Here is a 57,671-nt window from a genome sequence, read left to right on the forward strand (position 1 = left end):
ACTACTAATATAGAACGTTTTTTATATCCTTATTTTTGGAGTAACAGAAACTTATTATTCAGAAAGAAAAAATCAATTACCTAAGAAGTTAATCAAAGTCCTATGGATCATATTATTGACCATCCTAAATTTCAAGATGCGCTATTAAAACTTGCCGGAGAGCTTGATATGGACATCGGCGATGTGCAAAAAGAGGCTATCGGGTATATAAAAGAGTTGTATACGCAACAACACCCAATGGCAAAATTGTTATCGGTTAAGGGCTTTAATTATATTTTGTCACGTGCCTATAGCGATAATATTGATGTAGATCCGAAGGGTATAAAAAACCTCATGAAGTTAATGCGCACCAATTCGGTAGCATTTATAATGACACATAAAACCTATTTGGACACCTTGGTTCTAATTTCCACTCTTGCTCGATTTGGTATGCCAGTTCCTTATTCTTTTGGTGGATCTAACCTTGCGTTTCCAGGTTTAAAACAACTAGGGAATCATGCCGGCCTAATATTTATCCGCCGTAGTTTCAAAGATAATGTGATTTATAAAGCAGCATTGCGGCATTATATATCTACAATTATTGACAAAGGTGATCATCTTACATGGAATATTGAAGGAACAAGATCGCGAACAGGAAAGATTATTTATCCTCAAATGGGGATTCTGAAATACATTATGGAAGGGCGGAAACAAAGTTCCAGAGACATAAAGTATGTGCCTGTTTCTATTGTTTATGACCTTATTCCGGATGTAAAGGAAATGACCGAACAAGGTAAAGGGAACGCCAAGAAATCTGAGAATGTAATGGAGGCGGTTACTTACGTTCGGAAACTTGGACATGATTATGGACGTGCGGCCATCCGATTTGGTGAGCCAGTAGAAGTTGATGAACATCTCAATGCGATTATTCCCGATTTGGAGGAAGATAGCTATTCAGATAAAAACACGCTTCCTCGTTTTGCTTTCGAATTGATTCATAAAGCCAATACGATTACTCCTGTCACCACAGTTTCTTTGGTTTGCAATGTTCTGTTGAATGATTTTGCACTAACTAAAAAGGAAATTGAATACAAGGTCAATAAATTAATGACCTATATCGGCGAGAAAAAAGCGGATGTACTAATAGATAGAGGAAATAAGATTGGGGTAACCATTCAAACAGCCTTGAATCTTTTAATGGCAGCTGGGATCGTTCAGAAAAGTCGGGCAGGGCAGCGAGCACAATATAGTTTGGCGGCTTCAGAATATTTGCCTGCTACCTATTATGCCAACATGGCTTCGGGACATTTATACCACCGTGCTTTTATCGAAATGGCCTTGGTTAAGATTAAGAATGATCATTCAGAAAATAGAATTCTTAACTTTTGGAAAGAGATCATGGAGCTTCGTAATTTATTTAAATTCGAGTTCTTTTATACCAATAAGGCAAAATTTAGTACCGAAATTGAGGATGAATTAAAGCGTTTCGATCCTAATTGGCGACAAATACTCACTAATCCGAATGGTGACATTTCCGGATTATTAGTGAAACAGAATCTTTTTGTTTCCCGTGCCATTTTATTATCCTATTTGGAAGCGAATAAAATTGTTTGCCATTCCCTTAATAATTGGGATACTGATGATGAATTCAAGGATGAGGATTTTATAGAACTTTGTATGTTCAAAGGGAAAGAATTGCACTGGCAGTCTAGAATTACGAGGCTTGACAGTGTGTCGAAACCTTTCCTGACAAATGCATTGCGATTTGCGAAAAACTCCAAGTTAACACCTGTAGAACGTAAACTTGATTACAATAGATTAGACGATTGGATGCTTCAGTTGGAAGATATATCTGAACGCCTAGCTTTTCTGAAGAGAATTGAAGTAATGCCCGATTTGAAGTTAATTACTGGGATCTCTTCGGAAAAAACAAGAGTCCCGGAATCTGGAGACGGATTACTTCCGAAGCAAACGAAAAAACAAGAAGAAGGGCCACATATCACAGCATTTTTTGATATGGACCGAACCTTGATTAATGATTTTTCTGCTAAGAAATTTATGCAAACCCGATTATTTAGCGGAAAAACCTCGGTAAAAGAATATTTAACACAATTTGCTACGGCCTTAGTTTTCTCAGCCGGAAATCGTGACTTTGAAATACTAACTAAAATCGCAGCGGTTGGAGTTAAGGGAATACCAGAATCAGTATTTGCCGAATTAGGAGAAAGCGTCTATAACGATTTCCTGGCAACTACAATTTATCCTGAATCCAGAGAACTTATTGCAAGTCACCTGGATAGGGGACATAGAATAGTGATTATCTCTGCAGCGACTTCATATCAAATTGAACCCATTGCTAAAGAGTTGGGGATTAAAGATGTGTACTGTACAAAAATGGAGGTTCGTAAAGGGAAATTTACGGGTAGAGTTGCTGAAATGTGTTGGGGTGAAGGAAAGGCTAGAGCGGCGAGAAACTTTGCAAAGAAGCATGATGTAGATCTTTCAAAAAGTTATTTTTACACAGATAGTATTGAAGATTATCCGTTATTGGAAATCGTTGGAAACCCCATAGCAACAAATCCTGATAGCGCGTTATCGCAAGTTGCATTTGAAAATGAATGGCCTATTTTGCGATTTGAAGAACCTGTTGGAAAACCTGTTGTGAATGGTTTTCGTACTGGATTAGCGGTTGCTAGTATTTATCCTTCTGCAGTAAGAGGATTAATTAGAGGAGCGATCACCATGTCGCGAAGAGAAGCTGCCAACGCCACTTTTGCAAGTATTGGAGACCTAGGAACTAAACTAGCCGGATTAGAAATTGCCGTAAAAGGAAAACATAATCTGGAAGAAATAAGACCAGCCGTATTTTGTTTCAATCATCAAAGTGCTGCAGATTTTTTCATTCTAATGAAATTAATAAGAAACAATATAACAGGGGTTGCAAAAAAGGAACTAGAAAGAACGCCTGTTGGGCCAATTTTTACAGCACTTGGTGCAATTTATGTGGATAGAGCCGACAAGTCTAAGGCAATAGCGGCTATGCAACCTGCTGTAGATGCGTTAAAAAATGGTATATCTGTTGTTATTGCTCCTGAAGGCACAAGAAGCGGGAGTAAAGAATTAGGTGCTTTTAAGAAAGGTGCTTTTCATATGGCGATGCAGGCCGGGGTGCCGATTATCCCGGTAGTGATCAAGAATGCCTATATGGCTATGCCAAAAGGTTCCAGCATGCTAAAACCTACTCATATTGAAGTTGTAGTATTAGATCCCGTTGACACTTCACTTTGGAAAGTTAAAAACCTTAACCAACATATCGAAGACGTACGAAATATGTTTGTAGAGGAGTTGGAGAATTAATAGTTGATCGTAAATTACTAACCATTAAAAACGATGAATCGATGAAATTAAATGTAGGATTACTTGGGGGAGGATCGTGGGGGACCACAGTTGCTTCCTTAACTGCTAAAAATTGTGCTACCACATTGTGGGCGCGAAATGAAGAAACGGTACGAGAGATTAATGAAGAACATACCAATACCAAATACCTACCTGGGGCCAAATTACACAAGTCATTAAAGGCTTCAACGTCTATTGAAGATACCGTAAAAGATGCCGATGTGATTGTTATGGGAGTTCCGTCCCAACATTTTCGCGAAGTTTTACGAGCTGCCAAGCCATTTATTAGGCCTTGGATTCCTATTGTTAGTTTATCCAAAGGATTAGAAATGGGAACAAAAATGCGAATGACCCAAATTATCGCTGAAGAACTTCCCGGTCATCCTGCTGGCGTATTAACAGGGCCTAATCTTGCCAAAGAAATACATTCGGGGCAGGCTGCTGCTGCAGTTATTGCCATGGTCGATAAAACGATAGCAAAAAACCTGCAACAAGTATTTAGTACAGGATTATTCAGGGTTTATACAAACACCGATGTTATTGGTTGTGAATTGGGCGGTGCTTTAAAAAATATTATGGCGATCGCTACCGGTATGGGTGACGGCGCAAATGCCGGAGACAATACCAGAGCAGCTCTAATCACTAGAGGACTTTCGGAATTAACCAGACTGGGAACTGCCATGGGGGGAAGACGAAGAACTTTTGCCGGACTTGCCGGTATGGGAGATCTTGTTGCTACTTGCTCAAGTTCTAAGAGTAGAAATCACCATGTGGGATTTGAACTAGGTCGAGGTAAGAGCCTTGAACAGATTATCGAAGAAATGTCGGAAGTAGCTGAAGGGGTAAAGACGGCCAAGGTTGTGATGGAATTGTCTAAGGATTATAACGTAGATATGCCAATCTCACGTGAAGTTTATAAGGTCTTATACGAAGGAAATACTGTTTATGATGCATTTAAAGGTCTTGTTAAGCTTGAAAGTGGATCGGAACAAGAGCCGGGATAGATACTTATTGTAGTTATATCTTGTTATCATAGGATTTCCTAATCAATTCTGCTTTACTATTTATACCTAAAGCCTTGTAAATATTTTTTATGTGCGAGCGTATGGTGTTGATTGATACAAAAAGATCATCTGCAATCATTTTATAGCTTTTGCCTGCAACAATTCCTTTAATGATTTTAACCGATGGGCGAAAAAAATAGGCTTTTCATCCACTGAATTAATGCCATTAGCAGGACCCTCAAGTGCAGCAATTGCTATAAAATAATTAATAAAAAAAATAGTAAAAAACTTAACCAAAAAGAATGTGGATTGGTTGACAAATATTGAAATCATTTACAAAAGCAGTGTGAGTGACTATTTTATAGCAGAACTTGTATCTATTCGATATAAAAAAAGGAGTTTAATAATGAATTAAATTTTAGAAATTATGAAAACACTTAAAAACCAGCTTGTTTTAATAGCGATATTTGTAACTTTAGTGGGCGCATACTCACAAGAAAATAAATCGAACCAGTAGTTACTTTACAAAACAGGAAATCCCCTCGATTGGCCCTCTGAACTGGATGCTGTTATTGCTGCCCCAAAAAACCATAAAATATTATTGGAGAATGACAAGGTGAGAGTGTTAGAAGTTACTTTGGTACTAGGCGAAAAAGAGGCGCTACATCACCATCGATGGCCAAGTGTTTTATACATTCAGGAAGCTGGTGATTTTATTGATTATGATGGTGAAGGAAACGTAACTTTTGATTCACGTCAGCTGCCGGAACCATTACCTATGCCATTTACAATGTACAAAGATCCGGAAGCGCCTCATTCGGTAGTGAACTTGAGCAAAACAGAAACTATTCGCCTAATTCGCGTTGAGATGAAACAATAACTAACTATTAATCATAATAAATTCTTTCTGAAAAATGAAAAAAGAACACGAAAAATGGAGCAAAACAGAACTGCAACTGTATATTCTTTTAGCTTGCGCAAATGCAGATAATAAAGAGACCGAAGAGGAACTAGCCATGATTCAGTCTAAAGTCCCGAAGGAGACATTCGATAAATTATATGAACTCTTCAAAGGTGATTCAGAAAAGAAACAACTCAAGAGAATATCCCGAAATATTCATTTACATAATTATAGTTTTTCGGAACTATCGGGTTTCCGAAGAGAAATGTATGAGATTTACTTTTCAGACTGCAATTTTACAATGATGGAAAAACGATTGGATTGGACTTTGGATAATATTCTTTATTAAAAAACAGAAAAATATAAAGGGCACAATTGTTATTTCATACTAGCTAAAAAGAAGCTTCAGTCTGCCAAGCATAATAAGTTCCGACTTGTTCATTCCTGAAAAAGAATTTGCTATAACATTCGCTGTTTTCCAGATCAATTTTTTCCTTTCCTTACTAAACAGGGAGGTGTTTTGTTTGTAGAACTCTGTAAAGCTCTTGAAGCATTCATTTGCATCAAGGTTATCATATTCGAACCAATCAAATACAATTTCAATCTGATAGGCTGCATCCTCCTGAAATGAATCTTTATAGTCGTCCATATTTTTCCATTCCAGTAAGACCATTTGTTGCAGTGCCTTATATTCTGCTTTTCTTACTATCTTATCACTCGCAGCGATGGCGTAAAATAGTTCGCCGAGTTTTTGATAAAACAGGACATGTAATTTTTCCATCTCTTCCATAATGTTATCACTTCATATTATAAATGATAAAACTAATAAGGATAGCTATATCTAATTATGATAAATATCAGTTTCCCCAACTGTTTTAAATCAGTATTTTTGAATAATGAAGGTTTTTGAAGAAAAAAAGGGTAATATTTTTAAATTACTTTCTGAAGCGATTTCAGAAGGAATTATAATTGTGAATATAAAACAGGAAATTGTTGCTTCAAATGAAGCGGCAAACGAGATGTTTGGATATGCTGAAGGCGAATTGATAGGGAAACCACTTGAGCTCTTAATTCCGAAGCAATACAGAAAAAATCACGACGGACATTTTAACGGTTTTTTAAAGAAGTCAAATACTCGCCAAATGGGTCACGGTAGAGATTTGTATGGTCTAACAAAAGATGGTGTGCAAATTCCTGTTGAAGCAGGCTTAAACCCTTTTGAAATTTATGGCTCTCAATATATTATGGCATTGGTGAGTGATATTTCGGTACGTAAGGAAATGGAACAGGAGCTGCGTCAATGGTCTAATATTTTTAATGAATCTCTTAACGAAATTTTCATTTTTGATTCCGAAACCTTACGATTCACAAACGTCAATAAAGGAGCTCAGATAAATATTGGCTATTCATTAGAAGAGCTTAAAAATTTTACTCCAGTCGATATTAAACCCGACTTCGACGAAACTTCATTTCGGGAGCTATTGATCCCTCTTTTGGATAAGACGATAGAGAAGCTCGATTTTGAAACTTTTCATCAAAGAAAGGATGGTTCTCTCTATCCGGTCGAGGTGCATCTACAGTCATCTATGATTGGTGATAAACAAATGTTTGTGGCCATTATATTGGATATTTCTGAACGTTTTGAATACACTCAAAAACTTGAGAATACCGTTAAAGAAAGAACAAGACAACTAAGTGAAGCGCTTGTTAAAGAAAGAGAACTAAATGATTTAAAAACGAAGTTTCTTTCGTTGGTATCTCATGAGTTTAAAACGCCATTAAGTGGAATTTTTTCGTCTATAAATCTACTTGAAAGGTATACCGAGTCCGAGCAGCAAGACAAGAGAAATAAACATATAAAAACTATTAGAAGCAAGGTAAAGTATCTGGATAATATTTTAACCGACTTTTTATCGGTGGAGCGCTTAGAAAGTGGCAATCAAGCTTATAAATTTTCAAATTTCCCTATAAGCAAGGTAATTAATGAAGTCGTGTATGATGCTAATATGTTACTAAAAGACGGACAGAAGATCAATTATCCTAACAATATTGACGAAATATATATCGATTTCGATGAAAATATTCTTCAACTAATAATGGTAAATTTAGTGAATAACGCTATTAAATATTCACCCGAATATTCTACAGTTGATATTGACTTTACTTTTGAAAACAATCAACTTACAATTGAAATTAAAGATGAAGGAATAGGAATTCCGGATTCAGAAAAAAAGTATATGTTCAATAGGTATTTTAGGGCTGAAAATGCTTTGTTAATACAGGGAACAGGAATTGGTTTAAACATTGTAAAAAGCCATTTAGAAAATCTTGGAGGCACGATTACATTTGAAAGTGAGGAAAATGTAGGTAGTGTATTTAGTATAAAAGTTCCTTTAAACTCAAATAATTCTTAAATGAAAACAGTATTAATAATAGAAGACGATACAGCGCTAAGAGAGAATACTGCGGAATTGCTGGAATTAGAAAAGTATAATGTTTATACTGCGCCCAATGGTAAAATTGGTGTAGAACTTGCGGGTATTCATAAACCCGATATCATTGTTTGCGATATCATGATGCCGGAGTTGGATGGATATGGAGTATTGGAACGAATTTCTGGCAATCCGGCTACTAGTCATATCCCTTTTATTTTCCTAACAGCGAAAACAGAACACAAAGAAATTAGGAAGGGGATGGATTTGGGAGCAGACGATTATATAACAAAACCCTTTGAAGAGGATGAGCTCTTAAGTGCGATAGAGAGTAGACTAGCGAAGGCCCATCTATTGCTAGGGAAGACCGATAAGCTTGATAGACTCAAGAAGGATGAGGACTCCTTAAGAGATCTCAATGATCTAAAAAATTATTTTGATGACCATGGAAAGCTGTTAAAATGTAAAAAAGGAACGTTTGTATATGAGCAAGGTGAGCATTCAAATAATATCTATTTAATTCTCAAGGGCGTTGTAAAAAGTCATAAGATGGATATAAATGGTAAGGAGCTTATTACGAATCTTCATAAAGCGGATGAGTTTTTGGGGTTTTCTTCTCTTGATTTGGTATCTCCTTATCAGGAGAGCGCAACGGCGGTAGAAGATTCAGAACTTGCTGCTGTATCAAAAAATGACTTGGTAGAGGTGCTAAAAACTAATAGAAATGTTTCACTAGAACTAATGAATGTACTTGCCGAAAATCTTTCCGAAGTAAAAGGGCAACTGCTGCAAATGGCCTATGGATCTGTGCGTAAAAAGACAGCTAACACTATCCTTCAATTTGCGGAAGTTATGAGTAAAAAACCTGAGGAGGCCATAAAAATATCTCGACATGACCTTGCGAGTGTTGCGGGAATTGCTACCGAGAGCCTTATTCGTACGTTATCGGGCTTTAAAAAAGACGGTATTATAGAGATAGAAGGGCGAAATATTAAGATACTGGATCTTTCGGCTTTAGAGTCTATGGAGTAATTTTATTCCAAAACTGATTATTATCATTCTTTAGCTTAGATTGACCTTATAGATTTGCTTCATTACAATTAATACACATGAAGCAGATATTATTTCCAACCGATTTTTCCGAAAATTCTGAAAATGCCATTCGATATGCCTTGAACTTTTTTAAGGATATTGAGGCAGAATTTTATTTTTTACACGTTTCTACGGAAGATCAATTTGAGAACAGCGCTTTATTTGTAGCATCCGAATTAGTGATCGATCAATCTGTTGTTTCGGGAGCTTCGGAAAAATTAGAAGTCTTAATAAAGAGAATTCAGAATCAGTTCAAAAATAAAAAACACAAGCATCACGGGATACATGAATCAATCCAGTTTATTGAAGCAATAAGAAAAAATGTTAATCATAAACAAATTGATTGCATCGTGATGGGCACTAAGGGTGCTTCAAAATTACTTGATACGGCACTGGGAAGCTATACTGCAGATGTGATTAAACGTGTAAAATGCAACATATTAGTAATTCCGGAAAACGCAAAATACTGCGACCCCAGTAATATTGTTTTTCCTACCGATTTCAATATTAATTATACCGATAAGGTATTGAATAGTCTTTCAGATATTCTGAAATTAAAAAAAGTGAAGATAAATGTGTTGTATATCTCTAAAAAGATAAGAGATCTGAGTGTTTTTCAGAAAAAGAACAGAGCACATTTACAAGACTATTTAGAGGGAAAACCACATAGTTTTTACTTTATAACGAATGAAAATATAGATGATGCCGTAGAAACATATGTGAGAATTACAAAAGTGGATATGATCGCTATGGTTGCCAAAAACCTTAATTATTTTGAGCGCATTCTATTTCATCCAACGGTTGAAAAGATAAGTTATCATACCAAAGTTCCATTTTTAGTATTACACGAGTAGGTTATACTATTGAGTAATATTCAGCTCCAGCCATTCAATTTAATTTTCTTTTACTCGCTTTTACTTCGGAAAAGTATACAATGTAATCAATCCTTCTTCTAGTGCTATTACTTCCGAAGTTGCTCCAATGAAAAAAACGCTGAAAAATACCCGAATATGACGAAGGTCATATTTTAAGAATAATCTCAGTACTATTTTTGATCCATAATATTAAACAATCATAGCAATGAAATATTTCCTAAAATCCATGACAATACTTTTCACACTAGCACTTATAAGCTGTGGTGGAGGTGAAGAGAAAAAAGAAGAAAAAATTAGCATTGGCCAAAAACCAAAGGTCGAAACCAAAACGGAAGCTCCTACTTCAAATGAAGTTCCAGCCTCGCAGCGTATTACACTTGATAATAAAGGAGTAGGTAAAATAAAAAATGTTGAGTTAGGTGCAACCGTAGATCAAGCAATGGTTGACAGAGGTGCAAATCTTTTTAAAACGAATTGTACCGCTTGTCATAAAATTGACAAGCGTTTTATAGGTCCATCTCCTACAGGAATTTTAAAACGAAGAAGTCCGGAGTGGATAATGAATATGATTCTGGATCCTAAGCTGATGGCAGAGGAAGATCAATGCGCAAAAGACCTGTTAATAGAGTTTAATGGGGCTGCAATGGCAAATCAGAACATGACCGAAGCTCAGGCACGTGATATTTTAGAATATTTTAGAACATTAAACTAAACTTACCATGAAAATCAACCAATTTCAAAAAGCAATTGCATTGTTAGTTGTCCTCTTTACAATAAGTAGTTGTAAGAACGAGACAACTCAGAATGCAGCAACAACTTCTTCAACGGTAGAATCAACTTCAGAAAACAATCAGGGACAAGCTTTTATTGAAGACGATAACTCAACCCCTAATGTGTTGCAAATAGCGATGAAATCACCCGACCATACTACTTTGGTAGCTGCGGTTCAGGCGGCGGGTTTAGAAAATGTTCTGGTAAATGCAGGTCCATTAATGGTATTCGCACCTACAAATGAAGCGTTTAATGCACTTCCTGAAGGAACTGTAGAAAACCTCTTAAAACCAGAGAATAAAGATGCACTCGCTAATATTTTAAAGCATCATGTAACAGCAGGAAATTATTCCAAAGATTTTTTAAAGAAGTTTAAGAAATTGGGTCAGGCAAACGATCAAAGTACCACTGTAGAAGTAAAAGGTGAAGATGTATATGTAGGTGGTGCAAAGATTATTGCAAGCATTGATGCCGGAAACGGAATTGTCCATGTAGTCGACAAAGTAATTTTACCTCCTTCAAACTAACAATCAACAAATTCTTATAAAATTAGAACAAATGAAAATATATTATAGTTCAGTTTTGGCGCTTTTCAGCGCAGTAATCTTCCTCACAAGTTGTGGAAATAATAATGGTAAATCTTCTGGTGGCGCACTAAATTCCAGTAATGCGGAGAAAGTGTATGTTGCACCAGGAGAACAAGATGAATTTTATGCATTTATGTCTGGTGGTTATAGCGGAAATCTTACCGTATATGGTTTACCATCAGGAAGAATGTTTAAAGAGATTCCTGTTTTCTCTCAATTCCCAACTTCAGGTTATGGTTATTCTGAAGAAACAAAACCTATGTTAGAGACCTCACATGGTTTCATTCCATGGGACGATTCTCACCACCCGGACATCTCACAAACAAATGGAGAGCTGGATGGGAGATGGATATTTATTAATGGTAATAACACTCCTAGGATCGCTCGTATTAGTCTTACAACTTTCGAGACCGTAGAAATTATAGAGGTGCCTAATAGTGCCGGTAATCATAGTTCTTCTTTTATTACGGAGAACACTGAGTATGTAGTGGCAGGAACACGTTTCTCTGTACCAATCCCTCAGCGAGATATGCCAATAAAGGATTATAAGGGCAATTTCAAAGGAGCCTTGTCTTTTATTAGTGTAGATCCTGAAAGTGGTCATATGGATATTAAGTTCCAATTGATGATGCCTGGTTTTGACTATGATCTTTCTCATCCGGGGCGTGATAAATCGCACGGATGGTTCTTCTTTACTACTTACAATACGGAAGAAGCTAATTCTTTATTAGAAGTAAACGCTTCACAAAATGATAAAGATTTTATCGCAGCAGTAAACTGGAAGAAAATTGAAGAATATGTAAACAATGGCGGAGGTACTAAAATGCCTGCGAACTATGCTCACAACTTGTACGACGAGGATACCCACATGGGAACAACTACAATGAAAAAAGAAGTATTGACAGTAGATCCTCTTAAAGTTCCAGGAGCAGTATTCTTTTTACCTACACCAAAATCACCTCATGGTTGTGACGTAGATCCAACGGGAGAGTATATTATTGGAAACGGTAAATTATCTGCAGATTTAACGGTGCACTCTTTCACCAAAATGATAGACGCAATAGAGAATAAAAAGTTTGACGGTGAAGCTTATGGAATTCCAATTTTGAAATTCGAGGATGTTCTTGCCGGTACTGTTAAAAGTGGTGGATTAGGACCACTTCATACCGAATTTGACGGAAAAGGAAATGCTTATACAACTTTCTTTATTTCTTCTGAAGTGGTAAAATGGAAATTAGGTTCATGGGAAGTAATAGACAGAAAGCCAACGTTCTATTCAGTTGGACACCTTATGATTCCAGGTGGAAATTCGAGAAAACCTTTCGGAAAATACGTTGTCGCATTGAACAAAATAACTAAGGATAGATATTTGCCAACAGGTCCGGAGATGGAGCATTCAGCTCAGTTATATGATATCTCTGGTGAAAAAATGGAATTGATCTACGATTTCCCAACACATGGGGAACCCCATTATGCTGCGGGAATACCTGCTAGTATTCTGGCACCAAAGTCTCAAAAGATATATAGATTAGATGAAAATAAGCATCCATATGCGGTATTAAGTCCAGATCAGGCAAGAGTAGAGCGCAAAGGCAATGAAGTTCATATTTATATGTCGACTATACGTAGTCACTTTACACCAGATAATATTGAAGGTGTAAAAGTAGGTGACAAAGTATATTTCCATATCACGAACCACGAGCAAGATTTTGATGTACCTCACGGATTTGCAATGATCGGCCAGAATTCTTCTGAATTATTAGTGATGCCGGGTCAAACCAAAACTTCAATTTGGGAACCTAAACAAGTTGGCGTGTGGCCATTTTACTGTACCGATTTCTGCTCTGCTTTACACCAGGAAATGCAAGGATATGTACGTGTTTCTCCAGCATCTTCGAATATAGAATTAAGTTGGTCTTTGGGTGAAGACTAAAAGTTATTATTGGAAATACCGATGGTTTAGTGTTTAATATATAGTATTTCCAAAAAGACGGGAGTCTTCGACTGCTCCCGTCTTTTAAATTATAATTCTAAAAAATTCAAGATGAAAAAAGCAGGAATATTAATGATATTGGGCTCACTTCTATTATTGGCACTTTTCAAATTTCCACTTTGGAATATCATTTTAGGAGCCCCTCAATACCCAGAACCATTGGGGATGGATATTTATTTAGACGGTATTAAAGGTGTAAATGAATTTGACATCCAAAACATAGATGGTTTAAATCACTATATTGGTATGAAAACCATTCCTAAACCTGCAGATATGTGGGAGTTTAATGTGTTTCCTACTGTTATTGGGATTATGGTTGCACTTGGGGTACTTGTAGGGTTACTTGGTTTCTTTGGAAAAGTAAGTTATTGGTGGTTTATAGGCTGGTTTGGTCTAATGTCTGTTCTAGGCATCATGGGTATGTACGATTTTAATGCATGGATGACCGATTACGGAACAAATCTCGATCCACATGCAATTATGAAACTAAGCAACCCGGATGGTACACCAATGAGTTATAAACCACCGTTATTCGGACATGAAAAAATGCTGAATTTTGATGTGGATTCATATCCACATATAGGGGCATATTTTATGTTCGTAGGAATGATGATAACAGCGCTAGCATTTTTTATTGGAAAAAAAGAATGGAATAAGAGACCACAAAAAAATGTAGAAAAAATTTTAGAGGTATGAAATCAATAGCTATAATAATACTGTTCGGATTGAGCCTTGGTTCATGTAATACATCTCCTCAACCCATAGAATATGGAAATGACGGTTGTCATTACTGTAAGATGACCATTGTGGACCGACAACATGCCTCTCAACTAGTTACCTCCAAAGGGAAGGCATATAAGTTTGACGCTATTGAATGTATGATTGGATATCTCAATGAAAATAAAAATGATGAATACGCGCACAAACTGGTTAGCGACTTTGTTGAACCAGGAAAGCTTATTGATGCTCAAAATGCGACATTTCTTATAAGTCAGGATATTCCTAGTCCAATGGGTGCATTTCTTTCCGCTTTTGCTTCGGAAAAAGCAGCAGTGCATGTTCAAAGTGAATCAGGCGGCAATATCTACAATTGGAAAAGCCTTCAGGAATTTTTAAAATCGGAAAAGCCCAATTAGGTATTACAACACCTTCAGAATAAATAAAACACTAAATCAATTATAATTTACTTCTTTGAAAATAAACAGTCGACATATTATAACACTTTTTGTACTCTTTCTTCATACTGCTTTGCTTGCTGAAACAATCATTGTCTGTAAGAACTGTGAATTTACGAACATTCAGGAGGCAGTGCTAAGCGCCAAGGATTTTGATACCATTTTGATCAAGAAAGGAACCTATAAAGAAATTAATATCAGGATCGACAAACCCCTAACGCTTTTAGGTGAAAACTATCCGGTAATAGACGGTGAGGATAAAGGAGAAATTATAACGATTTATTCGGATAATGTAACAATTGATGGTCTCTTTATCATAAATGTCGGAACTAGTTATACCTCAGATTTTGCAGCAATTCGAGTCGTAAAAAGTGAAAATTTTTTAATTCAGAACGTAGTTTTAGAAAAGCTTTTCTTCGGAATTTACCTCGAAAAATCTAACAACGGCCGAGTCTTTCATAATAAGATCATTGGGGACGCAGTAGAAGAATTTAATTCAGGAAATGGGATTCAACTCTGGTATTGTAAAAATGTAGTAGTTGAACAGAATATCGTGCAGCATGTGCGCGACGGAATCTATTTGGAGTTTTCAGATAATATAACAATAAGGAAAAATATAAGTACAAATAATGTGCGCTACGGACTTCATTTTATGTTTTCCAATCACGATCTTTATGAAGATAATGTCTTTGAAAACAATGGTGCCGGCGTGGCTGTCATGTTCTCCAAGCATATAAAAATGTATAACAACACTTTCAAAAATAATTGGGGTACGGCTTCCTTCGGAATGCTGCTGAAAGAGATTAACGATGCGGAAATTGTAGGAAATACTTTTGAAGCCAATACGGTCGGAATCAATATTGAAGGTACAAATCGAATTATGTATCGTAACAACGATTTTATTGGAAATGGTTGGGCTATGAAGGTAAGAGGAGCCTGTTATGGCAATCATTTTGAGAAGAATAATTTTCTGTATAATTCTTTCGACATTTCTTACAATAGCAATATAAACGACAACATATTTAAATCGAATTATTGGAGTAATTACTCCGGTTATGACCTTGACAAAGATGGTATAGGAGATGTTCCTTACCGTCCGGTGAAACTGTTTTCTTATATAGTAAATCGAACTCCGGAAGCAATTATACTCTTACGTAGTTTGTTTATAGATATTATAGATTTTTCTGAAAAAGTATCTCCTGTATTTACACCTGCCGAACTAATGGACAATCAGCCACAAATGAAAAGAATTTCCTATGATTCAAATTAAAAACTTATATAAAAAATTCGGTAAGAATCAGGTGCTTCAAGGTGTTGATCTTGACATTGAAACTGGTGGGATTTTCGCAGTTCTTGGACCAAATGGTTCTGGGAAGACTACCCTTATTAAATGTATTTTAGGGATGGTGATTCCCGATTCTGGAACTATTAATATAAATGATTATCCTATCGGAAAGAGTGAAGAATACCGAAGAAATATCGATTATTTACCGCAAATTGCCAACTTTCCTTCAAATTTGAGTGTAGAAGAGCTGATTAACATGATTAAAGATCTTCGCGTGATAAAAACGGCAAAGGACAAGGAGTTAATTGAGGTGTTTAAATTAGCTCCCTATTTGAAGAAAAAATTGGGCAATCTTTCGGGTGGTACTAAACAAAAGGTGAATATAGTTCTTGCGTTTATGTCTGATAGTCCTTTACTTATACTTGACGAACCTACTTCCGGCTTGGATCCTATATCTCTTTTGCGTTTGAAGGAATTAATCAATTCAGAAAAGGAAAAAGGAAAAACCATATTAATTACCTCTCACATTATGAGTTTTGTGGAGCAAGTAACCAATGATATCGTCTTTATTCTTGAAGGAAAAATATATTTTAAAGGAAGCATTTCAGAACTAAAATCAAAGACCGGACAGGAAGACTTTGAACACGCAATCGCTTCAATTTTACAAAAAAGTTATGCTTAAAATCCTAAAATATAGTTGTTATGACCTACTCCGAAGTCGTTGGAGTTACGTCTATTTTGCCTTCTATTTAATGCTGGGAACAGTGTTGTTGTTTCTAAATAATGATCTCTCCAAGGCTGTGATTACTTTAATGAATGTAATTATCGTTCTAGTGCCATTAATCGGGACCATTTTCGGAGTCATGTATTATTATAATTCTAAAGAGTTCACTGAATTACTTTTGGCACAACCGGTAAAACGATCATCCATTTTTCTAGGTCAGTACCTCGGAGTCGCGCTATCACTAACACTGAGCCTCGTCGTTGGACTTGGTTTGCCTTTCGCGTTTTACGGGATCTTCAATTCTGCTGCGATGAGTGAATTTACGTTGTTGCTCGTCACCGGTGCTTTTCTAACCTTAATTTTCACTGCGTTGGCTTATAATATTGCGCTTTCCAATGAAAATAAAATCAAGGGTTTCGGATATGCAATTTTGTTATGGTTGTTTATGGCTGTGATTTATGATGGTGTTTTTCTAATGTCATTAATCGCTTTTGAAGAATATCCGCTGGATAAATTTTCTCTCATAGCCACGATGGCAAATCCGATCGATCTTTCCAGAGTACTTATACTGTTGAAACTTGATATTTCGGCCTTATTAGGATATACGGGAGCGGTTTTTCAAAAATTCTTTGGGACCAACTTCGGAATTGTGATATCATCTATAATGTTGGTTATTTGGGTGTTAGTCCCTACCTATTTTATATATCGAAAGGCAAAGAAGAAGGATTTTTAGTCTCTTCTGAAGCTGTCTATGTCGAATGAAATCGGCATTGTTAAGATACTTTTAGTTACTGTAAGTATTCCGGTACTTTTGTTACCAAGTTTAAACAAAATTTAATTTTAAATGCAAATGAATTTTAAAAAATATATAAGCAAAGCTTTAAGTTATTCAGAATATAACCATATGGTTAAAGAATTGGTTTCACAAGGAAGAACCACCGGCGACGAACAAACCGATGTAAAAATTGATTTTACCAAGTTAAACCTGAGTCGAACTAAACGTCTAGATAAAACCGCGGTGCTTTCTGAAGAGGCTAAATTAGCTTTTCAAAATATAGATACTCCACAAACTTGGTTGGTAATCACCGAAGCATGGTGTGGAGACGCTGCACAATCACTTCCGTTTTTGAATAAGATGGCACAACTTTCTGAAAATATTGACCTAAAAATTGTGCTTCGCGATGAAAACCCGGTATTGATGGATGCATTTTTAACAAATGGTTCACAGTCAATTCCCATTGTTATCATGTTGGATGATTCTATGAATGTTTTTCAAACTTGGGGACCTCGCTCCAAAGCGGCGACGAAACTGATTAACGATTATAAAGTTAAACACGGCAAAATTGATTCGACTATAAAAGAAATGCTCCAGGTTTGGTATAATAACGATAAAGGGATTTCAATTGTCAATGATATTTTGGAGACTATGGAAGTAAAGGCATAAAAGATCCACGAATCAAGACCGCTGCGCTGCATGATTCATATCTTAAAATGAGTCATTGTCTTCTTTACATTCTGTTTTTCAAAATCTAATTAAGGTGATTTAAAAAACAGAGAGAATTCTCAACCATATACAAAAATAAAAATAATGAAAATAGTATCTGCTCAAGAGGCCGTATCAGTTGTAAAATCGGGTAATCGCGTATTTTTTCAGGGAGCCGCCATGACTCCGAATCTTCTTATAGACACACTTTGTGATCGGTACAATGAGCTTGAAAATGTTGAAATTGTTCAAATTCATACACATGGGGATGCCAAGTATACACGAGCTCCATACTACAACGCTTTCCAGCTCAACAGTTGCTTTGTAGGTGCGAATGTAAGGGAAGGTGTAGCGTCGCATAAAGGCGATTATATCCCTGTTTTTTTAAGTGAAATTCATTGGTTGTTTAGAAGAAAAATTCTACCATTAGATGTTGCATTCATTCAAGTTTCTCCCCCAGATAAGCACGGTTATTGTTCGTTGGGAGTTTCAGTAGATATAACCTTGCCGGCAATACAAACCGCGAAAAAAGTGATCGCACTTATTAATCCGAAAGTGCCCAGAACGCATGGTGATGGAATTATACATAGTAGCAACATCACCTATGGTGTGGAAATTTATACTCCCATCCATTTTTCAATTCTAACCGAACCAACACCAATCGAGAAAACCATTGGAAAGCACGTCGCCAGTCTAATTGAAGATGGCGCAACTTTACAAATGGGTATTGGTAATATTCCAAACGCGGTGTTGAGCAACCTTACAAATCACAAGCGATTAGGTATTCATACCGAAATGTTCAGTGATGGTATTTTACCACTTGTCGAAAAAGGAATTATTACCGGAGAAGAGAAAGTAATAAAAACAGGAAAGATCGTTACCTGTTTTGCCATGGGAACCCAAAAGTTGTATGATTTTGTGGATGATAATCCCATTGTTCACTTCAAAGAAGCTGGATATACCAACGACACAGCGATTATTAGACAGAATCCAAAAGTGACTGCTATTAATAGTGCGATTGAAATCGATCTCACCGGACAGGTTTGCGCAGATTCCATTGGAGCTTATCAATATTCGGGAGTTGGAGGGCAAATGGATTTCATTCGTGGCGCCTCACTTTCTGAAAACGGTAAACCAATAATTGCGATGCCCTCGATTACTTCTAAGGGGTTTTCGAAGATCACACCTTTCTTGAAGCCAGGCGCAAGCGTTACAACAACACAAGCCCATGTACATTATGTAATTACAGAATATGGGGTTGTGAATCTATTCGGAAAGAGTTTAGAACAACGTGCAAAGGCACTTATCTCAATAGCCCATCCGGATCATAGGGAAATTTTGGAAATAGAAGCCCGAAAACGCTTTCAGTAAATATCGATTAGTAAATGCTGTTAGAAGTCTAAAAGACAATTAATCAATTGTCTCTTTTCTGAAGTTTTTTTATGCCAAATTCTCAAGCACTTCTATAAATTGAGAATGTTCAGAAAGGAAAATATAAAATATCATTTCTATATGATTCATATCATAAATCAAAGGTGAAATTAGTTCTAGCTTTGCTTTAAATGTATACGACAGGTTCGATTAAATATCCGGTGGCGCTTGCTTCAGTTTTTCTTTGGATTGGCTTTTTAGGAGCGATTAGTTTTATGGAAGCCTGGCTAAAATTTAGAGCTCCCGGAATTACAGTCGAACTCGGTTTAGGAATAGGAAGATTGGTCTTTAACGCGCTAAACAAAATAGAATGGGTGTTGATAGTACTTGTCATTGGTAATATTATCTTAAATGGTAACGTACAGTACAGGTTGCGCTTAACACCGCTTATTATTGTATTAGTTTTACTATTGGCACAGACTTTCTGGCTTTTACCCGCTTTAGATCTTAGAGCCGAATTGGTAATAAAAGGACAAGAGTTAGCGAAATCAAACCTTCATATCTATTATGTTATTATGGAGATTATGAAGGTAAGTTATCTTTTTTACTTCGGTTCAAAACTTTTGAATCACAAACGTATTTCTGAAACAGAATTTTAAAATATTAAAAATAAAATTATGGAAAATGTATTAAATAAATCAGTTGGGCAAATTGTAGCAGAAGACTATCGGATGGCTCAGGTTTTTAAAAATCACAACATCGATTTCTGTTGTAATGGCAACCGAAATCTTGAAGAGGTTGCTATAAGCAGCAATTTGACGGTAGATGAATTGGTAAGCGAAATCGAAACCATTAAGAATACAAAAAATGACGAAGCAGTCGATTATAAATCATGGCCTTTGGATTTATTGGCAGATTATATCGAAAAGAAGCATCATCGATATGTGGAAGAGCAAATCCCTGTGTTAAAACAATATCTTGAGAAACTGTGTCGTGTACATGGAAATAACCACCCTGAATTATTCGAAATTGACTTTCAGTTTAAAGCGAGTGCATCAGAACTTGCCTCTCATATGAAAAAGGAAGAGCTTATTTTATTTCCGGCGGTTAGGCGTATGGTACAAGCAGAAAGAACAAAAATACGCCTTCCTGAGAATCATTTTGGAAGCGTCAAAAATCCAATTCAATCTATGATGGCAGAACATGATACCGAAGGGGATAGATTTCGACATATTGAGACGTTAAGTTCAAAATATACTCCTCCAGCAGACGCTTGTAATACCTATCGAGTTACATTTTCATTACTTCAGGAATTTGAATCGGACCTTCATAGACATATCCATTTGGAAAATAATATACTGTTTCCAGGAGCGCTTCGATTGGAAGAAAAGTTAGAAAACAACTAAACCTTTCAATTTGGAGAAAAATAAGCCCATAAAGCGCCATGAAGCATTAAGGCCCTTGAGTAGGCAACACCATTTCGGATTGCTGTATTCCTGGAAAATACGCAAGGGCTTTGCTAATGGTAGCTCAATAGAACGTATGAAAGAGTATTCCAATTGGTTTTTTAAAACTGAAATTAAACCGCACTTTACTATGGAGGAAAAACATATTTTCCCTGTTTTAGGCGGGGATAATCTCTTGATTAAACGCGCTCTAAAGGAGCATCGCCGTTTAGAACGTTTGTTCAATGAGACGGAAGACCCAGAACGAAGCTTAAGCATTCTTGAAGAAGAACTACAAGCTCATATACGGTTTGAAGAGCGAATTTTATTCAATGAGATACAAAAAGTAGCAAGTAACGATCAGCTTCAAAAGATTGAAGACATTCATTCTCATGATGTTTCTAAACCAGAGTATAAGGATCCGTTTTGGGTTTAGAAAATTAGGGAACTGATAAATGTCATTTTTTAAGGGCTTGTCAATCACAACCTTTGCTTCAGGTATTATGAGCAAATTTTATGTATGGTAAGTTGTTTCCATTGTGGTGATGATTGTACAAATTCTACAATTGAACACCAGGATAAGTCTTTTTGTTGCGCGGGATGCAGAACTGTTTTCGATATTTTAAACGATAACGACCTCTCATACTATTACGAGCTTGAAAATAGACCAGGAATATCTCCTCAAACTGTAGAAGGGAAATACGATTTTCTAGATAATAAAGAAATAGTTGAGAAGCTATTAGATTTTAACGACAACAACACACAGATTGCCTCTTTCGTTATTCCATCCATACATTGCAGCTCCTGTATTTGGGTGTTAGAAAATCTTAATAAAATCAATGATGCCATCACTGTTTCACAGGTAAATTTTCCTGAAAAGAGGGTCCAGATAACGTATGCTTCGGAAAGGATTTCGTTAAAAGAACTGGTGCTACTTATTACTAAATTAGGATATGAACCATATATCTCCTTAGAAGATTCAGAAAAAAAGAACAAGAAATACGATAGGAGTCTCATCTATAAATTAGGAGTCGCCGGCTTCGCTTTTGGGAATGTGATGTTTCTTTCCTTCCCCGAATACTTTGATTTGTATAGTAGCAATTCGGTTGTTGAAGATTTGTGGATGGTTCAGTTTAAACCACTGTTTCGATGGCTGATGTTTGCTTTTTCGTTACCCGTTGTCTTTTATTCAGGCCGCGATTATTTTAAAGCCGCGTTAAATGGGCTGCAAACCGGATTTTTAAATATAGATCTTCCAATCGCTATCGGGATTGCTGTATTGTTTCTTCGAAGTACTTTAGATATTGCTTTTGATTGGGGTTCGGGTTTTTTCGATAGTCTTTGTGGATTGGTTTTCTTTTTGCTCCTCGGAAAATTTTTCCAACAAAAAACTTACTCTTATTTGTCATTCGAACGAGATTATAAATCCTACTTTCCAATCGCGGTTACTCGAATTCTTAAAACTTCTGAAGGATTGGTAACCGAAGAACAAGCTGAAGTTTACAAGATTGTTAAAGGCGATCGACTTCTCATTCGCAACAATGAAATTATTCCGGTGGACGCAATTCTCTTAAAAGGTAATGGGCTAATCGATTATAGTTTTGTAACCGGTGAGGCAATTCCTGTAGAAAAAATGAGCGGAGACACACTATTTGCCGGCGGGAAACAACAGGCTGGAATTTTGGAAGTTGAGGTATTAAGTGCTGTAGAGCAAAGTTATTTGACACAGCTTTGGAGTAATTCGGTTTTTAATAAGGAAAAGTCAAGCGTCTTCGAGTCATTAACAAATAGTATCAGTAAACGCTTTACAATTGGGGTGCTTTCAATCGCATTTGTTGCAACACTTTTTTGGTTAGTTGTGGACCCAACGAAGGCCTTTAATGTTTTTACAGCTGTACTAATTGTGGCATGTCCATGTGCCATTGCATTGGCATCACCTTTTACTTTAGGAAACATACTTCGAATATTTGGAAAACATAAATTGTATTTAAAAGATGCTTCAGTTATTGAAGAAATCGCTAAAGTGGATACCATTGTATTTGATAAAACCGGAACGCTTACTACTCACAAAAAGCAGCAAATACGTTATGAAGGCGTATCTCTTTCCGAAGAAGAAAAAGAACTTCTTACAAATTCCCTGCGAGCTTCAAATCACCCACTAAGTCGCGCCCTATCTAAAATATTGTCGAATAATAATATCCAAGTCCTCGATGAATTTGAAGAGGTAGTTGGTAAGGGTATATCGGCAAGTTTCCATAATAATAGTATGAAAATAGGTTCGTATGATTATGTGAATGTTCAAAGTCAAGAATTAGTTGAGCAGGTTGTTCCGAATACTGGTACTAAGGTTCATATTAGTAGTAATCAACAATACAAAGGATGTTATCTCTTTAATAATGTATATCGTGATGACCTCTCGGAAGTAATCGAATTACTTTCAAAAACGAAAGAGGTAATTGTACTTTCCGGTGATAACGAAGGTGAAAAGGAGTTGTTAAATGAATTACTTCCGAAGGATACTCAAATGCATTTTAATAAAAAACCGGAGGATAAATTACATTTCATAAAATCTCTTCAGAAAAAAGGCAAGAAAGTGATGATGGTGGGTGATGGGCTCAATGATGCCGGAGCCTTAAAACAAAGTGATGTCGGTATTGCGATCTCAGAGAATACGAATGTTTTTTCTCCAGCCTGTGATGGAATACTGGAGGCTTCAGAATTTAAATCAATTCCAGACTTTTTCCGTATTTCGAAACGAGGGATTGAGATCATTCGATGGAGTTTCATGCTTTCGCTTTTATACAATCTTATCGGACTTTCATTTGCGGTAACAGGGCATTTGCAACCGGTGATCGCTGCTATTTTAATGCCGTTAAGTTCTATAAGCGTCGTAGTATTTACAACACTGGCAACACAACTAAGTAGCCGCAGTTTAAAACGATTCTAATTTACTAAAACTGATATATGTCATATTCTAAAATTCGGACCAATATTACATTTACCGCTTTAATTAATAACCAATGAGCATTATATATTTATTACTTGGAGTGAGCGTAATTGTAGCGATTATCTTCTTTATAGCATTTATATATTCGGTAAAAAAAGGACAATACGACGACACTTACACTCCATCAGTGCGGATGTTGTTTGATGACGAAATTGTGCGAGAAAAGCCCGTAAACTCTTCAGAAAAAATAGAAAACACTAAAATCAACACCAATAAGAAATCTTAATATTTATGGAAGTCGAAAAATTCTACTACGACAATAAGATTGTTAAAAAGTTCCTATATGCTACCATGTTTTGGGGTTTAATAGGAATGAGCGTCGGACTACTACTCGCTTTTTTGTTCATATTTCCTAATCTAACCGATCGAATACCGTGGCTAAGTTTTGGACGATTACGCCCATTGCATACGAATGCAGTGATTTTTGCCTTTGTAGGGAATGCGATTTTTGCCGGAGTTTATTATTCCAGTCAGCGTTTGCTAAAAGCCAGGATGTGGAAAGATTGGCTGAGTAAATTTAATTTCTGGGCCTGGCAGGCGATTATCGTTGGAGCAGCAATTACCTTACCTTTAGGTTATACCACTTCCAAAGAATATGCAGAATTAGAATGGCCGTTCGATATTGCGATTGCACTTGTATGGGTTGCGTTTGGAGCGAATCTCATTGGGACTATTTTAAAGAGAAGACAACGACATTTATATGTTGCAATATGGTTCTATCTGGCGACATTTGTCACCGTAGCAGTATTGCATATCATTAATAGTGTCGAAATACCGGTAAGCGCGCTCAAAAGTTATTCGGCTTACGCTGGAGTTCAGGATGCGTTGGTACAATGGTGGTACGGTCATAATGCAGTAGCATTCTTTTTAACAACTCCGTTTTTAGGTCTCATGTACTACTTTGTGCCCAAAGCAGCCAATCGACCGGTATACTCTTATAAATTATCCATTGTACACTTTTGGTCCCTTATCTTTATTTATATATGGGCCGGGCCACACCATTTATTATATACCGCATTACCGGAATGGGCGCAAAATCTTGGTGTCGCATTTTCAATTATGCTGCTGGCACCTTCCTGGGGAGGAATGATCAATGGTCTACTTACGCTAAGGGGAGCATGGGATAAAGTTCGAACCGATCCTGTTTTGAAATTCATGGTAGTGGCTATTACAGGTTATGGAATGGCAACTTTCGAAGGACCAATGCTGTCTCTAAAAAATGTAAATGCAATTGCTCACTTTACAGATTGGATTATTGCTCACGTTCACGTTGGAGCATTAGCGTGGAATGGGTTTTTAACCTTCGGAATGATCTATTGGATGGTTCCAAAATTATTCAAAACTAAATTATGGTCGGTAAAACTGGCGAATGCGCATTTCTGGATCGGTACCTTAGGAATAATTATGTACGCCCTTCCAATGTATGTTGCAGGATTCGTTCAAGCTTTTATGTGGAAACAATTTAATCCCGATGGAACATTAACATACGGAAACTTCCTTGAAACGGTTACGGAAATCATGCCAATGTACTGGATGCGTGCCATAGGAGGAAGTATGTTTATCCTAGGTGCTTTTATGGCGCTTTACAATATTATCCAAACGGCAAGACAAGGTACTAAGGTGAGTGATGAACTCGCTGAAGCAGCCCCTTTGACTAAAATAACAAAAAGTAGAACTAGCAAGGAAGGATATCATACCTGGTTAGAAAGAAGACCGGTAAAGCTCACCATTTTTGCTACGATCGCTATTTTGATAGGAGGTGCCGTGCAAATAATCCCTTCATTGATTGTAGATGATTATGTCCCTGTGATTTCAAGTGTAAAACCCTATACGCCTTTAGAGCTCGAAGGTAGGGATATTTACATTCGGGAAGGATGTGTTTCCTGTCACTCTCAAATGGTACGTCCGTTTAGAAGTGAAGTGGAACGCTATGGTGAATATTCGAAGGCTGGAGAATATGTGTACGATCATCCTTTTTTATGGGGTAGTAAGCGAACTGGTCCCGATTTACATAGAATAGGAGGTAAGTATAGCGATAACTGGCATTTAAATCATATGTACGATCCGCAAAGTACCTCCACTGGTTCTATTATGCCTTCTTATGCGTGGTTGATTACTTCAGAATTGGACAAATCCCTCACCGAAAAGAAAATGAGGGCTTTGGCTACACTTGGTGTGCCTTATTCTCAGGAAGAGATCGATGGAGCACAGGCCCATATGACTGCACAAGGAACGAAAATAGAACAAAACCTTTATAGCGATCCGGATTTTGTAAAGACCTATGAAGCAGATAAAAATTATGCAGTAGAAAATGGTGAAGAATTTATTGAAATGAAGAACCGAGAGATCGTTGCTATGATCGCTTATTTACAGCGTATGGGAACGGATATTAAAGTTAAGAACGCTGAGGAAGCATCAGCTCAAAACGACTAATTATGCTAAAATTTATAAAAGGAAACCTAGAACAGATCGACGGAGTAGAGATTTACCCCATTATCTCCTTACTTATATTTTTCATCTTTTTTGTAGTGCTATTCTGGTGGGTTTTTACCGCTACAAAAGAGCATATTAAGGAGGTGAGTAATATTCCATTCGAGTCTAATGAAAACAACGAAAAGGTATGAGAACAGTGACTTCTTTTTTACGCATTAGTGCGTTTATGATAATAGCATTTATCTTTTTGGAATTTTTGGTCGCTTCGGAAGGAAAATGGGCCATTATTGAATATCCAATACTATGGATGGTTTTATTAGGCTTATTACTCTTTGCAATGGCGATCGAGGTTATTTCCGAAGCCTTAAAAAGAATATTATTTGCAGGACTTAAAGGAGATGCAAAAGCGCGATTTGTTGAAGCTGAAGCTCTTCGCGAAAAGAATCGTTTTGCAGGAATAAAAACTGTTTATATAAGAATGTTAGGCTCCAAACCTATGGAGAGTGAGGAAGAGATCGTTCTGGACCATAATTACGATGGGATTCGTGAACTAGACAATACCTTACCGCCATGGTGGAAATATATGTTCTATGCTTCAATTGTTTTCGCCTTCGTTTATATGCTTCGCTACCATGTATTTGATGGTGTAAGTCAAACTCAAGAATATGAAAATGAATTAGCTGAAGCAAAAATTCAGATTGAAGAATACAAAAAAACAGCAAAAGATCTTATCGATATAAATACTGTAGAATTATTAACGGATGCTTCCGATATCAATGCCGGAAAAGCCGTGTTTGCTGAAAATTGTATCGCTTGTCATAAGGCAGATGGAGGCGGGGGAATAGGTCCTAATCTAACTGATAATTATTGGATACTTGGTGGCGGTATAAAGAATGTGTTTAATACTATTTCTGAAGGTGGAAGAGATGGAAAAGGAATGGTTTCATGGAAATCGGATCTAAAACCAAGTGAAATGGCGCAAGTTGCTAGTTATCTTTTGACTTTTAAAGGAACCACCCCAGCAGAACCCAAGGAAGCTGAAGGGGAATTATGGGTAGACGAAGCTGCAAATGAGATTCCTGTGATAGAGGATTTAAACGAAGGAACCAAACAATAAAATAAGAGATTATTGGAAACTCCAGAAAATGAGCAATTTAGAGATACTATTGGCACCATCGATAAGGAGGGTAAACGTGCGTGGGTATTCCCCAAAAAACCTTCCGGAAAATTTTATGAGTATCGAAAGTATGTAAGCTATGTCTTGCTTATCATTCTGTTTGCCTCTCCTTTTATTAAGTTGAATGGTAATCAGTTTTTTATGTTCAATATTTTGGAGCGCCGTTTCAATTTATTCGGATTTCCTTTCTGGCCACAGGATTTTTACATCTTCGTTATCATGATGCTCATTAGTGTCGTGTTCGTTGTTTTTTTTACGGCAGCCTTCGGAAGAATCTTTTGTGGATGGATTTGTCCGCAGACTATTTTTATGGAAATGGTTTTCCGAAGAATAGAATATTGGATAGACGGCGATCGTGGAAAACAAATACGATTGGCTAAAATGCCATGGAATTCAGAAAAAATCAGAAAAAGAGTTCTAAAATGGATCGTTTTTTTCATCATTTCCTTTTTAATTGCCAACGTCTTCCTTGCATATATAATTGGCAGTGACCGATTGATACAGTATATCTTTCGCGAACCTTTTAGTCATTGGTCCACTCTCGTATCTTTATTAGTCTTTACGGCGGTGTTTTACTTCATTTTCGCTTGGTTTAGAGAACAAGTATGCATAATAGCTTGTCCGTATGGAAGACTTCAGGGTGTACTTTTAGATAATAAATCCATAATTGTGGCATACGATCACAAGCGGGGAGAAAGGGAAGAAGGACGTTCTAAATTTAAAAAGAATGAAAATCGTGAGGAACTGGGCAAAGGCGATTGTATTGATTGTTTTCAATGCGTACAGGTTTGTCCAACGGGAATTGATATTCGAAACGGAACTCAATTAGAATGTGTGAATTGCACCGCATGTATCGATGCCTGCGATCACATCATGGAGTCGGTGAACCTTCCGAAGGGATTAATTCGATATGCGAGTGAAGAGGAAATCGAAAAGAAAGAAAAATTCAAATTTACACCTCGATTGAAGGGGTATACTTCCGTTTTAGTAATTCTCATTGGCGTCTTAATTGGGATGTTATTTCTTCGGAATGATGTTGAAACCAGAATATTAAGGCTGCCTGGGCAATTGTATGAGCACAAAGGTGAGAACATTATTAGTAATGTGTTTACCTATAAAATGGTGAATAAAACCTCAGAAAAAATTGAGAATATTCACTTTAAGCTGGAATCTCATAAAGGGACCATTAAGTTGGTGTCTCATGATCAATTCGGGATAGAAGGACAAACATCTGCCGAAGGAACATTATTTATAGAAATAAACCAGGCTGCACTGGAAGATGATAAAGCCAAAGTGCAAATCGGAATTTATAGTGACGAAAAATTGATAGAAACTACTTCAGTTACTTTCATGGGGCCAAGGAGTTATAGGTGAGAAGAAGAAAGAGAAAAGAAGAAAGAAGTAAGACGTAAAAAGAAAGAAATAGGAATTTGAAAATGATAGAACTATGAAAATTAACTGGGGAACAGGGATTGTGATTGCCATTGTTTTATTTATGTCTTTTATACTTTTTATGGTGATAAAGATGACAACGCAGGATGAATTTAGTCACGATTTGGTGGTAGAAGAATACTATCAAAAAGAGTTAGCATATCAAACAGAAATTGATGCAGAAGAAAACCTAAGCGATTTTACCCGAAAAATTTACGGTAAAAAAACGGAGGCGGGATGGTTACTCACTTTTCCTGATGAGTTGCGAAATAGTACAATTGATGGAACAGTGTTCCTTTATAGGCCGTCGAACAAGCAGTTGGATTTTCAATTCCCGATGAAACTATCCGACGTAAATTTGCTTATACCTAACGAGCGCTTGCTGGACGGCCGCTGGAACATTACCGTCGAATGGAAATTAAACGAAAAGAACTATATGTATAAAGAATCCATTTTGTATTAATTATGCTTTGGTCTGCACTGGTTTTTGGTCTATTAGGAAGTTTCCACTGCGTTGGGATGTGCGGCCCTATTGCCTTTATGTTACCGGTGGATCGTGAGAATAAGTTTAAGAAACTGTTGCAGATATTTCTGTATCACTTCGGAAGAATATGTGCTTATAGTATCATTGGTTTACTGTTCGGACTTATCGGTAAAAGTCTTAATATCTTCGGACTGCAACAGCAACTTTCGGTCTTAGTTGGTGTTTTGATGATCTTAGTTGTCCTTATTCCCACGCGTGTTTTTAATCGTTATAATTTTTCCCGACCCATTTATAAAGGAGTTTCAAAAATAAAAAATGCTCTGGGAAAAGAATTAAAAAAAAAGTCGCCAGATACGTTTTTAACCATAGGTTTCTTAAATGGATTTTTGCCTTGCGGACTCGTTTATATGGCCGTTTTCGGTTCATTGGCTGCAGTAAGTGCATGGAAAGGGAGTTTATATATGGCGCTATTTGGAATAGGGACGATTCCCTTAATGACGGCGGCGGTATATCTCGGTAATTTTTTAAACACACAAATCCGTCAACGAATACGCCAGGCAGTTCCTGTGTTCGCTTTATTAATAGGCTGTCTTTTTATACTTCGTGGCTTAGGACTCGGAATTCCATATATTTCACCTAAATCGATAGAACAAGAAGTAACTACTTCATACGAATGTCATTCGGTTTCTGATGAATCAAAACTTAATAATTAAACGTAACACTTAAGATATGATACAGAACAATTTTTCATTAGTAGACTGGGGCATGGGAGCCGCTCTCATTGGCGTTTTCGCCGTGGTATGTGTAATTCTCGTTTTAGTAGTACTTAATTTAATGAACTCAGATAAGAAGAAAAATGAGGAGTAATTTTATTCCGTATTTTAAGTCCGAAAAAGCTTTTTGTTAGACTAGATCGTCATTGAAAACAATTGAGTATTTGGTTTGTTACGCTGCAAAAGAAGATCGAATGCCATGCAGATATTCCTAACAAAAGGACGTCCTTTTTCAGTGATTGTTATTCCATTTGGAATTAGGGTTATAAGCTCGTCAGTCTCCATTTCTTCTAGTTTCAATAGTACTTCAGGCAATTCTACGAAACGTTGATTTGCTTTTTCCCAAGATGTTTGAAGCGTACACATTAAATTGAGAATGTGTCGTCGTATAATGAGATCTTCTTCTGAAAGGATATGTCCTCGATAGACAGGTAATATTCCTTGCTGAACCAGGTCTTGATATTCTTCAACATTTTTCACGTTTTGTGCGAAACTGTACCAACTACCACTAATCGCCGATACTCCCAAACCTAGCATCATTTGTGTTTTGGAGTCTGAATATCCCATAAAATTACGGTGTAGGGTTTTATTCTGAAGTGATTTGTAAAGAGAATCGGTTTTAAGGGCAAAATGATCCATTCCAATTTCTACATAATCAGCTTCTAATAACATTTTCTTACCTAATTCGTATTGTTCCCTTTTTTCTGAAGCCGTTGGAAGATCCGCTTCTTTGAATCCGCGTTGTCCGTTGCCTTTGATCCACGGAACATGTGCATAACTATAGAATGCAATACGATCTGGCCTTAGCTCTTTGGTGCGTTCGATGGTGTAGATAATATGTTCTTTTTTCTGAAAAGGGAGTCCGAAGATAATGTCGTGTCCCACCGAAGTATACCCCTCTAAACGGGCGTTTTCGGTAACTTTTTTTACATTTTCGAACGGCTGAATTCTGTGAATTGCTTGCTGAACTTCTTCGTTATAATCTTGTACGCCATAGCTCACACGGTTAAATCCGAAGCTTGCCAAAAGTTTCAAATGTTCTGCTGTTGTATTATTTGGGTGTCCTTCAAAACTTAAGGATGCATCCTTTGCTTTTACTGCATTTCTGAAGATCCCATTCAATAAAAATGCAAGATTTTCCGAAGAAAAAAAGGTAGGAGTACCACCACCTAGATGAAGTTCTTTTACTATAATTTTCTGTCCAAGTAATTCGCGGTACATTTTAAGCTCCATCACCACAGATTGGATGTATGGAGTTTCTACCTTATGATTCTTGGTGATTCGTTTATTACAGCCACAAAAAGTACACAAACTCTCACAAAATGGTAGATGGATATATAAGCTTATCCCTTCGGAAGAATTACTTTCATCAAAACTTCTTTTCAGCGTTGCTTTCCAACTTTTTAATGAAAAACTGTTGATATCCCAGTAAGGGACCGTTGGATAACTTGTGTATCGTGGCCCGGGAATATTGTATTTATCAATAAGCTTGTCCTTCATCTTAGATGCCGTTTATAGGCAAAAATAAAGCCTAAACTACTTCTAAAATATGATATTGATCAGTTTCGAAGATGATAATCGAAGAAAGCTAATATGAAGCAATAAATCTTTTGAAGCTTAAATAAATTCCCGTCGCATTTTTAATCTACCTTCAATTTTCTTTTTTTTGATTGTGAGACGTTTCATAAGGTTCATAAGATATGGGTCTTTGCTCTCTTTGTAAATTTTATTAATACTTAAAATAAACTCTTTTGCCTTACGAGATGCCACAACACGGTCGCTACTGGACATATTATTCATTTTCTCCTTTTCAAAACTGCTTGCTTCCTTTAAAATATCCATGGTTTTTAACTTTAATTTAATGATGTAATGCTATTAACGGTGTTCGTTTAAGAGGTCCTAAATTCGTGACTTGTGAATTGGTTAAGCCAAATTTTCTCCAAAAATCCGGTTTGCGATCTATCAAGCAAATAATATAATCTGAATGATAATTGGCAAAATTCCTTAAGTCTTGTGACGTTTCCAGATATTCTATAGATACCGAATTTTTAGAAAGAATTTCTAAGAGGCTCAGGAGATGATTTCGATTCGATTTTTGATTATCGGTCATATTGTCTTTTGCGGAAAGCGCAATTATCTTAACATTTCCTTTTACAATTTGCACCAGTTCATACCAATTTTCGAGTTCTAAAAAGGGGAGTTTATCTTCAAAACTTGACACTAAAACGAACTCAGGATTTAGCTGTAATTGGGCTGATGAAGGAATGATCATGACCGGACATTCCCGAATGTTTTCTAGGATTCGTTTTGTGTTTCTACTGTATTTATCGGAAGCCCTTCCAATCTGTTTTTGACCAGGAATTATAACCATATCAATATTAATTTCCTTAATAGCCTTTTTTATTCCTTCTATTAAATCTGAACATTCTGAAATAGCATTGAAACGATGCTTGTCATTTTCACTATTGATAGTGTATTTCTGAATAACTCTGCCTAGACTAATTTCTGAATCGCACTTAGGTGTTGTAAACCAATCATCATCTGAATGAAGCAGATGAATAGCGTTCATGCCTACAGATTCATAACTAAATGTATTGAGAAGGAAAAAGTTACATTTCTCTTGTTGAAAGAAATTTACAGCATAATTAATAGCATCGTGGCTATTAGATTTAAAATTGATAGGAATTAATATATTTTTCAATTTAGATAATTTTTATCGGCGATGGTATTTTAATAATTGATTATAGATCGTTGTTTTGAGTAGACTGAATTCATGAATTAACGCTATATGAACGCTCCGTTTTTTCTCATGCATTTTTGCCCTTTCATTATCGTATACCTTTTTTCCGTATTCATATTCTGTATTAAGTTCTTGGTCATATTTACATAGCATTCCCAATATCAAAGCGTTCTTTCTTCGTAACCCTTGAAGATTAGTATCAATAGCACCATTTTTTAATAATTGTTTTTCAATTAGTCTTAATTGGTTTAACTCATTATTAATTGCTGTATGCATATCGATCCATTGGCTTAATTCGATTAGATCTTTCTTGATACATAATCTTCTCTGGGCATCAATTTTGTACGTTAGTTCGGTGTTCAATAGTGACTATGTTTATTTAAGCTGTTAAATTTCGCAATATTAAATTACCTTGAACTTTATCGAAAAACTCATCTTTTAATCTTCTGTATTTATCCAAATGATATAAATAACTTCTTCTATAACTTTCGTGTTCAGTGATGTAAACCATGTCACATTCGGTATCCTCACATTCTACAATATCCCTTCTGGATGTTGTATAATTAAAAAGAGCGTTAAGTAGATTGTCGTTCTCAACATCTTTCTTTTTAAATTTCTCTAGTATGGTCTCATCGTTTAACTTGTTACTCAAGTCTTCTCCACAAAGGCCGATAAGATTAGTCAACTCTTTATTGATATACTTTAAATGATTAATCCAATTATCCAACTCAATTGAGTTTATTTTATGTGTTACATCAAGGTCTGAATCGTGATCGTAAATTTCTGTTTGCAAGGTTTCCATTTTTATAATTTAAATTGACATATCGAGCTTTTTGTGTCTGTTATCTTGTGTTACAGCGACAATTTTTATTTCTTGTACGCCGGCGGGAAAATTCCATACCACAGTATCTCCTTCTGAATATCCAAATAGGGCAGCTCCCATAGGTGTAAGCACCGAAATTTTATCCTGCTTAAAATCTTTGTCTGATGGGATCACTAATTGCATTGATTTCTCCCAACCTTTTTCAGAATACACCATTATCTTACTGTTAAATCGAATGATATCATCTGGCATTTCATCTTCATTTAAAATCTGAGCACTTTTTAATTCCTCACTCAGACGTTGTAAAGATTTTTGCACTTCAAAATCTTCAGCATAGCCAGAGATATTGAGTATGCGTTTTAAAAACACATACTCTTTTTTTTCTATGATTAAACTACCGTATTTCATCTTATATTAATTTTAGTATTCTCATTAAGGGAAAATTCCTCTTTGTATATATGCTTTTTCAATGCGTTTTATGGCAATACAATAGGCCGCAGTACGCAGGTCCATTCCTTCTCTTTCAGAATATTCATAGACCTTATTGAAGGATTCTTTCATTTTTTTGTCAAGCTTAGCTATTACTTCATCTAATTGCCATAGCTCACCGTTGCGGTTTTGTAGCCATTCAAAATAACTTCCTACTACACCTCCCGAATTACATAAAATGTCTGGAATAATTGAAATCCCACGTTTTAATAAAATTTTCTCACCTTCTACATTTGTTGGTCCATTGGCACCTTCAGCAATTAAACGCGCTTTTATGTCTCGTGCATTTTCTTTAGTGATTTGATTCCCCAATGCTGCTGGAATGCAGATATCGCATTCTGTTGCAAAGAATTCATTGTTACTTAAAGAGGAAGCTTCTGGAAAAGCATGAATATGACCATTATTCGATTTACTGAAATTTAAAAGATCTTCTACTTTTATACCGTTTTGGTTCTGTATACTACCAGATGCATCCTGTACTGCTACTAATTTTGCTCCTTCCTTTTCCAGGAAATGAGAGGCCCAATATCCAACATTTCCGAAGCCTTGAACAATAAATTTTTTATCGAAAAGGGATTCATTATTTTTCTCCGCCCAAAATTTTATATTTAAAAACACGCCGTAACCCGTAGCGCGATCACGACCTTCCAAACCACCACTACCATCAGGTTTTCCAGTAACTACATGCTGATTAGCAGTACGTTCGGCTGGTGGACGAGTACTCATATAAGTATCGGCTATCCATGCCATAGTTTGGCTATTTGTGTTAACATCCGGCGCAGGAATGTCATGTTCCGGACCAATATTATCTGCTAACGCAAAAGTGAATCTACGTGTAATTCTTTCTAGTTCCCCTTCAGAATATATTGAAGGATCTAACTGAATTCCTCCTTTTCCACCACCATAAGGTAATCCGGCCAATGAGGTCTTCCAGGTCATCCACATAGCAAGTGCTCTAGCGGCATCGATATCTACTGTAGGATGATAACGCAATCCTCCTTTGTAAGGTCCCAATGCGTTATTATGTTGTACTCTATAACCAGTGAAAATTTCAACCTCTCCATTATCCATTTTTACCGGAAAATGAACTATGATCTCATTGTTAGTAATACTAAGTATCTTTCGGATATTAGGATGTAAATTAACTTGATCTGCAGCACTGTTAAATTGCTCCATCACATTATCCATCATACCTTTTACCGGTTTCTTTTTGGTTTTGTTATTCAATTCTGCTGTTATTGTTGCCATAATTATTGCCACTTATGTGGATATCTTTTAGTTATTAATTTCTGTTATGTTAATTGAAAAGACGTTTGGTGATACTTCTCTCCCAGTACTTTTCAATTATATATTTATTTCTTCTTTGACTGACTTCAGACTTTTCTTGAGCCTTACTATTAAAGATTGATTGTGAATTCATGTTATTACTTTTAAAAAGGATTATTAATTAAGCCTCTATTTCTGATATGGCGTCTGTTTGCAAACCTGTATGGGCTCATACGTACTGTAATAAAACTCAACTTGGTTCGCTTTTCATTTTTTTCTTTTAGGAATGTGACTAAATTATTAAAAATCATTGCTTTAGGATTTAAACTGTTTAAGCCATGACAATTTCTGTCTGGCGATTTTCATGTATTTTTATTGTTGGTACAGGTTGAGAAGTAACTTCAGTCGCTACTTCTCCATAATCGCTGCACGACCATACTTGACTTTTTTGATCGGTTAACACACATGTTTCCCTATGAATGCAGGAAGGACATATGTTAAATGGATTTGCTTTCATAATACACTGTTATAGTTTTATATACCAAAAGGCAATGTGTGTGCCAATAGATGCCAAAAAACATCCTATAAAGCGAAAACCCTTACTGTTGAAGGGTTCCTGAGTATTATGAGTAAATATTATGAAGTTGCAGATTGGGACTTTATTACCCGGTTGAGGTAAAATGTACCATTATAAAAAGATTATTCTGAGAGTTTTTGGCGGATTGTTTTACGATCTATTCCTAGAATCTCGGCAGCTTTTGTTTTGTTATTATTTGTGAGGTTGAGAACTCTTTGAATATATTGTTTCTCTATTTCTTTCAAAGGTAAAAGTTGGTCTTTAGGAAAATCAATATTGAACTTTAAAGATTCCGGAAGATGTTCAATCTCAATTAGCTTGTCGCACATTATTACGGCACGTTGGATCACGTTTTCAAGTTCGCGAATATTTCCCGGCCAATCGTATCGTTGCAAAATAGCTAAAGCGTCAGGACTTATTTTAATAAAACGATCTTTGTATTCAACACCATATTTAAATAGAAATTTATCCACTAATAAAGGAATATCTTCTTTTCGTTCGCGTAATGGTGCTACGTTGATTTCAACCACCGTAAGTCTATAAAATAAATCTTCCCTTAAGGTTTCCTTTTTAATCATTTCCTTTAGGTCACTATTTGTAGCGGCGATGATACGAAGGTCGATTTTTTCCGCTTTTTGAGCTCCTACTTTTACAACTTCTTTTTCTTGCAGCACTCTTAGTAACCTTGACTGTACAGAGGTGGATGCATTTCCAATTTCATCCAGAAAAATAGTACCTCCATTGGCCGCTTGAAAAAATCCATTTCGATCTTTTTCAGCACCTGTGAAAGCCCCTTTGGTGTAACCAAATAACTCAGATTCTAGTAAATTTTCAGGGATACCACCACAGTTAACAGCGATAAAGGGAGCTCTTGAAAACTTACCTTGATAATGAATCGCACGGGCTACCAATTCTTTTCCGGTACCACTTTCTCCTTTAATAAATATAGTCGCTTTATTATCTTTTACTCGTTCTATGATTTGTATTACATCGTTTATTTTTTCTGAATTTCCGATGATATCACCATAAGCTTTATTTTTTTCTTCGGAAGTATTTGTGGTCTTTTTACTTTTCTCCTCGGAAACTGATATTGATTTGTCAATTGCAGATTTTAATTCATCTTTAGTGAAGGGTTTGGTAAGATAATCTACAACACCCGACTTTATTGCAGAAAGAGAATCCTGAACGGACGGATAACCTGTGACTACAAGTTTAGGGAGCTGAGGATAATGTTCTGAAGCAAATTTTATTAATTCAGAACCGTCAATCTCCGGCATTTTTAAATCGGTAATGAGCAGATCAATCCTTGTATCTCGTAAGATTTGAACTGCTTCTTTTACAGATACTGCCTTATAGGTATGATAGTTCCATGACTGCAGGTGGCGTTGTAACAATTCTAATATATTTATATCATCGTCGACAATTAATATGTTCTCCTTTTTTAGTTGCATAGCTGCTACAAAGTAATTAAGATTTGGGGAGTTTTACGGTAAAAGTTGCTCCTTTTTTTAAGTTGTTTTCTGCCACTATGGTACCGTTGTGACTTGCGACTATCCCATGTACTACACTTAAGCCTAATCCAGAACCATCACCAGTAGGTTTTGTTGTAAAAAAAGGTTGAAAGACTTTCTCTAAGGCTTCATCAGAAAGACCTGTACCTTGGTCCGAAATTTTTAATACGATATGATTTTTAGATTGAAATGCTTCGATGGTCACCAATCCATTCTTCGGAGAAAAATAGACAGCATTAATAATCAAATTAAAAATGATCTGAGTTAGTTGAATCATATCAGCGCGCAACAAAAGTACTTCATCTTCAATCTTCACTATATATTTTACTTTGGCTTTTTTGAAGGACGCATCGAGTAGGGCAATAGCATTTTTAATACTTGGCACAATATTGACTTCCTCCATTTCCTGTGGCATTTCACATGCAAAGAACATTAATTTTTTAACCACTTCTCTCGAGAAAATTGCATTTTGAATAATCTTTTCAAGGTCTTCAGAACTCCGTTCATTGTTTTTTAAATCGTCTTTTAATAGTTCAGCAAACCCCAGAATGTTTGCGAGTGGCGTATTTAATTCGTGTGCGATACCGGCAGTAATCTCACCCAAGATACCCAAGCGGTCTGCCCGTTCCATTTGTCTTTTCAGTGAAGTTTCGTTTTTCTGAATTTCAATACGCTCTAATAGGTTGCCCAGTTTTAAGGCAACGTTATCGAGTAATGGTTGTTCTTCTTTTAGAAATGTATACTGATCATTGTTAAGAGATGCTTTAATATTACCTCCAAATTTGTTAAAAACGAGAATATCAGAAGTAATACATCTATGGTCACTTATAGTTCCTGTTTCATACTCATGATTAAGTGTTTTTATTGCTACGTTGGTATTCTTAGGAAATTGTAGCCCTTTTTTCAAACTCTTTGCAATAGCAAGTATAGTTCCCTCCATTCCATCAACATCGGCGTTTACAATAATAGTAGATACTTCGTACAGGCAGGTGAGCTCTTTAATACGTTCTTTTAAGGCTTCTTTCGTAGTACTCATTATATTATTCGTTATTTTAAAAACCTTTAAACACTTCCGAAGAAATTATAATACCCAACAAAGGGATATTAAAAGTTTGTTTTTAATTGTAGGAAAGTTAACTAAAAAAATAAGTATTCTAAATTTTAAAATTCATTTCAGGTAATTTTGCATGGTTGGCAATACTTCAGAAATATTTCATTACAAACAAAAGTAATATGTATATTCAGCCTCAATAAAATATGTTAAAATAACGCCATTCTTGCCTTCCAGACCGCTAATTTTACAGGGATATCGCCAACATTGGAACTCCTGAAGGATGAAGGGTTTAGGAAAGTATTACTAAAATAAATTGTATGAATATCTTTAAAATATCCTCAATAATCATGATCATTTTTGTGAGCTGCAAAAGCACAAGCGGACTCCCTGATCCACTAGCAGCGGGCTGGAAAGGACAAGCTGTTTGTGAAGTTCTCCAGGATAATGAACGTATCAGAGTTTTAAAATGCACTTTTGCCCCCGGAGTAGGACATGAAAAACATGTGCATGAACCACACTTTGGCTATACCTTAAAAGGAAGCACCTTTACCATAACAGATTCTGAGGGTACCCGAGAGGTAAACGTCCCATCGGGTTATGATTTTTTCAATGGAGAAAAGACCATTCATCAGGTCCAAAATACAGGAGACAGCACTGCTGTTTTTTTAATTATTGAACCAAAGTAACCTAAGGTAAAGATCAACATTGCTGGTATTTCGCGATATTCCTTACAATTATTTTACAATCATAACGAGTGACATTTTTGCAATTATTATTTAGTTAATGTCACAATTGAACCTCTCAGGGAATTATTGGCTTATGACCATTAGAATTCTTAGTTTAAAAGGCTCCGGTTTTTTGAAAAGTCGATTGATGTGGAACTTATTTTTATCTCCTGCTACGTTTCAATTAAGAGTCTCTTTTTCTTTTTTCATAACTATTGTTCGATATGGAAATGGAATTTCTATTCCTTCCTTGTCAAATCGTTTTTTAATACTTTCTAACACATCAATTTTTAGTTGAAAGATTTCACCAAAACTGCTTCCCCATGCCCATGCTCGTATGGTCATTGAAGAGTCATTAAACTGGGTCAAGGCAGTCTTCACGACTGGTCTGCCTTCCTGTTTTTCTAATTCCGTACGATTGTCAAGAATAAGTGGATGATGTTCACATTCTTCCTGCATTATCTTTTTAGCTAAATCGATATTACTATCGTATGATATTCCAATCTCAATACGTTCACAACATTTAAGTTCACCCATGTCATAATTAATTAGCTTTTCTTTGTTGATAATTGAATTTGGAATAACGATCATCTTATTCTCAAAGTTTCTAATTACCGTATGACGTAACGTTATATCTGTTACAGTACCTACCATAGTATCTGTCACTTTTACCAGATCTCCTATCTTAAAAGGCTTGAAAGAAATTATAAAAAACCCTCCGATTAAATTAGATAGGGCTTCTTGAGATGCCACACCGATTATAAGGGCTAGCACTCCGGCACCGCCTAATACGGTTTGGGCCACACCTCTTAAAGAAGGAAATGCGAGTAATGTTAAGAGTAATCCAATTATGTAGATTACAACTATTGCTATATAGCGTAAAAATTTAAAATTCGTAGGATCATAGTTGTTTTCAATTTTGTCTATAATACTTTTTTTAAACCACATATTAGCGGCAGTTGCTGCTACAATAGTTACAACCGACACGATACCTAAATACAATACGAGCTCAAAATGTCCTTTTAATACGCCGTGTTCTTCTTCAGGCACTATCATATAACTCAATGCGATTAACCCAAGAACCAACCATAATGCATTGAGAATTCGTTTTACGAGGTTAACTGGAGATGCTTTTTCTCCGGGAAATTTAAGTCGTTCTTGTTTTATGAACCATTTGTGCAAAACATTGGTTAAAAAATGTAACAACACAACCAATGCAATTATAACCGCGGTCCAAAAAATATCTAATTTATATGTGTTAAAAAAATCTTCCATCTAAAACTAATTAATATTTAAACTTTCATCTATTTGTTTTGACCTCTTATTAAACCTTAAAATAAAATATCCAATTAATCCTGAAATAAAGGACCCAATAAGAATACCAATTTTAGCAGAGTCGATATATTCAGGTTTAGACAAAAATGCCAAACTGCTTATAAAAATTGCCATTGTAAAGCCAATCCCTGCCAAGAATGAAACCCCAATGATTTGTTGTATGTTGATATCGTTTGGAATAGTTAAAAGATTTACCTTATTGGCTAAGAATACAACAATAGGAATCCCTAAACCTTTTCCTAATATTAAGCATATAATAATATTGATTATTAAAGCTGTGTCCAATTCGACACCACTGTTAACCATTACGCCAGCATTTGCAAGTGCAAAGACAGGAATAATAAAATAAGCTACCCAGCCGTGTAAATTATGTTCCAAATGCTGTAATGGTGATTGAAATTTAGTTGTCCAATCTTCTAAGGTATCGATATGTTCTATTTGTTCATTCGATAAAATGGGTTTTTGAAGAATTGTACTTCCTTTAATATTAGCATAAATAGTTTCTAATTGATCTAGAAAAGTTTTAGTGTCTATTTTTTGCCTGATAGGGACCGAAAAAGCTAATAGAATTCCTGCAACTGTAGGGTGAATACCCGATTTTAAAAACAGGAACCAAACGACGATCCCTGTAAATATTAATACAAATTTTGAATAGAAGCCCTTCCATCCTAAAAAGTATAAAACGCTAAGCATTGCTAATGCCCCTAACAAAAGGACCACATTTATAGTCCCGCTATAAAAAATAGCAATCACCAGTACTGCACCTATGTCATCTACAATGGCAAATGCAGTTAAAAATATTTTGAGACTTAGTGGTACACGCTTTCCTAAACTATTCAAAATTGCTAAAGAAAAAGCAATATCTGTGGCCATAGGAATTCCCCAACCAGAAAATGTTTCAGGGTTTTGATTTAATAAAACAAAAAATAGGACAGGAACAATCATACCCCCCAATGCTCCAAATAGTGGGAAAGCAATTTTTTTAACCGAATTCAGTTCACCAACCAGTAACTCTCTTTTAATTTCAAGGCCTATTAAGAAAAAGAATACAGCCATTAAGCCATCATTTATCCATAGGATCAATGGTTTTTTAAACTCAAAAGTTTCTGTAACAATTCCTAATTCATATTTCCAGATGGAGTTATAAGTACTTCCTAAGGCCGAATTCGCCCAAATAAGAGCAATTACTGTTGAAAATAATAATAGAATACCACTAAAACTTTCAATTTTTACAAATTTCTGAAAAGGGGTAAGAAAAACTTTTTGTATCATATTTTTTAGCTATTCAGAATTTCATTCATTCGACGAAAGCACAGTTACTTAACTCTTAATTTTATTGAATGCGTTTAAGAATCAAAAGACTTCAATTTACTTAAAAATAAGCTGAGTTAAGTGTTTTAGTTTAAAAGCGATAAACGATATTTTATTCAAATAATCAAGCTTTCTAAATAAGCGCGTCAACAACATGCGTAAACATCCCTCGGTATCCCCAGTCATAGTGAGACTTTTGAATATACTTCAGGCAATAATCTTTTCCTTCTTTGAAATGTTGGGTAGGCTGTTTCTAAGTAGTTTCATTACAATTACAAACCCCCGCATTTTCGATGCAGGGGGATTTAATTTTTAAGTTTATCCGATTTTTGTTCGAATCTGTTTATAATTAGAGTCCATTTTTCATTAACTCACTGAGTTACGACTTTATAAATCTCATATGACTTGTTTGATTACCGCTATTGATAGTAACCAAATAAACCCCTGTTGCATATTCTGAAACATTTGTACTAAAAATAGTAGCATCGTTTTTAAATGTCTCCACAAGTTGCCCTGTCATGTTGTAAATGGTTACACCTTCGATTATATTGTTTTCAGATTGAAGGTTAAAAGTGTTTGAATTTGAATTGTAGAAACCTATAATCTGGTTGTTTAATACAGCGTTGTCATTTTTGCCTAATGTGCCATTGTCGTACCTTACGACTACTATTTCACCAGTACCTGTAGAAGTATATGAATTACCTGCGATAATAATTTTTCCATCAGGCTGAATTGCGATGGCATTACCATAATCTTCTCTTCCATTTATATCGGTGCTTACCATACCGTTGGTACCAAAAGACGCATCCAGATTACCATCGGTGTCAAAACGAGCCATTCCTATATTATATTCAGTGCCTACTACCGTAAAACCAACCAATAGGGCCTTACCATCAGCTTGAATAGTCATACGACGGGTGTAATTAGCACCATCTACGATTCTAGCAGTGGACACACCGTTATTTCCATAGCTTGTGTCAAAAGATCCATCTATATTTAATCTTACAATGGCCATGTCATATTTCAAAGGTGGACTTGAAACGTAGGAATGTCCTCCTAGTAAAATTTTCCCATCCGCTTGTATGGCCATCCCTTCCAAAAAGTCGTTATCGGGACCAACGTTAAAAAAGACCTTCCCATTTGTGCCAAAAGTATTGTCGATTGTTCCATCAGCATTAATTCGAGCCGCGGCCATTTGGTATTTAGAGTTTACTATAAAACCTGCTAATACAATTTTTCCGTCGTCCTGAATACCAATTTCTTTTATAAAACTTAAAGACGTGTCAAATTCGGTAATTGACCATCCGTTAGTTCCGAAGCTAGTGTCTAAAGTACCATCAGTATTAAACCTAGCTGTCGAGAAATCATCATCAGTGTATCCACCCAATACGATTTTCCCGTCGTCTTGAATCGCGACTGTCTCGGCAACATCGTTTCCGTTGCTGGCAATCGTTAATCCTCCGGTACCAAACGAAGTATCAAGAGTTCCATCTATGTTAAGTCTAATCACGGCAAAATTTCCACTAACGTTATCCCAGGTGCGTGCCCCCAATACTATTTTTCCATCGTCTTGAAGCGCAACATCTGTTGCATACGATTTGTTGGCTCCAACAGGAATAATCAGTGTTCCGGCATTACCATAAGAGGTGTCAAGCGTGCCATCAGTATTATAACGTGCTACAGCTGCTTTGTAACTTGAAGGCTCACCTGCATAACCGGCAACAACAATTTTTCCATCCGATTGCACTACGGTGCCAGCTGAAAAGTTAAAAGTTCCCGAGATTACGGTAGTGACAATTCCGTTGGTTCCAAAAGTGGGGTCTAATGTGCCTGATTGTGCGTAGGTAATTGAAATCGATACTAAAAATAATAGTATAGTGTGTAATTTTTTCATTGTGATTGTTGTTAAATTAAAAATTGATTATTGTTTTAAAAATTTTAAACTACTGGTTCGGTTTTTAGTGGTGACAGTTACCAAATAAATTCCTTTTGAATATTCTGAAGCATTCATATTAAACGTATTTGAATCGTTTTTGAAGGTCTCTACAAGTTGCCCTGTCATTGCATAAATGTTTATATTTTCTATATTTTCGGTGTTCGATTGTACCGTAAATGTTTCAGAATTCGAATCGTAAAAACTTATCAATTGGTTGTCCAACATAGAATTTTCGGAGGTGCCTAAAAACACATCGCTAAACTTGATCATCTTACCGCCGGAACCACAAATTAAACCCGATCCATCCGCGAAGAAGCCAATTTCATAAAGTTGATTAAAACCCGGGCCATCAAAGAGCATATCCCAGCTAGCACCATTGTCTTCTGAAAAATAAATATCTTCATCTGTACCACCTGCCAATAGCTGATCGCCTTTGTAGGCAAGTGCGAAGAAATGATGATATCCAGTGCTAAAATCACTCCAGGTAGTACCGCTATCATGTGTGGTTTTTATCAATCCGTCTTCTCCAGCCACAAGACCATTATCTTGATCTTTAAAGGAAGTTGAAACAAAGTAATTCTGGAAGATTCCGGAGTATATCTGAGTCCATGTATCTCCAATGTCGGTTGATTTGCTTATCACTTCATCGGCACCAACAGAGAACAGTGTGTTTTGGTCTGCATATGCTATCTCGATTCCACCTGCATTTAAAACGTCGGTTGCAGCCGTCCAGGTAGCGCCACCGTCTGTGGTTAAATAAATCGCGAAATACGGACTATTATTCAGTTGAGCAGAAACTAAACCTATATTCTCGTTATAAAAAGAGAGGTTATTATAAAGATAAACATCTGCACCTACGGTTATTTCAGACCAAGTGGTTCCGCCATCAATGGTTTTCAGAATAAGATCATATCCTACTGCAAATCCTATGTCGTCAGTTATAAATTCGATTTTTTCAAAACTCGGTCCGGTTCCGGAAGTAGGGTAGATGACCTGCCATGTTTCACCAGCATCCACAGTTTTTAAAATCGTACCCTCCGTATCAAATGTAAATTTTGAAGTGGCCGCATAAGCAATATTGTTCGATCCGGGAGGAATTGAAAGATCAAATAGAATAAAGTCGGTTCCTGTGTCTTTATATTCAAAAGTTTGAGCTTCCGAAGTCATTAAAGCTCCAAAGCCGATAGCAATGCTTAGAATGAATGTTTTTAAAGAGAAAGTAGTTTTTTTCATTGCAAGAGTTTTTGATATTTATTTTAATTATTTCGGATAATATGGTCACCTTCTCGATTTTCCATTGTTGTTATTTTAAATACAGCGAGTGCTGCTCTTCTTCCCACATTCATCGACAGAATTCCATTTTGTATTGTATAATTATCTGTAAGTTCAAATATTTTGAGGTATTCATTTTCGTTAAACTTGGAATCCGGACAAGCCATTCGAGTACTGGCTACTTGTGAGATTCTAATATGGCCACCGGCTTCAAGAGAATAACTACCACTAAATATGTTGCAACCAGAAAAACCACTTATAGTTTTATCAGTGCTATTCAGCGTAAACTGAATTTTTTTTCCTTTCACCCCAGACTGATCAATATTCTGTCCATCGAGGGTTGTAAGCTCCCATGTATTATCATTAATTTCTGTATTTATAGTATCTTCTTGTTCCATAGGATCTACTTGATGTTTAGTAGCATCGCAACTCACAATTGTTAATGTTAATAAAACCATTACAGCTAATTTATTTTTCATAATAATATTATTCTTATGTTTGCACGACAAAATTACAACTAGTTCGTAACATTGTGAACTAAATAGAATAAAAATATTGTTAAAGTTTAGTCTTGAAAGAGTTAAGCATTATTATTCACTATTTGAAATTAACGAAATGAAAAAAAAATTATCTTTTATTAAAAGTTTATTGATTATTTGTCTACTGCTAGGTGCAGCAAGCGTCCAGGCACAAGTAGAATTGAAAGTACTTACCCAAGGGTCCACACGTTTTAGTGATGTGAACGATGCAGGTTTTGGAATTACCGTCAATCAATATTATGATTTTGCAACAAATCAATTAACTCCCATCGAATCGGATGCTTTCAGCATGGTTGCTATAAATAACAATGAAAATGTTGCTGGAACAATGTTTTATGACGAGCCAAATTTTATTTTACAAGCTGCTTATAGAATTGGTGGTATATGGAACCCTATAGGTTATTTACCAACTCAAGATCCTTCAACAGATGAGTATACGGTATATGGTATTTCTCCAAATAGCCAATACATAACAGGTCAAACAAATATTGGATTTGACTACGGTGGATTTTTATTCGATACCCAATCTGAAGTACTTATTGGAACATTCGACCCGGAAGGAGAAGCAAGTGCTTCTTATGCAGTAAATGACAACGGAATTATGGTAGGATGGGTAGATCGTCCGGATTCAGGAGGGACGCTACGTGTTCCGGCGTATCGTACTTTAGACGGAGAATATCATTTTATTCCAGAGGGTCAATTACCTGTACTTTCAGGAGATAATACCATTGGAGACATAAATAGTAGTAATGTCATGGTAGGTGACTTTGACCTTCAGCCGTTTATATTTGATATGGCAACTAACACATTTACAAGTTTTGAAAATCCAGTTGGTGCACAGTATGCCGCTTTTACAAGTATTTCTGACAATGGGGTAGTAGTGGGGTTTGCTGAGGTAGATTTTCAAGTTAGAGACGCAATAATATATCACCCTTCTTTAGGGAGCCAGCCTCTTTATTTGAAGGATGTGCTTGCAGATAATGGTGTAACTGTTAATACTTCTGATGGTCTTTTAGGAACCGCAATATCAGTTTCTCCTAACGGTCAATATATCGCTGGTTGGGTAAACGGTCCACCACCATTTGCTGAAGGTTGGATGGTGAATCTAGATGATCTTATTGTCTTAGGAGTGCAAAATGTATCTCATAATAACATTTCTTTCTATCCGAACCCAGTTGAAAACATTCTTTATTTGAATTCAAAAGAAGCAATTGATTCGGTTGCTGTTTGCACTATTACAGGACAGGAAGTTTCTAACTTTACTTTAAGTGAAAATCTAAATGAACTAAATTTAGCAAATCTAGCTAGTGGCGTTTATCTTGTGAAGGTATTGAGTAATGGAAGTGTCGAAAACTTAAAAATTGTAAAACAATAGTAATACGATTAAGTTTTTTACTGAAATTATAAAAAGGGATCATCTAAAATTACAGTTTTAGTTGATCCCTTTTAAGTCTTGAAGAATTAATTGATATGATTTACTAAACCTTCATACATCAAAAAGTTAGAGAACATTCTCAATCTCATAATACTTATCACAACTTTTTAAAAACTAATTCAAAGTGTAATATAATGCGTTACCCCTTAGTGTAAATAGTCATTATGTTGCAAAGTAGCGGGCCTTCACTTGGATATGATAGATTATGAGGATTATTTCTCACTTTCACGAAAGCTTCGCATCTTTTTAATGACCCGATCAACTAATTCCTGTTTCTCTACTAAATAATCCTGAAAAATATGACCTAAAGTCTGTTCATTAGTAAATTTTTCGGGATGATATTTTTTATTAAAAGTGTTTATTCTTTCTATAATTGCCATTTCATTATCTATTGCTTGATGATCTGCTTCAAGAGCAATTAAAGAGGAATATTTTGCAAGTCTGAAATAGCGTTTTCGATCTCCGGGTTTTGTGTAGTAGCTTATATAGTTAAGCTGTATTAACACATTAATATTTACAGAAGTGGAGCTTTTAGTGGCTTGAATCTCTTCTTTTATTTCTTCAAATGTTAGCCCGTCGTAAGATGAGAGGATTAAAAGTGCATAAATTCGCGATGCCAACGGAGAGAGTCTTAAACGCTCCTCAATACCAAGACCAATTTCTTCAATAAGTTGCGCCTGTTCTTTTCGTTGGGACATCCTAAATTAATTTATAAATCATATATAAAAGTACATTTAGTTCGTAAATAAACGAACTAAATCTTTAAAAATATTAATAATAAATTTGATTTAACTTTCAAGACGTTTATTTTTAGAGTTTTATGAATAATTACTCGTATAACTTTAAGAAATATTTAATTTGAAATTTGAATAATAAGGGGTATGTTTGGCTTATAATCAAAAGTTAAGATTTTCTGTAATGTTTGGCGAATTGCAACGTATTATTCTTCAATTAAAAACATCTTTTGATGGTAAAATATCACATTACATAGAGTTTTATATGCTTAAATTGAAAATCATCTTCCCGATTTTATAAGCACCGCGAGTGTGCTAAAAACAGTCCATTAAACCTTACACCATTTTTTTATTCCAATTGCTTGCAATTGATGATATCTCGCGCGAGAGGGTTTTTTATTTAGGATTGTTGATGTGTAATAAAATCAAAAATTCACAATTTAAATTATAGAAATCATGGCTAGAGGAAAAACCTTAAAAGCTCCTAAAGTAGATTTAAAAACAAGAAAGCAGGAGAAGATACAAATGAAACTGGAAGCCCAACAAACTAGAAAACGTAAATAATTTCGTTGTGGCTATAACATAATAATTATTTAGAAGTTAAACCCTGAAGTCTGTACTATTGACGTCAGGGTTTTTTAAGAAATACATAAAAAGTTTCCTACGGAATAGTATTCACCATAAAATAAAGTAAACATTAAGTTTTTTATATCTAATTAATCTACGTAAAATTATATTTGTTAAAACCATAAAATCTGAGTATGAAAGTTCGTGAACAGTTTGTGTTAGTTTCGGTAATCGTTGTTGTATCTATTATAGGTATCGCTTTTTTTTGGTTACCAATATTGTGGCTGTTTCTTTTTTTAGGACCATTAATTTTAATGGGGATTTTCGATATTCTCCAAAAAAAGCATACGATACGACGAAACTTTCCATTAATAGGTCGCTTTAGATATGTTTTGGAATCTATTCGTCCCGAGATCATGCAATACTTTGTAGAAACCGATACTCAGGGAAGACCTCTAAATCGTATCTTAAGATCAGTGGTATATCGCAGAGCAAAGGGAGAAAATGATACAGAACCTTTTGGTACTCAAATGGATCTGTATCATTCGGGATATGAATGGATGGAACATTCTATGTACGCAAAACACAATCCAAAAGAAATTGGAGAATTTCCTCGATTGTTAATTGGCGGTAAAGATTGTAAGCAACCGTATTCTTCAAGTTTGTTGAATATTTCTGCAATGAGTTTTGGTTCCTTGAGTAAGAATGCGATACTCGCCTTAAATAAAGGTGCGAAAATGGGAGGGTTCGCTCATAATACAGGTGAAGGGGGTATTAGTGATTATCATTTAGAAAATGGTGGCGATCTTATTTGGCAAGTTGGAACAGGCTATTTTGGTTGTAGAAATGAAGATGGTACTTTCAATGAAGAAGGCTTTAGAAAGAATGCAACGCGACCAGAAGTAAAAATGATTGAGATTAAATTGTCTCAAGGTGCAAAACCTGGTCATGGTGGTATTCTTCCCGCAATAAAAAACACCGAGGAAATTGCAAAAATTAGACATATCAAACCACATATCGCAGTGCATTCGCCTCCTTCGCATTCGGCATTCTCGGACCCAATCCAATTTATGTATTTTATAAAAAAACTTCGTGAGTTGTCAGATGGTAAACCCATCGGTTTCAAATTATGTATTGGTAGAAAACAGGAGTTTATGGATTTCTGCGAGGCGATGATTTATACTGGAATAAAGCCTGATTTTATAACCGTTGATGGTGGAGAAGGAGGGACTGGTGCAGCACCTATGGAATTTTCAAATTCTATGGGAATGCCTTTACGCGAAGGATTGATTTTTGTACACGACACTTTGGTAGGTTTTGGATTAAGAAAAGAAATTAAGGTCATCGTTGCTGGCAAAATCATTACTGGTTTCCACATGGCGAGAGCCATTGCCTTGGGGGCTGATGGCTGCAACAGTGCACGTGGCATGATGTTATCAGTAGGCTGCATTCAGGCATTAAAATGTAATACCAATACCTGTCCGGTTGGCGTAGCCACTCAAAATGCATCTTTGGTCAAAGGTTTAGTAGTAGAAGACAAAGCACCTCGCGCTCAACGATACCAAGAGGCCACCATACATAGTTTTCTAGAACTCGTGGCAGCAGCGGGTCTTAATGATCCTAGTGAAATAACTAGAAATCATATTAGCAAGAGGGTAGGTCTGTATAACGTGATGACTTATGATGAGATTTTTCCTTATATGGAACCTGGCTCATTATTAAACATAGATACTATTCCTGAGAGCTATAAAAAGTTCTTCCATATGACGAGAATAATGAAGTAGATTTATAGAAACAACTTTTTAAACACAATTATCATATCAACTTCAATTGATTAACAATGTCCTGCAATGAATCTTTTGCATCTCCAAATAATAGATGACAATTGTCCATCCCAAATAGGTCGTTCGATACTCCTGCATATCCTGTGCTCATTCCTCTTTTCATTACAATAACTTGTTTGCTTTCGTAAGCTTTAATTATTGGCATTCCATATACAGGGCTATCCGGTTTGTTTTCTGCTGCAGGATTCACTACATCATTTGCTCCAATTATCAATACCATATCGTATTGCTTCATATTTTCGTTTACTTCATTCATTTCTTTTAATAGATCGTAATCGACATTTGCTTCTGCCAAAAGCACGTTCATATGTCCCGGCATTCTTCCCGCCACCGGATGGATAATGAAATCTACTTGAATTCCTTTAGTTTCTAAAAGCTTTTGAAGTTGCCCACACAAATGTTGGCCCTGTGCTACCGCTAGACCATATCCAGGGACTATCGCAATTTTACTTGCAAAAGATAACTGCATGGTTATTTCAGAAATACTTATTGACTTAATATTTTGGTCTTCACTATCACCAGATAATGTTGTTTTTTTGAACTTCCCTGCTAATACCTTCAATAAGGATCTATTCATCGCTCTGCACATTAGTAGGGTTAGTAAGATTCCAGCGGCGCCTACAAAAATACCCCCAGCAATCATCGCTTTATTGCCATATACAAAACCGGATAGGGCTGTTGCAATACCTGTGATTGAATTTAATAAAGAAATTACGACAGGCATATCAGCACCTCCAATTGGAAGCACGAATAGAATTCCGTAGCTCAAGGATAGGAATGCGATTGTATAGGTGAGAATTTCGAAACTGATAGGCAATAAACCTAAGAAATATACTATTGGTATTATGAAAATTAATGCCAGTAACGTTCTAGAGGCTATTACAATTACTGCCTTCCGGTTATCTTTGGTTTTACCGGCTAGTTTTCTAAAGGCTATAATACTTCCAGTAGCTGCGATGGCACCAGTTATTAGACTTAAAAGTAGTAAAATTTGGATTCCAATTATGGAGGAATTAGCATCTAACTGATGCGCTTCAATTATACCTAAAAGCATTGCACATCCACCACCAGTAGCATTAAATAAGGATACTAATTGTGGCATTGCCGTCATTTCTACTTTAGACGCCATCCGCTTTCCTGCAAAGCTTCCTAAGACAATTGCCACAAGAACAATAATTAAATTTATTGTAGGAATAGAATTGGACTTCAACGCCAGAAACGTACAAAGTACAGCAATGATCATCCCAATGGCGGCGATAAGATTTCCCGTTTTGGCTTTTTTCGGGGAACTCATAAACTTCAATCCACCTAAAAAAGATACTGTGGCTATTAAATAGCCAACTTCAACTATTACGTTCATCTATATTATTTTTTGGAATTGAACATTCTTAGCATTCTGCCGGTAACAAAAAAGCCTCCGGAAATATTTAAAGCTCCAAGAAAAACGGCGATGCCACCTAGAACCAATAACAAGTAGTTAGTTGGGGGTATTTGAAATAACATAATTACCGCACCCACCATAATAACGCCACTTATCGCATTAGCACCAGACATTAAAGGTGTATGAAGAATTGCGGGCACATTCGCAATGACTTCTATCCCTATAAAAACACAAAAAATGACGAAGTATATAGTTTGAAGATTTTCTTGTATAAATTCCATGGCTTATGCTATTTCAAATTTATTTATTAATTGTGGATGTGAAATTTTACCATTACTTACAACTTGACAACCTTTTATTATTACATCATCCTCGTTAGCTGAGTTGATTAAATGTTTTAGAAAGTTGTAATAATTAGCTGATAACAATTGAGAGGCAGATTGTGACATTTCTCTTGTAAGATTTGAGTCTCCAATAATTGTGACGTTGTTGTATATAATTGTTTTTTGGTTTTGAGTTAATTCACAATTTCCTCCTTGTTCTGCTGCCAAATCAATAATAACCGATCCTGGCAACATTGCATCGAGCGCTTGCTTATCTATCAAAATTGGTGCTTTCTTTCCGGGAATATTAGCAGTAGATATTACAATGTTTGCAATACTAATCCGGCTCTGAATTAACTTCTTTTGTTTGTCGAGATATTCTTCCGATTGCTCAATGGCATAACCCCCTGCATTTTTTTCTTCTTCATATCCTTCTACTTCTATAAATCTAGCTCCGAGACTACTAACTTCTTCCGCAGAAGATTTCCGAACATCAAATACTTCTACTACAGCTCCTAATCTCTTTGCAGTGGCAATCGCTTGAAGTCCGGCAACACCGGCTCCTAATATTAAAACCTTGGCGGGATTCAATGTTCCAGCAGCTGTTGTGAACATCGGGAGGGAACCACTGTAATGAGATGTAGCTTTTAAAACTGCTTTGTATCCAGCTAAGGAAGCCATAGACGAAAGCACATCCATAGATTGTGCTAAAGTTGTGCGTGGTAATAAGTCTAAACTAAAGACAGATGTATTCTTTTCCAAATATTTTTCAACTCTCTCCGGGTAGAATAACATATTAAAAATACCTATGATATTTTTAGATTTTCCATCTAAGTTTAAATCGTGAAAATCATTAATTGACAGTACGTAATCCGAGTTTTCTAGTATAAAGTCGCGATTATGTATTCTTGCTCCAGCGGTTTCATAGTCTTTATCTGAAATTCCTAAGGCTTCACCTAAGCCCGCTTCAATTATTACTTCTAACTCTAATTGTTTTGTCACTAAGCTAACTTCCTTAGGTAAGAAACAAATTCTAGTTTCAAAGTTGGGCTCTTTTACTATCCCTATATATTTCATAGTAGTATCATATTTTTGGTTTCAATAGTTTGTTTCAGAAAAATTATAATTTAGTTATGATAAGTCAAGCCAATTTTCAATCCCCATGCCAACAAATTGCTGTTTTGATAAAACTGTCTTAAACTGCTGTATGTCAATTCTTTCTGAAGTATAACAATTTTATTAGAAAAAAATAGATCGGGTAATAATGTCTCAAGTGATACTTTTTTCCTCAATTGTTTCAGAAGAAAAAAGGAAAATTAGAGAACCATGTGAAAATTAAATGAGTTGTTTGAAGAAATTGTAAGTCCGAAATTGTTATTTACAAGGTGCGAACCTTTATTAGATAGTTTGCATTCTGAAGGAAAGATTATTAATTACGAAATTCGATTACTTTAAAAGTAAGTTGTCATGAGTCCAATTAGAAAGCTCATTGAGTATACTATAGAAGTATACTTGTTAGACTCCGTTTATTATTAATAAAAATGAGCTAACCGAAATAAATACCCAAAGTATAATTCCTAGAGCAAAGGGTTTTATTCCAGTTTTTTTTAATTCATCTATCGACAATGTACTTCCAACAAGAAAGAGTGTTACGATTAACAACTTTTTCGCTATTGAAGTGATACTAACTGTTATAACTTCTGGTATTGCCAAATAACTGTTTAGGAGAATAGCAATGATAAAAAGCCCAATAAACCATGGGATTTTAATTTTTCCATCGGTTGTTTTGAACATAAACATCGAAGCTACGGAGAGAGGAATGATCCACAAGGTTCTTGATAATTTTACCGTAGTAGCAACACGCAATGCTTCATCTCCATAATGAATCGCAGCACCCACTACCGAGCTCGTATCGTGAATGGCGACCGCTGCCCATAATCCAAATTGGTGCTGACTCATATTAAAAAAATGCCCTATTGTCGGAAAAATGAAGAGGGCAATGGAGTTTAGGAGAAAAACAACCCCTAAGGAAATAGAAATTGTCTTGGGATTTGCGCGTATCACTGATGATACTGCGGCGATGGCACTTCCACCACATATCGCGGTACCGGATGAGATTAAGTGACCTAAATGTTTATCAAGTTTTAGGAGTTTAGTGAATAACCAGCCTAAAATAAGTGTGGTAATAATGGTAAAAATAGTAAGACCTAAGCCTTCTTTTCCTGTTTGTAAGGTCTCATTAATAAACATCCCAAAACCCAAGCCTACTATCGAAATTTTTAATAGATAATGAATTCCCTTTTGCGTATAATTCTCAAACGGCTGCCCAAAAATTAAAGTAAAGAGAAACCCTATTAAAAGGGCAATTGGGCTACTAATCAATCCGGACAGACAAATTATAATGCCAATTGCAAAAAGTAGTTTTTTAATGACTTTTTCGTTCATATCTAAAAAAGACAACTAAAGTAGCATAATTTAGTGAAGCCTCAATCACTTAATTTACATTATCAAAATATCGTGCTAAATTATTCAGTTAACAGTGTAAACTAGTAGCTTATTAAGTTATTATTAAGTTTGTTTTTTTAAGTACAGTAATAGGTCGCCTTGAAAGAACAAGAGTATCTTTACAAATAGAAATAATCGTAAAAGAATTATAGTCACAAACTCAAAATATTCGATTTCTGATTTTTTAGGTTTTTTGAAGAGTTCCAGCTTTTCAAAAGCAATTCTAGTTGGTATAGCGGTTAGTCTACCGGTTATTTTAGGAATTATTTTTGATCACTTAGGGATTGGGTTAGCGTTGTGTTTTGGCGCATTTTGGAGTTCACCTAGTAATACACACGGTAGTTTTCATCACAAAAAATCTGGTATACTTTTTTCAACGGCACTAGTAACGGTGGTTAGTTTTATTGGTGGATATCTTAACATTGCTACGTGGCTTTTAATCCCGGTTTTGGGTCTTCTCACATTTGCTATTGCTTATATTTCCATTTATGGTTTTCGCGCTTCACTAATCAGTTTTTCCGGTTTGCTGGCACTGGTTCTGAGCTTTGCACATACCCCATCTGAACTTGCACCTTATGAATACTCACTTTTTATTGGTGCCGGTGGATTGTGGTATTTATTGTTGGTTAGTATTGCCTATCGTTTTAATCGCAAGGCACAGACAGAAGAGTCCCTTTCTGAAACTTTTGAACTGACCGCTAAGTTTCTAGATACGCGTGCTAGTTTAATTGGAGAACAAACAAATCGTGAGGAATTACAGCGTAAACTCCATGAACTGCAGACCGATCTAATTGAGCATCACGAAACCTTAAGAGATATTTTAATCTCTTCGCGTAAAGCTTCAGGAAACTCAAATTATGAGAACAAGAAATTGCTCATTTTCATACAACTTGTTGAGATGTTGGAAACTGCCATCGCAAATCCCGTGGATTACGATACAATGGACACGGTCTTTGTCGCACATCCAACTCTAAAACAGTATTATCAAGATATCATTTTTACCATTTCAAATCAGCTTCATAATTTTGCTAATTCCGAAGAAACAAACAGCATTGATGATTCAAAAATTGATGCTCTTTTAAAATCTGCGGGCGAAAATATTCAAAAGCTCAATAATCAAGAGAATTACGAACACTTTATAATTCTCCAGAACCTACTTGAATATCAAGAAAAGCAATTCGTAAAGCTGAAACGGATACGATGGCTTTCCAGCAATCCACAATTGGAAACATCCGATTTTCTTGCCACAAATGCACTTAAACGTTTTCTTATTCCTAGGGATTATAATTTAAAAATGGGCTTACGTAATTTCACTTTTAAATCTGTGATTTTCAGACATTCCTTGCGATTAGCGGTTACGATTATGTTGGGTTACCTGATAGGTGTACTATTGGAATTTCAAAACCCTTATTGGATATTATTAACGATTATTGTGATTATGCGACCCAGTTATGGGTTAACAAAAGCACGTTCCAAGGATAGAATTATCGGCACACTATTAGGAGCGGTTATCGCGGCCGGGATGGTCTTGTTTATAAAAGACTTTTATGTTTTAGGGGCATTGGGGATTGTTTCATTAGTCGTTGCCTTCTCTGTGGTTCAAAAAAATTATAAAGCATCGGCAACTTTCGTGACGCTGAGTGTTGTTTTTATTTATGCCATTTTAAGGCCAGATATACTGGTGGTGATTCAATATCGAATTATTGATACGATTATTGGTGCGGCACTATCTTTTATGGCAATTCTATGGTTATGGCCTGCATGGGGTTTTTTAGAAATTCGAGGCAACATAAAGGCCAGCATCTCCGCCAATCGTAACTTCCTAAAATGTATTAGCGAAGTTTATGTGAAAAAAACGGCTGTTTCTACGGAATATAAAATTGCGCGTAAAGTCGCATTTTTGGAAACATCAAATCTTAACGCGGCATTCCAAAGAATGGCTCAAGAGCCGAAGTCTAAACAGAAAAATATAGATGCTATTTATGAATTGGTAGTGCTCAATCACACCATGCTTTCTTCATTGGCTTCCTTAAGTACATATTTGCAACATCACAAGACGACACCGGCTTCAGAACATTTCAAAAAAGCAGTGAAAATTATTGATACAAATCTGGCTCAAAACATCAGCGTAGTAGAAAACCCTTCCGAAGCAAATAAAACAATTAAACAAAGCAAGATACTGGCATCAACTAATGAAAGATTAGCTAATTTTTCGTTTAAAGATGTGGAATCTATGATAAAAACCACATCCAATAACGAGCGCAATTTTCAGGAAGCGCATCTTATTTGGGAACAATTACGATGGTTACATTCTATTAGTGAGAAGATGCTACCATTAACAGAAGGATTAGAGTTAGATTAATTATCAACTTAAGTCATTTCGTGATTCTCATAATACCTTAGTTGTAAATAACAACAAACTGTCCACGGCAAAATTCAAACTGTAACAATTTTCATTGTCAATTAAACCCAAAAAAAGTAAAATGATATATGTCATAGTACTTGGTTCATCATAAAACTATTTTTGAATCATTAGAAATTTATAAATGCTCCTTCACTATGTTCCATTTTAAAGATAATAGATTTCATAGGTATTTGGAGAGGGAAGCTGATATTGAATAAATTTTCCTGCGATTCAGATTATTAATTTTTTTTGTAAAAGAAAACAGCTGATGTTATCCATAATATCAACAAGTGGTTACATTTCAAAAAACTTGATAAATAAAAACAATGTCCATAAAAAATATAGCTATTCAAGGTCTTAATCAGGATGAAGTTCTAGCGTCAAGAAAAAAATATGGTTCCAATATTCTTAAGTCGAAAAAAAAGAACCATTTCCTTGAAGCTATAAAAGGGCTGGTCAAGGAACCAATGGTCATTTTGCTGTTGGTTGCTGCAACGCTGTATTTTTTTACGGGAAATACTGGCGATGGAATATTTCTCTCTGCCGCAATTCTTTTGGTGGCAGCCATTTCGCTCTATCAAGACGCTAAAACTAACAATGCGCTCGAAAAGCTCAAAGAACTTTCACAGCCTCATTGTAAGGTGATCCGTAACGGAACCGTAGTCGAAATCAAAAGCGAAGAAGTTGTGGTTGGTGATTTTTTGATGGTAGAGGAAGGTTCAACCATTGTTGCGGACGGTACTATTGTACATTCCAATGATTTTTCGGTGAGCGAATCCATATTGACGGGGGAATCTTTTTCGGTCGAAAAAGATACCTTTTCTGAGGATAACAAAATCTATATGGGAACGCAAGTGGCGGGAGGGCTTGCAATTGCTGAAATTTCTGAGGTTGGGAATGGAACAAAAGCTGGAAAAATAGGAAAAAGTATTGAAGGCATTTCTTCCGAAAAATCCACTCTTGAACTCCAGATAAACAATTTTGTTAAAAAGATGGTTATCGCGGGGGCGATTGTTTTTTTATTGGTTTGGGGCATCAATTATTACAATTCTGAAAATGTTTTGGACAGTCTTTTAAAGGCG

General features: G+C 35.9%; 56 protein-coding genes (2 of these 56 only partly in view). 35 read left to right on the forward strand and 21 right to left on the reverse strand.

Going from position 1 to position 57,671, the window contains the following annotated elements; all coding sequences use genetic code 11:
• The 3 genes in view from BXY75_RS10170 to BXY75_RS10180 are tightly spaced (at most 41 nt apart) and all read left to right on the forward strand, a layout consistent with a single transcriptional unit that may run on beyond the window.
• On the forward strand, positions 1-84 hold the end of the coding sequence (locus tag BXY75_RS10170) for an esterase/lipase family protein (RefSeq protein ID WP_147437267.1). It extends 1,086 nt beyond the left edge of the window; 84 of the gene's 1,170 nt are visible here — the last part of the coding sequence; its start codon lies off the left edge, out of view; the stop codon is at positions 82-84.
• A gap of 18 nt (positions 85-102) precedes the next feature.
• On the forward strand, positions 103-3,336 hold the full coding sequence (locus BXY75_RS10175; RefSeq protein ID WP_121907645.1) for an HAD-IB family hydrolase: 3,234 nt from the start codon (positions 103-105) through the stop codon (positions 3,334-3,336).
• 41 nt (positions 3,337-3,377) lie between these two features.
• Positions 3,378-4,379 carry an NAD(P)H-dependent glycerol-3-phosphate dehydrogenase gene (locus BXY75_RS10180; protein ID WP_121907646.1) on the forward strand — a complete coding sequence of 334 codons (1,002 nt, stop codon included), beginning with the start codon at positions 3,378-3,380 and terminating at the stop codon, positions 4,377-4,379.
• Positions 4,380-4,392: 13 nt separating this feature from the next.
• Here the strand turns inward: BXY75_RS10180 and BXY75_RS10185 are convergent, their stop codons facing one another.
• Positions 4,393-4,554, reverse strand: a complete 162-nt coding sequence (locus BXY75_RS10185) for a helix-turn-helix transcriptional regulator (RefSeq protein ID WP_317125246.1) — start codon at positions 4,552-4,554, stop codon at positions 4,393-4,395.
• Between the two features lie 426 nt (positions 4,555-4,980).
• On the opposite strand from BXY75_RS10185, the gene BXY75_RS10195 reads away from it, so the two are divergent.
• The gene (locus BXY75_RS10195; protein WP_121907648.1) at positions 4,981-5,259 is read left to right on the forward strand and encodes a hypothetical protein; all 279 of its coding nucleotides are present in this window, start codon (positions 4,981-4,983) and stop codon (positions 5,257-5,259) included.
• A gap of 34 nt (positions 5,260-5,293) precedes the next feature.
• Positions 5,294-5,629, forward strand: coding sequence for a hypothetical protein (locus BXY75_RS10200; protein WP_121907649.1), 336 nt, complete (start codon positions 5,294-5,296; stop codon positions 5,627-5,629).
• Between the two features lie 39 nt (positions 5,630-5,668).
• On the opposite strand, the gene BXY75_RS10205 is transcribed toward BXY75_RS10200, so the two are convergent.
• Complete coding sequence (locus BXY75_RS10205; protein ID WP_245962955.1) at positions 5,669-6,061, reverse strand: hypothetical protein; 393 nt, start codon at positions 6,059-6,061, stop codon at positions 5,669-5,671.
• 115 nt (positions 6,062-6,176) lie between these two features.
• Here BXY75_RS10205 and BXY75_RS10210 point away from each other — a divergent pair, with 115 nt between their 5' ends.
• The 25 genes from BXY75_RS10210 to BXY75_RS17150 all read left to right on the forward strand — a co-directional run bounded on the left by BXY75_RS10210 (position 6,177) and on the right by BXY75_RS17150 (position 29,912).
• On the forward strand, positions 6,177-7,694 hold the full coding sequence (locus tag BXY75_RS10210; RefSeq protein WP_121907651.1) for a sensor histidine kinase: 1,518 nt from the start codon (positions 6,177-6,179) through the stop codon (positions 7,692-7,694).
• The gene (locus BXY75_RS10215; RefSeq protein WP_121907652.1) at positions 7,695-8,744 is read left to right on the forward strand and encodes a response regulator; all 1,050 of its coding nucleotides are present in this window, start codon (positions 7,695-7,697) and stop codon (positions 8,742-8,744) included. It abuts the gene before it with no gap.
• Positions 8,745-8,821: 77 nt separating this feature from the next.
• Positions 8,822-9,658: a universal stress protein gene (locus BXY75_RS10220; RefSeq protein ID WP_121907653.1), complete on the forward strand. Its 837-nt coding sequence runs from the start codon at positions 8,822-8,824 to the stop codon at positions 9,656-9,658.
• A gap of 226 nt (positions 9,659-9,884) precedes the next feature.
• Entirely contained in the window at positions 9,885-10,391 is a 507-nt protein-coding gene (locus BXY75_RS10225) for a c-type cytochrome (protein WP_121907654.1), read from the forward strand.
• A 7-nt stretch (positions 10,392-10,398) separates the two neighbouring features.
• Positions 10,399-10,977, forward strand: a complete 579-nt coding sequence (locus tag BXY75_RS10230; protein ID WP_121907655.1) for a fasciclin domain-containing protein — start codon at positions 10,399-10,401, stop codon at positions 10,975-10,977.
• Between the two features lie 31 nt (positions 10,978-11,008).
• Positions 11,009-12,970 carry a Sec-dependent nitrous-oxide reductase gene (gene nosZ, locus BXY75_RS10235; protein WP_121907656.1) on the forward strand — a complete coding sequence of 654 codons (1,962 nt, stop codon included), beginning with the start codon at positions 11,009-11,011 and terminating at the stop codon, positions 12,968-12,970.
• Positions 12,971-13,081: 111 nt separating this feature from the next.
• Positions 13,082-13,726: a hypothetical protein gene (locus BXY75_RS10240; protein ID WP_121907657.1), complete on the forward strand. Its 645-nt coding sequence runs from the start codon at positions 13,082-13,084 to the stop codon at positions 13,724-13,726.
• Entirely contained in the window at positions 13,723-14,166 is a 444-nt protein-coding gene (locus tag BXY75_RS10245) for a nitrous oxide reductase accessory protein NosL (RefSeq protein ID WP_121907658.1), read from the forward strand. The genes BXY75_RS10240 and BXY75_RS10245 overlap by 4 nt, the downstream gene beginning before the upstream one ends.
• A gap of 61 nt (positions 14,167-14,227) precedes the next feature.
• Entirely contained in the window at positions 14,228-15,475 is a 1,248-nt protein-coding gene (locus BXY75_RS10250; RefSeq protein WP_245962965.1) for a nitrous oxide reductase family maturation protein NosD, read from the forward strand.
• The gene (locus tag BXY75_RS10255; RefSeq protein ID WP_121907660.1) at positions 15,462-16,172 is read left to right on the forward strand and encodes an ABC transporter ATP-binding protein; all 711 of its coding nucleotides are present in this window, start codon (positions 15,462-15,464) and stop codon (positions 16,170-16,172) included. Before BXY75_RS10250 ends, BXY75_RS10255 begins: the two co-directional genes overlap by 14 nt.
• On the forward strand, positions 16,165-16,947 hold the full coding sequence (locus tag BXY75_RS10260) for an ABC transporter permease (protein ID WP_121907661.1): 783 nt from the start codon (positions 16,165-16,167) through the stop codon (positions 16,945-16,947). Before BXY75_RS10255 ends, BXY75_RS10260 begins: the two co-directional genes overlap by 8 nt.
• Positions 16,948-17,064: 117 nt before the next feature.
• A complete protein-coding gene (locus tag BXY75_RS10265) occupies positions 17,065-17,658 on the forward strand; it encodes a thioredoxin family protein (RefSeq protein ID WP_245962956.1) in 594 nt (197 codons plus the stop codon).
• A 144-nt stretch (positions 17,659-17,802) separates the two neighbouring features.
• Positions 17,803-19,068, forward strand: coding sequence for an acetyl-CoA hydrolase/transferase family protein (locus tag BXY75_RS10270; RefSeq protein WP_121907663.1), 1,266 nt, complete (start codon positions 17,803-17,805; stop codon positions 19,066-19,068).
• Between the two features lie 191 nt (positions 19,069-19,259).
• Complete coding sequence (locus tag BXY75_RS10275) at positions 19,260-19,727, forward strand: hypothetical protein (protein ID WP_121907664.1); 468 nt, start codon at positions 19,260-19,262, stop codon at positions 19,725-19,727.
• A gap of 18 nt (positions 19,728-19,745) precedes the next feature.
• Complete coding sequence (gene ric, locus BXY75_RS10280; RefSeq protein WP_121907665.1) at positions 19,746-20,474, forward strand: iron-sulfur cluster repair di-iron protein; 729 nt, start codon at positions 19,746-19,748, stop codon at positions 20,472-20,474.
• A 10-nt stretch (positions 20,475-20,484) separates the two neighbouring features.
• Positions 20,485-20,949 carry a hemerythrin domain-containing protein gene (locus BXY75_RS10285; protein ID WP_121907666.1) on the forward strand — a complete coding sequence of 155 codons (465 nt, stop codon included), beginning with the start codon at positions 20,485-20,487 and terminating at the stop codon, positions 20,947-20,949.
• An 84-nt stretch (positions 20,950-21,033) separates the two neighbouring features.
• Positions 21,034-23,460 (forward strand): heavy metal translocating P-type ATPase, encoded by a 2,427-nt coding sequence (locus BXY75_RS10290; protein ID WP_121907667.1) that lies wholly within the window; start codon positions 21,034-21,036, stop codon positions 23,458-23,460.
• Between the two features lie 73 nt (positions 23,461-23,533).
• Positions 23,534-23,746: a cbb3-type cytochrome oxidase assembly protein CcoS gene (gene ccoS / locus BXY75_RS10295; protein ID WP_121907668.1), complete on the forward strand. Its 213-nt coding sequence runs from the start codon at positions 23,534-23,536 to the stop codon at positions 23,744-23,746.
• Between the two features lie 5 nt (positions 23,747-23,751).
• A complete protein-coding gene (ccoN, locus tag BXY75_RS10300) occupies positions 23,752-25,953 on the forward strand; it encodes a cytochrome-c oxidase, cbb3-type subunit I (protein ID WP_121907669.1) in 2,202 nt (733 codons plus the stop codon).
• 2 nt (positions 25,954-25,955) lie between these two features.
• Positions 25,956-26,144, forward strand: a complete 189-nt coding sequence (locus BXY75_RS10305; RefSeq protein WP_121907670.1) for a CcoQ/FixQ family Cbb3-type cytochrome c oxidase assembly chaperone — start codon at positions 25,956-25,958, stop codon at positions 26,142-26,144.
• Complete coding sequence (locus BXY75_RS10310; RefSeq protein ID WP_121907671.1) at positions 26,141-27,070, forward strand: cbb3-type cytochrome c oxidase N-terminal domain-containing protein; 930 nt, start codon at positions 26,141-26,143, stop codon at positions 27,068-27,070. Before BXY75_RS10305 ends, BXY75_RS10310 begins: the two co-directional genes overlap by 4 nt.
• 12 nt (positions 27,071-27,082) lie before the next feature.
• Positions 27,083-28,504 (forward strand): cytochrome c oxidase accessory protein CcoG, encoded by a 1,422-nt coding sequence (gene ccoG, locus BXY75_RS10315; protein WP_121907672.1) that lies wholly within the window; start codon positions 27,083-27,085, stop codon positions 28,502-28,504.
• Between the two features lie 73 nt (positions 28,505-28,577).
• Positions 28,578-29,024 carry a FixH family protein gene (locus tag BXY75_RS10320; protein WP_121907673.1) on the forward strand — a complete coding sequence of 149 codons (447 nt, stop codon included), beginning with the start codon at positions 28,578-28,580 and terminating at the stop codon, positions 29,022-29,024.
• 2 nt (positions 29,025-29,026) lie between these two features.
• Positions 29,027-29,758: a sulfite exporter TauE/SafE family protein gene (locus BXY75_RS10325; RefSeq protein WP_121907674.1), complete on the forward strand. Its 732-nt coding sequence runs from the start codon at positions 29,027-29,029 to the stop codon at positions 29,756-29,758.
• A 16-nt stretch (positions 29,759-29,774) separates the two neighbouring features.
• Entirely contained in the window at positions 29,775-29,912 is a 138-nt protein-coding gene (locus tag BXY75_RS17150) for a hypothetical protein (protein WP_170152878.1), read from the forward strand.
• A 41-nt stretch (positions 29,913-29,953) separates the two neighbouring features.
• On the opposite strand, the gene hemN is transcribed toward BXY75_RS17150, so the two are convergent.
• The 9 genes from hemN to BXY75_RS10370 form a co-directional block, all read right to left on the reverse strand.
• Positions 29,954-31,318 (reverse strand): oxygen-independent coproporphyrinogen III oxidase, encoded by a 1,365-nt coding sequence (gene hemN / locus BXY75_RS10330; RefSeq protein WP_121907675.1) that lies wholly within the window; start codon positions 31,316-31,318, stop codon positions 29,954-29,956.
• Between the two features lie 117 nt (positions 31,319-31,435).
• Positions 31,436-31,660 carry a hypothetical protein gene (locus BXY75_RS10335; protein ID WP_121907676.1) on the reverse strand — a complete coding sequence of 75 codons (225 nt, stop codon included), beginning with the start codon at positions 31,658-31,660 and terminating at the stop codon, positions 31,436-31,438.
• A gap of 16 nt (positions 31,661-31,676) precedes the next feature.
• On the reverse strand, positions 31,677-32,519 hold the full coding sequence (locus BXY75_RS10340) for a universal stress protein (protein WP_147437268.1): 843 nt from the start codon (positions 32,517-32,519) through the stop codon (positions 31,677-31,679).
• A gap of 12 nt (positions 32,520-32,531) precedes the next feature.
• A complete protein-coding gene (locus tag BXY75_RS10345) occupies positions 32,532-32,921 on the reverse strand; it encodes a hypothetical protein (protein WP_121907678.1) in 390 nt (129 codons plus the stop codon).
• A gap of 16 nt (positions 32,922-32,937) precedes the next feature.
• On the reverse strand, positions 32,938-33,360 hold the full coding sequence (locus BXY75_RS10350; RefSeq protein ID WP_121907679.1) for a hypothetical protein: 423 nt from the start codon (positions 33,358-33,360) through the stop codon (positions 32,938-32,940).
• A 9-nt stretch (positions 33,361-33,369) separates the two neighbouring features.
• The gene (locus tag BXY75_RS10355) at positions 33,370-33,789 is read right to left on the reverse strand and encodes a GreA/GreB family elongation factor (RefSeq protein WP_121907680.1); all 420 of its coding nucleotides are present in this window, start codon (positions 33,787-33,789) and stop codon (positions 33,370-33,372) included.
• Positions 33,790-33,813: 24 nt separating this feature from the next.
• A complete protein-coding gene (locus BXY75_RS10360) occupies positions 33,814-35,118 on the reverse strand; it encodes a Glu/Leu/Phe/Val family dehydrogenase (protein WP_121907681.1) in 1,305 nt (434 codons plus the stop codon).
• Positions 35,119-35,835: 717 nt separating this feature from the next.
• Complete coding sequence (locus tag BXY75_RS10365; RefSeq protein ID WP_121907682.1) at positions 35,836-37,164, reverse strand: sigma-54-dependent transcriptional regulator; 1,329 nt, start codon at positions 37,162-37,164, stop codon at positions 35,836-35,838.
• 16 nt (positions 37,165-37,180) lie between these two features.
• On the reverse strand, positions 37,181-38,260 hold the full coding sequence (locus BXY75_RS10370) for a sensor histidine kinase (RefSeq protein WP_121907683.1): 1,080 nt from the start codon (positions 38,258-38,260) through the stop codon (positions 37,181-37,183).
• Positions 38,261-38,595: 335 nt separating this feature from the next.
• On the opposite strand from BXY75_RS10370, the gene BXY75_RS10375 reads away from it, so the two are divergent.
• Positions 38,596-38,964 carry a cupin domain-containing protein gene (locus BXY75_RS10375; protein ID WP_121907684.1) on the forward strand — a complete coding sequence of 123 codons (369 nt, stop codon included), beginning with the start codon at positions 38,596-38,598 and terminating at the stop codon, positions 38,962-38,964.
• Between the two features lie 219 nt (positions 38,965-39,183).
• Here BXY75_RS10375 and BXY75_RS10380 read toward each other — a convergent pair whose 3' ends face one another.
• The 5 genes from BXY75_RS10380 to BXY75_RS10400 form a co-directional block, all read right to left on the reverse strand.
• Positions 39,184-40,278 carry a mechanosensitive ion channel family protein gene (locus BXY75_RS10380; RefSeq protein ID WP_121907685.1) on the reverse strand — a complete coding sequence of 365 codons (1,095 nt, stop codon included), beginning with the start codon at positions 40,276-40,278 and terminating at the stop codon, positions 39,184-39,186.
• A gap of 6 nt (positions 40,279-40,284) precedes the next feature.
• Positions 40,285-41,610 (reverse strand): Na+/H+ antiporter NhaA, encoded by a 1,326-nt coding sequence (nhaA, locus tag BXY75_RS10385; RefSeq protein ID WP_121907686.1) that lies wholly within the window; start codon positions 41,608-41,610, stop codon positions 40,285-40,287.
• A gap of 418 nt (positions 41,611-42,028) precedes the next feature.
• Positions 42,029-43,543, reverse strand: coding sequence for a T9SS type A sorting domain-containing protein (locus BXY75_RS10390; protein WP_121907687.1), 1,515 nt, complete (start codon positions 43,541-43,543; stop codon positions 42,029-42,031).
• A gap of 27 nt (positions 43,544-43,570) precedes the next feature.
• Positions 43,571-44,818, reverse strand: a complete 1,248-nt coding sequence (locus BXY75_RS10395) for a YCF48-related protein (protein WP_121907688.1) — start codon at positions 44,816-44,818, stop codon at positions 43,571-43,573.
• Positions 44,819-44,841: 23 nt separating this feature from the next.
• The gene (locus tag BXY75_RS10400; RefSeq protein WP_121907689.1) at positions 44,842-45,336 is read right to left on the reverse strand and encodes an META domain-containing protein; all 495 of its coding nucleotides are present in this window, start codon (positions 45,334-45,336) and stop codon (positions 44,842-44,844) included.
• Positions 45,337-45,472: 136 nt separating this feature from the next.
• On the opposite strand from BXY75_RS10400, the gene BXY75_RS10405 reads away from it, so the two are divergent.
• Positions 45,473-46,771: a T9SS type A sorting domain-containing protein gene (locus BXY75_RS10405; RefSeq protein WP_121907690.1), complete on the forward strand. Its 1,299-nt coding sequence runs from the start codon at positions 45,473-45,475 to the stop codon at positions 46,769-46,771.
• A 272-nt stretch (positions 46,772-47,043) separates the two neighbouring features.
• On the opposite strand, the gene BXY75_RS10410 is transcribed toward BXY75_RS10405, so the two are convergent.
• Positions 47,044-47,529 (reverse strand): GbsR/MarR family transcriptional regulator, encoded by a 486-nt coding sequence (locus BXY75_RS10410; protein ID WP_121907691.1) that lies wholly within the window; start codon positions 47,527-47,529, stop codon positions 47,044-47,046.
• Between the two features lie 797 nt (positions 47,530-48,326).
• Between BXY75_RS10410 and BXY75_RS10415 the strand changes: the two genes are divergently transcribed.
• Complete coding sequence (locus BXY75_RS10415; protein ID WP_121907692.1) at positions 48,327-49,916, forward strand: FMN-binding glutamate synthase family protein; 1,590 nt, start codon at positions 48,327-48,329, stop codon at positions 49,914-49,916.
• Between the two features lie 31 nt (positions 49,917-49,947).
• On the opposite strand, the gene BXY75_RS10420 is transcribed toward BXY75_RS10415, so the two are convergent.
• The 4 genes from BXY75_RS10420 to BXY75_RS10435 form a co-directional block, all read right to left on the reverse strand.
• A complete protein-coding gene (locus tag BXY75_RS10420) occupies positions 49,948-51,336 on the reverse strand; it encodes an NAD(P)(+) transhydrogenase (Re/Si-specific) subunit beta (RefSeq protein WP_121907693.1) in 1,389 nt (462 codons plus the stop codon).
• Between the two features lie 5 nt (positions 51,337-51,341).
• Entirely contained in the window at positions 51,342-51,638 is a 297-nt protein-coding gene (locus BXY75_RS10425) for an NAD(P) transhydrogenase subunit alpha (RefSeq protein ID WP_121907694.1), read from the reverse strand.
• A gap of 3 nt (positions 51,639-51,641) precedes the next feature.
• Complete coding sequence (locus tag BXY75_RS10430; protein WP_121907695.1) at positions 51,642-52,757, reverse strand: NAD(P) transhydrogenase subunit alpha; 1,116 nt, start codon at positions 52,755-52,757, stop codon at positions 51,642-51,644.
• A 438-nt stretch (positions 52,758-53,195) separates the two neighbouring features.
• Complete coding sequence (locus tag BXY75_RS10435; RefSeq protein WP_121907696.1) at positions 53,196-54,125, reverse strand: YeiH family protein; 930 nt, start codon at positions 54,123-54,125, stop codon at positions 53,196-53,198.
• A 253-nt stretch (positions 54,126-54,378) separates the two neighbouring features.
• Here BXY75_RS10435 and BXY75_RS10440 point away from each other — a divergent pair, with 253 nt between their 5' ends.
• Together BXY75_RS10440 and BXY75_RS10445 are read left to right on the forward strand one after the other, a co-directional pair.
• Positions 54,379-56,547 (forward strand): FUSC family protein, encoded by a 2,169-nt coding sequence (locus BXY75_RS10440; RefSeq protein WP_245962957.1) that lies wholly within the window; start codon positions 54,379-54,381, stop codon positions 56,545-56,547.
• A 368-nt stretch (positions 56,548-56,915) separates the two neighbouring features.
• Positions 56,916-57,671, forward strand: the 5' portion of a protein-coding gene (locus tag BXY75_RS10445) for a cation-translocating P-type ATPase (protein ID WP_121907698.1). 1,782 nt of this gene lie beyond the right edge of the window; only the first 756 of its 2,538 coding nucleotides appear in the window; it begins with the start codon at positions 56,916-56,918; the stop codon falls past the right edge of the window.

The sequence above is a fragment of the Ulvibacter antarcticus genome (assembly GCF_003688405.1).
Taxonomy (GTDB): Bacteria; Bacteroidota; Bacteroidia; order Flavobacteriales; family Flavobacteriaceae; genus Ulvibacter; species Ulvibacter antarcticus.

Excerpts from the sequence above, each read along its gene's own strand:
- BXY75_RS10175 (WP_121907645.1), top strand. The coding sequence starts at position 103 with ATGGATCATATTATTGACCATCCTAAATTTCAAGATGCGCTATTAAAA.
- BXY75_RS10180 (WP_121907646.1), top strand. The coding sequence starts at position 3,378 with ATGAAATTAAATGTAGGATTACTTGGGGGAGGATCGTGGGGGACCACA.
- BXY75_RS10200 (WP_121907649.1), top strand. The coding sequence starts at position 5,294 with ATGAAAAAAGAACACGAAAAATGGAGCAAAACAGAACTGCAACTGTAT.
- BXY75_RS10205 (WP_245962955.1), bottom strand. The coding sequence starts at position 6,061 with ATGGAAAAATTACATGTCCTGTTTTATCAAAAACTCGGCGAACTATTT.
- BXY75_RS10210 (WP_121907651.1), top strand. The coding sequence starts at position 6,177 with ATGAAGGTTTTTGAAGAAAAAAAGGGTAATATTTTTAAATTACTTTCT.
- BXY75_RS10215 (WP_121907652.1), top strand. The coding sequence starts at position 7,695 with ATGAAAACAGTATTAATAATAGAAGACGATACAGCGCTAAGAGAGAAT.
- BXY75_RS10220 (WP_121907653.1), top strand. The coding sequence starts at position 8,822 with ATGAAGCAGATATTATTTCCAACCGATTTTTCCGAAAATTCTGAAAAT.
- BXY75_RS10225 (WP_121907654.1), top strand. The coding sequence starts at position 9,885 with ATGAAATATTTCCTAAAATCCATGACAATACTTTTCACACTAGCACTT.
- BXY75_RS10230 (WP_121907655.1), top strand. The coding sequence starts at position 10,399 with ATGAAAATCAACCAATTTCAAAAAGCAATTGCATTGTTAGTTGTCCTC.
- nosZ (WP_121907656.1), top strand. The coding sequence starts at position 11,009 with ATGAAAATATATTATAGTTCAGTTTTGGCGCTTTTCAGCGCAGTAATC.
- BXY75_RS10240 (WP_121907657.1), top strand. The coding sequence starts at position 13,082 with ATGAAAAAAGCAGGAATATTAATGATATTGGGCTCACTTCTATTATTG.
- BXY75_RS10245 (WP_121907658.1), top strand. The coding sequence starts at position 13,723 with ATGAAATCAATAGCTATAATAATACTGTTCGGATTGAGCCTTGGTTCA.
- BXY75_RS10255 (WP_121907660.1), top strand. The coding sequence starts at position 15,462 with ATGATTCAAATTAAAAACTTATATAAAAAATTCGGTAAGAATCAGGTG.
- BXY75_RS10260 (WP_121907661.1), top strand. The coding sequence starts at position 16,165 with ATGCTTAAAATCCTAAAATATAGTTGTTATGACCTACTCCGAAGTCGT.
- BXY75_RS10265 (WP_245962956.1), top strand. The coding sequence starts at position 17,065 with ATGAATTTTAAAAAATATATAAGCAAAGCTTTAAGTTATTCAGAATAT.
- BXY75_RS10270 (WP_121907663.1), top strand. The coding sequence starts at position 17,803 with ATGAAAATAGTATCTGCTCAAGAGGCCGTATCAGTTGTAAAATCGGGT.
- BXY75_RS10275 (WP_121907664.1), top strand. The coding sequence starts at position 19,260 with ATGTATACGACAGGTTCGATTAAATATCCGGTGGCGCTTGCTTCAGTT.
- ric (WP_121907665.1), top strand. The coding sequence starts at position 19,746 with ATGGAAAATGTATTAAATAAATCAGTTGGGCAAATTGTAGCAGAAGAC.
- BXY75_RS10290 (WP_121907667.1), top strand. The coding sequence starts at position 21,034 with ATGGTAAGTTGTTTCCATTGTGGTGATGATTGTACAAATTCTACAATT.
- ccoS (WP_121907668.1), top strand. The coding sequence starts at position 23,534 with ATGAGCATTATATATTTATTACTTGGAGTGAGCGTAATTGTAGCGATT.
- ccoN (WP_121907669.1), top strand. The coding sequence starts at position 23,752 with ATGGAAGTCGAAAAATTCTACTACGACAATAAGATTGTTAAAAAGTTC.
- BXY75_RS10305 (WP_121907670.1), top strand. The coding sequence starts at position 25,956 with ATGCTAAAATTTATAAAAGGAAACCTAGAACAGATCGACGGAGTAGAG.
- BXY75_RS10310 (WP_121907671.1), top strand. The coding sequence starts at position 26,141 with ATGAGAACAGTGACTTCTTTTTTACGCATTAGTGCGTTTATGATAATA.
- BXY75_RS10320 (WP_121907673.1), top strand. The coding sequence starts at position 28,578 with ATGAAAATTAACTGGGGAACAGGGATTGTGATTGCCATTGTTTTATTT.
- BXY75_RS10325 (WP_121907674.1), top strand. The coding sequence starts at position 29,027 with ATGCTTTGGTCTGCACTGGTTTTTGGTCTATTAGGAAGTTTCCACTGC.
- BXY75_RS17150 (WP_170152878.1), top strand. The coding sequence starts at position 29,775 with ATGATACAGAACAATTTTTCATTAGTAGACTGGGGCATGGGAGCCGCT.
- hemN (WP_121907675.1), bottom strand. The coding sequence starts at position 31,318 with ATGAAGGACAAGCTTATTGATAAATACAATATTCCCGGGCCACGATAC.
- BXY75_RS10335 (WP_121907676.1), bottom strand. The coding sequence starts at position 31,660 with ATGGATATTTTAAAGGAAGCAAGCAGTTTTGAAAAGGAGAAAATGAAT.
- BXY75_RS10350 (WP_121907679.1), bottom strand. The coding sequence starts at position 33,360 with ATGGAAACCTTGCAAACAGAAATTTACGATCACGATTCAGACCTTGAT.
- BXY75_RS10355 (WP_121907680.1), bottom strand. The coding sequence starts at position 33,789 with ATGAAATACGGTAGTTTAATCATAGAAAAAAAAGAGTATGTGTTTTTA.
- BXY75_RS10360 (WP_121907681.1), bottom strand. The coding sequence starts at position 35,118 with ATGGCAACAATAACAGCAGAATTGAATAACAAAACCAAAAAGAAACCG.
- BXY75_RS10365 (WP_121907682.1), bottom strand. The coding sequence starts at position 37,164 with ATGCAACTAAAAAAGGAGAACATATTAATTGTCGACGATGATATAAAT.
- BXY75_RS10370 (WP_121907683.1), bottom strand. The coding sequence starts at position 38,260 with ATGAGTACTACGAAAGAAGCCTTAAAAGAACGTATTAAAGAGCTCACC.
- BXY75_RS10375 (WP_121907684.1), top strand. The coding sequence starts at position 38,596 with ATGAATATCTTTAAAATATCCTCAATAATCATGATCATTTTTGTGAGC.
- BXY75_RS10380 (WP_121907685.1), bottom strand. The coding sequence starts at position 40,278 with ATGGAAGATTTTTTTAACACATATAAATTAGATATTTTTTGGACCGCG.
- nhaA (WP_121907686.1), bottom strand. The coding sequence starts at position 41,610 with ATGATACAAAAAGTTTTTCTTACCCCTTTTCAGAAATTTGTAAAAATT.
- BXY75_RS10390 (WP_121907687.1), bottom strand. The coding sequence starts at position 43,543 with ATGAAAAAATTACACACTATACTATTATTTTTAGTATCGATTTCAATT.
- BXY75_RS10395 (WP_121907688.1), bottom strand. The coding sequence starts at position 44,818 with ATGAAAAAAACTACTTTCTCTTTAAAAACATTCATTCTAAGCATTGCT.
- BXY75_RS10400 (WP_121907689.1), bottom strand. The coding sequence starts at position 45,336 with ATGAAAAATAAATTAGCTGTAATGGTTTTATTAACATTAACAATTGTG.
- BXY75_RS10405 (WP_121907690.1), top strand. The coding sequence starts at position 45,473 with ATGAAAAAAAAATTATCTTTTATTAAAAGTTTATTGATTATTTGTCTA.
- BXY75_RS10410 (WP_121907691.1), bottom strand. The coding sequence starts at position 47,529 with ATGTCCCAACGAAAAGAACAGGCGCAACTTATTGAAGAAATTGGTCTT.
- BXY75_RS10415 (WP_121907692.1), top strand. The coding sequence starts at position 48,327 with ATGAAAGTTCGTGAACAGTTTGTGTTAGTTTCGGTAATCGTTGTTGTA.
- BXY75_RS10420 (WP_121907693.1), bottom strand. The coding sequence starts at position 51,336 with ATGAACGTAATAGTTGAAGTTGGCTATTTAATAGCCACAGTATCTTTT.
- BXY75_RS10425 (WP_121907694.1), bottom strand. The coding sequence starts at position 51,638 with ATGGAATTTATACAAGAAAATCTTCAAACTATATACTTCGTCATTTTT.
- BXY75_RS10430 (WP_121907695.1), bottom strand. The coding sequence starts at position 52,757 with ATGAAATATATAGGGATAGTAAAAGAGCCCAACTTTGAAACTAGAATT.
- BXY75_RS10435 (WP_121907696.1), bottom strand. The coding sequence starts at position 54,125 with ATGAACGAAAAAGTCATTAAAAAACTACTTTTTGCAATTGGCATTATA.